The sequence below is a fragment of the Pseudomonas sp. Irchel s3a10 genome (assembly GCF_900187525.1).
GTDB lineage: Bacteria > Pseudomonadota > Gammaproteobacteria > Pseudomonadales > Pseudomonadaceae > Aquipseudomonas > Aquipseudomonas koreensis_G.
In genome coordinates this window covers 141225-185643 of sequence record NZ_FYDR01000010.1, presented here as the reverse complement: position 1 = coordinate 185643, position 44419 = coordinate 141225, and the positions used below count along the sequence as shown (strand labels likewise).

40 protein-coding genes and 1 pseudogene (1 of these 41 running past the window's edge) are annotated in these 44419 nt (G+C 59.0%); 19 read left to right on the top strand and 22 right to left on the bottom strand.

The annotated features are described in order from the left end of the window. Positions 1-484: pseudogene (locus CKW11_RS24160) on the bottom strand (hypothetical protein); the annotation flags it as partial. Positions 485-841: 357 nt separating this feature from the next. Then, a complete protein-coding gene (locus tag CKW11_RS24155) occupies positions 842-1783 on the bottom strand; it encodes a class I SAM-dependent methyltransferase (protein ID WP_095139699.1) in 942 nt (313 codons plus the stop codon). 199 nt (positions 1784-1982) lie between these two features. On the opposite strand from CKW11_RS24155, the gene CKW11_RS24150 reads away from it, so the two are divergent. The 4 genes from CKW11_RS24150 (at position 1983) to CKW11_RS24135 (ending at position 5484) form a co-directional block, all read left to right on the top strand. Beyond that, positions 1983-2396, top strand: a complete 414-nt coding sequence (locus tag CKW11_RS24150) for a response regulator (protein ID WP_095139698.1) — start codon at positions 1983-1985, stop codon at positions 2394-2396. A 78-nt stretch (positions 2397-2474) separates the two neighbouring features. After that, positions 2475-3143: an HAD-IA family hydrolase gene (locus CKW11_RS24145; protein ID WP_095139697.1), complete on the top strand. Its 669-nt coding sequence runs from the start codon at positions 2475-2477 to the stop codon at positions 3141-3143. A gap of 1105 nt (positions 3144-4248) precedes the next feature. Further along, positions 4249-5043, top strand: coding sequence for an SDR family NAD(P)-dependent oxidoreductase (locus CKW11_RS24140; protein WP_095139696.1), 795 nt, complete (start codon positions 4249-4251; stop codon positions 5041-5043). A gap of 30 nt (positions 5044-5073) precedes the next feature. Then, on the top strand, positions 5074-5484 hold the full coding sequence (locus CKW11_RS24135; RefSeq protein WP_095139695.1) for an SRPBCC family protein: 411 nt from the start codon (positions 5074-5076) through the stop codon (positions 5482-5484). A 127-nt stretch (positions 5485-5611) separates the two neighbouring features. On the opposite strand, the gene CKW11_RS24130 is transcribed toward CKW11_RS24135, so the two are convergent. After that, a complete protein-coding gene (locus CKW11_RS24130; protein WP_095139694.1) occupies positions 5612-7006 on the bottom strand; it encodes a HAMP domain-containing sensor histidine kinase in 1395 nt (464 codons plus the stop codon). Further along, entirely contained in the window at positions 6984-7667 is a 684-nt protein-coding gene (locus CKW11_RS24125) for a response regulator transcription factor (protein ID WP_027613239.1), read from the bottom strand. The genes CKW11_RS24130 and CKW11_RS24125 overlap by 23 nt, the downstream gene beginning before the upstream one ends. 307 nt (positions 7668-7974) lie before the next feature. Between CKW11_RS24125 and CKW11_RS24120 the strand changes: the two genes are divergently transcribed. The 4 genes from CKW11_RS24120 to hcnC all read left to right on the top strand — a co-directional run bounded on the left by CKW11_RS24120 (position 7975) and on the right by hcnC (position 12322). Beyond that, positions 7975-8916 carry a hypothetical protein gene (locus CKW11_RS24120; RefSeq protein WP_095139693.1) on the top strand — a complete coding sequence of 314 codons (942 nt, stop codon included), beginning with the start codon at positions 7975-7977 and terminating at the stop codon, positions 8914-8916. A 433-nt stretch (positions 8917-9349) separates the two neighbouring features. Next, positions 9350-9664 carry a cyanide-forming glycine dehydrogenase subunit HcnA gene (hcnA, locus tag CKW11_RS24115; protein WP_027613237.1) on the top strand — a complete coding sequence of 105 codons (315 nt, stop codon included), beginning with the start codon at positions 9350-9352 and terminating at the stop codon, positions 9662-9664. Beyond that, positions 9661-11070, top strand: a complete 1410-nt coding sequence (hcnB, locus tag CKW11_RS24110; RefSeq protein ID WP_095139692.1) for a cyanide-forming glycine dehydrogenase subunit HcnB — start codon at positions 9661-9663, stop codon at positions 11068-11070. The genes hcnA and hcnB overlap by 4 nt, the downstream gene beginning before the upstream one ends. Next, the gene (hcnC, locus tag CKW11_RS24105) at positions 11063-12322 is read left to right on the top strand and encodes a cyanide-forming glycine dehydrogenase subunit HcnC (RefSeq protein ID WP_095139691.1); all 1260 of its coding nucleotides are present in this window, start codon (positions 11063-11065) and stop codon (positions 12320-12322) included. Before hcnB ends, hcnC begins: the two co-directional genes overlap by 8 nt. 144 nt (positions 12323-12466) lie before the next feature. Here the strand turns inward: hcnC and CKW11_RS24100 are convergent, their stop codons facing one another. Next, positions 12467-14275, bottom strand: a complete 1809-nt coding sequence (locus CKW11_RS24100) for a monovalent cation:proton antiporter-2 (CPA2) family protein (RefSeq protein ID WP_095139690.1) — start codon at positions 14273-14275, stop codon at positions 12467-12469. 251 nt (positions 14276-14526) lie between these two features. On the opposite strand from CKW11_RS24100, the gene CKW11_RS24095 reads away from it, so the two are divergent. Continuing rightward, on the top strand, positions 14527-15441 hold the full coding sequence (locus CKW11_RS24095; protein ID WP_095139689.1) for a LysR family transcriptional regulator: 915 nt from the start codon (positions 14527-14529) through the stop codon (positions 15439-15441). On the opposite strand, the gene CKW11_RS24090 is transcribed toward CKW11_RS24095, so the two are convergent. The 5 genes from CKW11_RS24090 to CKW11_RS24070 all read right to left on the bottom strand — a co-directional run bounded on the left by CKW11_RS24090 (position 15431) and on the right by CKW11_RS24070 (position 21615). Further along, positions 15431-16198 carry a substrate-binding domain-containing protein gene (locus tag CKW11_RS24090; RefSeq protein ID WP_095139688.1) on the bottom strand — a complete coding sequence of 256 codons (768 nt, stop codon included), beginning with the start codon at positions 16196-16198 and terminating at the stop codon, positions 15431-15433. The two genes, CKW11_RS24095 and CKW11_RS24090, sit on opposite strands and share 11 nt — an antisense overlap. A 12-nt stretch (positions 16199-16210) precedes the next feature. Further along, positions 16211-17503: an MFS transporter gene (locus CKW11_RS24085; RefSeq protein ID WP_095139687.1), complete on the bottom strand. Its 1293-nt coding sequence runs from the start codon at positions 17501-17503 to the stop codon at positions 16211-16213. Positions 17504-17988: 485 nt separating this feature from the next. Then, complete coding sequence (locus CKW11_RS24080) at positions 17989-19929, bottom strand: M48 family metallopeptidase (protein WP_095139686.1); 1941 nt, start codon at positions 19927-19929, stop codon at positions 17989-17991. Between the two features lie 57 nt (positions 19930-19986). Further along, on the bottom strand, positions 19987-20988 hold the full coding sequence (locus tag CKW11_RS24075; protein ID WP_095139685.1) for a M48 family metalloprotease: 1002 nt from the start codon (positions 20986-20988) through the stop codon (positions 19987-19989). Between the two features lie 24 nt (positions 20989-21012). Beyond that, the gene (locus CKW11_RS24070; protein WP_095139701.1) at positions 21013-21615 is read right to left on the bottom strand and encodes a LemA family protein; all 603 of its coding nucleotides are present in this window, start codon (positions 21613-21615) and stop codon (positions 21013-21015) included. Between the two features lie 204 nt (positions 21616-21819). Between CKW11_RS24070 and CKW11_RS24065 the strand changes: the two genes are divergently transcribed. The 3 genes from CKW11_RS24065 (at position 21820) to CKW11_RS24055 (ending at position 23132) form a co-directional block, all read left to right on the top strand. Next, the gene (locus tag CKW11_RS24065; RefSeq protein WP_027613230.1) at positions 21820-22128 is read left to right on the top strand and encodes an RcnB family protein; all 309 of its coding nucleotides are present in this window, start codon (positions 21820-21822) and stop codon (positions 22126-22128) included. A 101-nt stretch (positions 22129-22229) separates the two neighbouring features. Beyond that, positions 22230-22694 carry a hypothetical protein gene (locus CKW11_RS24060; protein ID WP_095139684.1) on the top strand — a complete coding sequence of 155 codons (465 nt, stop codon included), beginning with the start codon at positions 22230-22232 and terminating at the stop codon, positions 22692-22694. Between the two features lie 99 nt (positions 22695-22793). Beyond that, a complete protein-coding gene (locus tag CKW11_RS24055; RefSeq protein ID WP_095139683.1) occupies positions 22794-23132 on the top strand; it encodes an FKBP-type peptidyl-prolyl cis-trans isomerase in 339 nt (112 codons plus the stop codon). Positions 23133-23182: 50 nt separating this feature from the next. On the opposite strand, the gene CKW11_RS24050 is transcribed toward CKW11_RS24055, so the two are convergent. The 3 genes from CKW11_RS24050 to CKW11_RS24040 all read right to left on the bottom strand — a co-directional run bounded on the left by CKW11_RS24050 (position 23183) and on the right by CKW11_RS24040 (position 25162). Further along, the gene (locus CKW11_RS24050; RefSeq protein WP_095139682.1) at positions 23183-23494 is read right to left on the bottom strand and encodes a helix-turn-helix domain-containing protein; all 312 of its coding nucleotides are present in this window, start codon (positions 23492-23494) and stop codon (positions 23183-23185) included. Positions 23495-23497: 3 nt separating this feature from the next. Beyond that, positions 23498-23821, bottom strand: a complete 324-nt coding sequence (locus CKW11_RS24045) for a type II toxin-antitoxin system RelE/ParE family toxin (protein ID WP_027613227.1) — start codon at positions 23819-23821, stop codon at positions 23498-23500. Between the two features lie 237 nt (positions 23822-24058). Next, positions 24059-25162 (bottom strand): cytochrome P450, encoded by a 1104-nt coding sequence (locus tag CKW11_RS24040; RefSeq protein ID WP_095139681.1) that lies wholly within the window; start codon positions 25160-25162, stop codon positions 24059-24061. Positions 25163-25240: 78 nt separating this feature from the next. Between CKW11_RS24040 and CKW11_RS24035 the strand changes: the two genes are divergently transcribed. The 3 genes from CKW11_RS24035 (at position 25241) to CKW11_RS24025 (ending at position 28185) form a co-directional block, all read left to right on the top strand. Further along, positions 25241-25999 (top strand): helix-turn-helix transcriptional regulator, encoded by a 759-nt coding sequence (locus CKW11_RS24035; protein WP_095139680.1) that lies wholly within the window; start codon positions 25241-25243, stop codon positions 25997-25999. Between the two features lie 147 nt (positions 26000-26146). Further along, positions 26147-27367 (top strand): putative DNA modification/repair radical SAM protein, encoded by a 1221-nt coding sequence (locus CKW11_RS24030; protein WP_047601560.1) that lies wholly within the window; start codon positions 26147-26149, stop codon positions 27365-27367. Further along, entirely contained in the window at positions 27364-28185 is an 822-nt protein-coding gene (locus CKW11_RS24025; RefSeq protein ID WP_095139679.1) for a TIGR03915 family putative DNA repair protein, read from the top strand. Before CKW11_RS24030 ends, CKW11_RS24025 begins: the two co-directional genes overlap by 4 nt. A 159-nt stretch (positions 28186-28344) precedes the next feature. On the opposite strand, the gene CKW11_RS24020 is transcribed toward CKW11_RS24025, so the two are convergent. From CKW11_RS24020 to CKW11_RS24000, 5 genes are all read right to left on the bottom strand, one after another. Beyond that, positions 28345-29364: a branched-chain amino acid aminotransferase gene (locus tag CKW11_RS24020; protein ID WP_095139678.1), complete on the bottom strand. Its 1020-nt coding sequence runs from the start codon at positions 29362-29364 to the stop codon at positions 28345-28347. A 320-nt stretch (positions 29365-29684) separates the two neighbouring features. Continuing rightward, positions 29685-31058, bottom strand: coding sequence for a dihydrolipoyl dehydrogenase (gene lpdA, locus CKW11_RS24015; RefSeq protein ID WP_095139677.1), 1374 nt, complete (start codon positions 31056-31058; stop codon positions 29685-29687). Positions 31059-31065: 7 nt separating this feature from the next. Next, on the bottom strand, positions 31066-32346 hold the full coding sequence (locus tag CKW11_RS24010; RefSeq protein ID WP_095139676.1) for a dihydrolipoamide acetyltransferase family protein: 1281 nt from the start codon (positions 32344-32346) through the stop codon (positions 31066-31068). Continuing rightward, on the bottom strand, positions 32347-33405 hold the full coding sequence (locus CKW11_RS24005) for an alpha-ketoacid dehydrogenase subunit beta (RefSeq protein WP_003224000.1): 1059 nt from the start codon (positions 33403-33405) through the stop codon (positions 32347-32349). Position 33406: 1 nt separating this feature from the next. Beyond that, the gene (locus tag CKW11_RS24000; RefSeq protein WP_003224001.1) at positions 33407-34642 is read right to left on the bottom strand and encodes a 3-methyl-2-oxobutanoate dehydrogenase (2-methylpropanoyl-transferring) subunit alpha; all 1236 of its coding nucleotides are present in this window, start codon (positions 34640-34642) and stop codon (positions 33407-33409) included. 185 nt (positions 34643-34827) lie between these two features. Between CKW11_RS24000 and bkdR the strand changes: the two genes are divergently transcribed. Next, positions 34828-35316, top strand: coding sequence for a Bkd operon transcriptional regulator BkdR (gene bkdR, locus CKW11_RS23995; protein ID WP_027613216.1), 489 nt, complete (start codon positions 34828-34830; stop codon positions 35314-35316). Between the two features lie 93 nt (positions 35317-35409). On the opposite strand, the gene CKW11_RS23990 is transcribed toward bkdR, so the two are convergent. Beyond that, positions 35410-36273: an MBL fold metallo-hydrolase gene (locus CKW11_RS23990; RefSeq protein ID WP_095139675.1), complete on the bottom strand. Its 864-nt coding sequence runs from the start codon at positions 36271-36273 to the stop codon at positions 35410-35412. A gap of 91 nt (positions 36274-36364) precedes the next feature. On the opposite strand from CKW11_RS23990, the gene CKW11_RS23985 reads away from it, so the two are divergent. The 3 genes from CKW11_RS23985 to CKW11_RS23975 all read left to right on the top strand — a co-directional run bounded on the left by CKW11_RS23985 (position 36365) and on the right by CKW11_RS23975 (position 38939). Beyond that, a complete protein-coding gene (locus CKW11_RS23985) occupies positions 36365-36706 on the top strand; it encodes a helix-turn-helix transcriptional regulator (RefSeq protein WP_007965280.1) in 342 nt (113 codons plus the stop codon). 166 nt (positions 36707-36872) lie between these two features. Beyond that, the gene (locus CKW11_RS23980; RefSeq protein WP_095139674.1) at positions 36873-38117 is read left to right on the top strand and encodes an FAD/NAD(P)-binding oxidoreductase; all 1245 of its coding nucleotides are present in this window, start codon (positions 36873-36875) and stop codon (positions 38115-38117) included. A gap of 9 nt (positions 38118-38126) precedes the next feature. Further along, on the top strand, positions 38127-38939 hold the full coding sequence (locus CKW11_RS23975; protein ID WP_095139673.1) for a sulfite exporter TauE/SafE family protein: 813 nt from the start codon (positions 38127-38129) through the stop codon (positions 38937-38939). Between the two features lie 64 nt (positions 38940-39003). On the opposite strand, the gene CKW11_RS23970 is transcribed toward CKW11_RS23975, so the two are convergent. The 3 genes from CKW11_RS23970 to CKW11_RS23960 form a co-directional block, all read right to left on the bottom strand. Continuing rightward, positions 39004-42093 carry a DEAD/DEAH box helicase gene (locus tag CKW11_RS23970; protein WP_095139672.1) on the bottom strand — a complete coding sequence of 1030 codons (3090 nt, stop codon included), beginning with the start codon at positions 42091-42093 and terminating at the stop codon, positions 39004-39006. 748 nt (positions 42094-42841) lie between these two features. Beyond that, positions 42842-44122, bottom strand: coding sequence for a TRAP transporter large permease (locus CKW11_RS23965; RefSeq protein WP_027613212.1), 1281 nt, complete (start codon positions 44120-44122; stop codon positions 42842-42844). Continuing rightward, on the bottom strand, positions 44122-44419 hold the 3' portion of the coding sequence (locus CKW11_RS23960; RefSeq protein WP_047601543.1) for a TRAP transporter small permease. 230 nt of this gene lie beyond the right edge of the window; the window shows 298 of its 528 coding nt (coding positions 231-528); the start codon falls outside the window, past its right edge; it ends in the stop codon at positions 44122-44124. The genes CKW11_RS23965 and CKW11_RS23960 overlap by 1 nt, the downstream gene beginning before the upstream one ends.

The window sequence follows — 44419 nt, the reverse complement described above, 5'->3', positions numbered from 1 at the left end:
CTTCGGCAACGTCTTTGTCCACACCGCCGTTGACGATCTCCGGGGGAATGTACATGTACAGGTTGGAGTGACCGGGGCCCGGGTCGATGTCCTGGCCACCGGGGAGTTCCAGTTTGACGAAGAGGTTGAGGGGGTTGTCCGGACGCTCTTCTTTTTGATTGGGCTGTTTGATTTCGTAGGTGAGTTCGTAAGGACCTGTCTGCAGATGACGGGGAGCCACCCACAAGAGGGTCGGTTGCTTGAGCTCGGCTTCGTCAATGATGGGACGCCCGTCGACCTCACGGTCATTGAGCAGCAGCTTGACGGTATCGCCGACAGCCTTGCTGGCCCAGATGGGGATGACGACAAGCAGTCCGAGATCGGGAAAAGTGAACACCGCCGCCCGGTTGATCCCCCACTGGCCGGAAGGCAGGAGGCGCCCGAGCACTATCGGGTCCAGCAATGAATGGGGGGCAGAGATTTTCATCTTGGGCTGAACGAGCATGGACGGAACTCCGTGCGAACTGTCGGGAGACAAAGGGCATGGAGTTATTCAGCGCTGAAGATGACGGCTCTGGCTACTGTCAGAAATTACAGGTGAGGAGGTATTTGCGATGAACGGTCGGGGGGCGCTGAGGTGATTGCGAGTGGGCAGGACAGCGCGGCGATCATCAGCAGCGTGCTCAATGATCATTCGTTGAAGACGGGTACGATTTGATCTCGGCCTGAAACGACAAAACCCGCCGCCCCGGTTGGTCGGGGCGGCGGGTTTTGTCCTTCTGAAGAAATGGGTTGCCGGTGAGTCAGTCTTCGCGAGCAGGCCCACTCCTACAGGGATGAGTGGGGTTCGCGGGATGTCGGGTCAGTCGAGGCGCTTGAAGACGAGCGCCTTCAGGCCGCTCTCAGGATCAATATCCGGAAACTCCGGCGGATTCTCCAGCCGCTGCTCAAAGCGCAAGCTCGGCGCCTCTTGCGTCACGCCATCGATCAAAAAGTCCGAACCAAACGACGGATCATTCATGCACGCCAGCACCGTGCCGTTCGCTGTCAGCAGTTCCGGCAGGCGGCGCAGCACGCGCTGGTAATCCTTGGTCAACAGAAAACTGCCCTTCTGGAACGACGGCGGGTCGATGATCACCAGATCGTACGGGCCGCTGTTGATCACCTTGCCCCACGACTTGAACAGGTCGTGGCCAAGGAAACTCACCTTGCTCAGGTCATGCCCGTTCAAGCGATGATTGTCGCGGCCACGGCTCAGAGCGGCGCGGGACATGTCGAGGTTGACCACATGGCTGGCGCCGCCTTCGATCGCTGCCACGGAGAACCCGCAGGTGTAGGCGAACAGGTTCAGCACCCGTTTGCCTGCGGCCTGTTCACGCACCCAATTGCGCCCATAGCGCATGTCGAGAAACAGCCCGGCATTTTGCTTGCGGCCCAGGTCGACGCGGTACTGCAAGCCGCCCTCGACGATGCTCATCTCGTCGATTTCATTGCCCAGCAGCCATTCGGCGGTGCTCTGCGGCAAATACCGATGTTGCACCAGCAAGGTGTGGGCGCCGGACTGTTGCCACTCGGCCGAGGTGCTGAGGTCGAGCAGCGATTGCTTGAGCGCTTCGAGCTGTTCGGGCTGCGGCTCCTTGAACAGCGAGACCAGCACCACGCCTTGCAGCCAGTCCACCGTCACTTGCTCCAGCCCCGGCCAGCAACGCCCGCGCCCATGGAACAGGCGACGGGTTTCGCTCGGTGCGGCCGCCAGTGCAGGCAGCAGATGGGCGCGGAGGGTGGCGAGGGCTTCAGGGTTCATCAGTCACGGTCGGCAAGCAAAAGGGCCGGCATTTTAACCACAAAAAACGCCTGACGAACGCCGGTCAGCCAAGGCCACTGTCGACTGTTAAGAAAAGACCTGTATCAAAAATGAATTTATGCAGGGCGCGCTGCTCATACCAGATAAGCAGCGGATTCGAGCCGCTAAGTCGTTAATGCAATTCAGGGAGTGCCAGTTCATGAGTCCAACATCGACACCGAGCGCGCCCCTTCCTGTCGGGTTGATTCTGGTGGTTGAGGACGACCCGTTGATTCTGGAGTTTCTCTGCGAAATTCTTCAGGAGGAAGGTTTCAAGGTCGAGCCGCAAACCAGCGCGGATGCCGCCAAGCTGTATCTGGAAAAGCACGCGTCGGATGTCGCGTTGCTGCTTACCGATATCACCATGCCCGGCGAAATCAACGGCGCCGGGCTGGCCAATCTGGTTGGCGACCGCTGGCCGGAAAAACCGGTGATGGTCATGTCCGGTTATGAAACCCCGGAGACTTCCGGGGTCAAGCATCCGGTGGCGTTCATCAAAAAGCCCTGGGCGATCGGTCAGTTGCTTGACTGTGTCGACAGCGCGTTCAAGTCCAAGGCCCAGCGTTTGCACTAAGGCAGTGGGCGGATTGGCCGGGCAAAAATGCTACATTGCCCGGCCAATCCGCCCAGTTCTGTCAAAGGATGCGACCTTTTGTCTGCTCACGATAACGTCTTCGATCGCGCGTTCGGCGCGTTCCTGTTCGACATGGACGGCACCGTCCTCAATTCCATCGCTGCTGCCGAGCGCGTCTGGGCTGCTTGGGCTAGACGTCACGGCGTGGATGTCGAAAGTTTCCTGCCGACCATTCATGGCGCCCGCGCCATCGACACCATTCGCCGGCTGAACCTGCCGGGGGTCGATGCCGAAGCGCAAGCGGCGTTCATCGCGCAGGCGGAAATCGATGATGTCGAAGGGATTGTGCAGATTCCTGGCGCGGCAGCGTTTCTCGCCAGCCTGCCGGCCGAGCGCTGGGCGATGGTGACCTCGGCGCCTCGGGATCTGGCGGTGCGGCGCCTGGCAGCGGCAGGGATTCCAGAGCCGGCGCTGATGATCACGGCCGAGGACGTGACGGCGGGTAAACCTGATCCGGCGGGATATCGTCTGGCGGCGAAACGCCTTGGGCTTGATGCTCGTGACTGCCTGATTTTCGAAGACGCCGCTGTTGGCATTCAGGCCGCTGAAGCTGCCGGAGCGGCGCTGATGATCATCACCACAACGCACCAGCATCCGCTCGAAACCTGCCACGCGACTATCGACAGTTATGAGGCGCTGAGCGTCACTGTCGACAGCCAAGGCCAACTGCGCCTGCAAAAAATCTGACACAACACAGTCCTCTGTGGGAGCGGGCTTGCTCGCGAAGGCGTCGAGTCAGTCACCATTGATGCCGGATGTACCGGCCTTTTCGTGAGCAAGCCCACTCCCACCCTGGGTCGCGGCCAGCCGCAGAACCTCCATTCACCGACAATCCCCTGTGGGAGCGGGCTTGCTCGCGAAGGCGTCGGGTCAGTCACCATTAATGCCGGATGTACCGGACCCTTCGTGAGCAAGCTCACTCCCACCCTTGATCACGGCCAGCCGAGGACCTCCATTCACCGACAATCCCCCAGTGGGAGCGGGCTTGCTCGCGAAGGCGTCGGGTCAGTCACCATTAATGCCGGATGTACCGGACCCTTCGTGAGCAAGCCCACTCCCACCCTGGATCACGGCCAGCCCGAGAACCTACATCCACCGACAATCCCCCGGTGGGAGCGGGCTTGCTCGCGAAGGCGTCGAGTCAGTCACCATTGATGCCGGATGTACCGGCCCTTTCGTGAGCAAGCCCACTCCCACCCTTGATCACGGCCAGCCCGAGAACCTACACCCACCGACAATCCCCCGGTGGGAGCGGGCTTGCTCGCGAAGGCGTCGAATCAGTCACCATTGATGCCGGATGTACCGGCCCTTTCGTGAGCAAGCTCACTCCCACCCTTGATCACGGCCAGCCCGAGAACCTACATCCACCGACAATCCCCTGTGGGAGCGGGCTTGCTCGCGAAGGCGTCGAGTCAGTCACCATTGATGCCGAATGTACCGGCCTCTTCGTGAGCAAGCCCACTCCCACCCTGGATCGCGGCAAGCCGCAGAACCTCCATTCACCGACAATCCCCTGTGGGAGCGGACTTGCTCGCGAAGGCGTCGGGTCAGTCACCATTAATGCCGGATGTACCGGACCCTTCGTGAGCAAGCCCACTCCCACCCTTGATCGCGGGCAGCCGCAGCACCTCCATCCACCGACAATCCCCCAGTGGGAGCGGGCTTGCTCGCGAAGGCGTCGGATCGGTCGGGACCGGTCTTTGGTCGGCAACGCCTTCATCCGGCGTATATCAGGTCTACGCTGATCCATTCCTTGCAATTTCCGTGTATTGCCGATCAAAGAGGTGAACCCATGAAAATCGACTTGAGTGGAAAACTGGCCATTGTCAGCGGCAGTACAGGTGGCATTGGTCTGGGCATCAGTCAGTCGCTGGCCGACGCGGGGGCCACGGTGGTGGTGATCGGCCGCGAGACGGCCAAGGTCGAGCAAGCTCTGGCGAGCATTCGGCAGAACGTGCCGGGTGCGCAGTTGCGGGGTCTGACGGCTGATCTGGGCACTGCCGAAGGTGCGGAAAAGCTGTTCGCCGCTGAACCGCGCGCAGACATTCTGGTGAACAATCTGGGGATCTTCGACGCCGTGGATTTCTTCGACACCCCGGACAGCGAGTGGACGCGTTTCTACGAGGTCAACGTGATTTCCGGCGTGCGCCTGTCGCGCCATTACGTGCCGGGGATGGTCGAGCAGGGCTGGGGACGGGTGATTTTCCTGTCTTCGGAATCCGGCGTGGCGACGCCGGCCGACATGCTCAACTATGGCGTGACCAAGAGCGCCAACCTCGCGGTATCCCATGGCTTGGCCAAGCGTCTGGCGGGCACCGGTGTGACGGTCAATGCGATCCTGCCGGGCCCGACCTTTACCGGTGGCGTTGAACACATGCTCAAGGACGCCGCCGAGTCCGGCCGCAATCTGCGTGAAGAAGCTGATGCGTTTGTGCGCAGGGCGCGGCCGACGTCGATCATCCAGCGTGTGGCCGACGTCGCCGAGGTGGCGCATCTGGTCACGTACATCGCTTCGCCGTTTTCCTCCGCCACCACCGGCGCGGCCTTGCGCGTGGATGGCGGTGTAGTTGACAGTATGGCGATCTGAACCGCGAAGACTCTGGAGAAGCGTTTATTTATGGCAACTGCATCAGCAACGATCGATATCCCGGCTTCGGCCGATCAGGTCTGGCAATTGATCGGCGGCTTCAACACGCTGCCGGACTGGCTGCCGTTGATTCCCAAGAGTGAACTGAGCGAAGGCGGACGCGTGCGCACCCTGCAAACCGCCGACGGCGCGGTGGTGATCGAGCGTCTGCAAGCGTTCGACAACGCCGCCAGGACCTACAGCTACTCGATCGAACAGGCACCGTTCCCGGCGACTGACTATCTGGCGACGATCAAGGTTGAAGCTCAGGGGCAGGGCGCTCGAGTGACGTGGTCGGGACGCTTCAACGCCAAGGGCGTGAGTGATGAGGAAGTGGTGGCGTTGTTCAACGGCATCTATCAGGGTGGCCTTGAGGCGCTGCGGGCCAATTACCCAGCCTGATTGAACACCACAAAAACCCTTGTAGGAGTGAGCCTGCTCGCGATAGCGGTCGATCATTCAACAATTATGTTGGCTGACCCACCGATATCGCGAGCAGGCTCACTCCTACAATGCAGCGCGGTGATTCTCAGGACTGCGAGATCAAACTCTGCCGACAATCCAGCACCAGTTTTGCACCGCCCAGGTCACTGCTGCCCACCTCAAGATTGAAGCCATGCAGGCTGACAATCGCCGCGACAATCGACAATCCCAGGCCAAAGCCGCTCTGCGGTTGCCCACCCTCGGCCCGATAGAAACGCTGAAACACCGCCTCACGCTCGGCCTCGGGAATCCCCGGCCCGGAATCGTGGACTTCGATCCGCGTGTGCCCGGCATCATTCACACCACGCAAAATTACCGTGCCGGCCGCCGGGGTGAACTTGATCGAATTGCTCAACAGATTCGCCAGTGCCTCGAACAGCAACGCCCGGTCGCCATTCAGTGGTGGCAGGGTTTCCGGCATGTTCAGCACGAACAGCAGCTCGCCTTCCTCGGCCAGCGGCAGGTAAAACTCATGCAGTTCTTCAAGCAATTGCACCGGATCGAGCTCGACAAAACCTGAGCGACGCTGACGATCTTCCAGCTCGGAGATCCGCAGCAACCCGCGAAACCGCGCCATCAGCGTATCCGCCTCGGCCAGCACCAGGTCCAGTTGCGCCGCTTCCTGCGAACCTTCACCAGCCTGCTGTTGCATGCGATACAACTGCGCGCGCAAACGCGTCAGCGGCGTGCGCAGGTCGTGGGCGATGTTGTCGCAAACGCCTTTGACTTCGTGCATCAGCCGTTCGATGCGATCGAGCATGGCGTTGACGATGGCGGCGAGCATGTCCAGTTCATCGCGGCGATTGGACAGCGGCAAACGGTGGGTCAGGTCGCCGGCGACAATCGCCTGGGCGCTGTCTTGAATCGCGCGGATGCGGCGCATCGGTCGGCGGCGCAGCAAATGCCAACCGGCAATCCCCGGCAGGATCGTCAGCGACACCCCCCAGAACAACGCATGCAGAATGATCCGCGTCACCGCGAACAGCGAGCCGTTGTCGCGCAGCAACACCAGCCAGCGACCATCGCGGGTCTGGGTTGCCACCGCGTCACAGCTGTCGGCGGGCAGGGTCGGATCGTCGGAATCGGCGCATTCATTCAGGGTATGAATCTTGCCGTCCAGCGGCAGGCCTTCGGGCAGTTGCTGCAACGCGCCGCCGAGGTACATGCCCTGGGCGTCGAACAAGCCATAGGCGTCGATGCCGCGGATGTCGAAGGTCATGCTGGCGGCGAGCGCTTCTTCCAGTTGCTCACCGCGAAAGTGCGAAAACAGATGCTGACGTTGCATCAGCGAATGCTTGGCAAGGTTATCGAGGTAGCTGGACACCTCGAAATACATGACCCCCATGAGGATCGCGCTCCAGGCCACGAACAGTGAACTGTAGAGCGCCAGCAAGCGGCTGCTGGAGGAGCGCCAGCCGTCAGACGGGTTCGGCAATGACATAACCCGAGCCCCGTACCGTGCGAATCAGCGGGACATTGCCCGCCGCGTCGATCTTCTTGCGCAGACGACCGATGTGTACGTCGATCAGGTTGGTGCCCGGGTCGAAGTGATAGCCCCAGACTTCTTCGAAAATCATCATTCGCGAGAGGATCTGCCCGCTGTTGCGCATGAGGAATTCCAGCAGCTTGTATTCGGTCGGCAGCAGCGTCAGCACCTGTCCGGCGCGGCGTGCTTCGTGGCTGATCAAATCCAGTTCGAGGTCGGCGACCTGCAGCGTGGTGGCCTGGGTGGCGACGCTGTTCTGCCGGCGCAGCAAGACCTCCACACGCGCGGCCATCTCGTCGGTGGCGAACGGTTTGGTCAGGTAATCATCGCCGCCGGCGCGCAAGCCGCGCACGCGCTCATCGACATCGGAGAGGGCGCTGATCATCAGAATCGGCGTGGCCACGCCCATGGTGCGCAGGGTGGTGACGATCGCCAGGCCATCGAGTTCCGGCAGCATGCGGTCGAGGGTGATCAGGTCGTAGTTGCCGCTGACGGCACGGTCGAGGCCTTCGCGGCCATTGTCGACCCAATCCACTTGCAGGCCGTGGCTGCTCAGTTCGGCGACGATTTCACGGGCAGTCACGGCGTCGTCTTCGATGGTCAAAATACGCGTCATAGGGCAGGCCTTGATCGGTTCAAACGGAATGGCTGCATTTTGCCAAGTATTTCGCGTCGCGCTTTAAATTAACTTTCATGTACAGCCTGTCACAAACGTCAATCCGGGGCGCTTCGCCGCTGTGGCGTCAATGCATAAAACCCGCTGCTTTCAGTCCATTGTTGCAAATTGCAATGAATGTAGAAGTTCAGTCTTTTTAAATCATTGAAATTCAAAGAATTATTTAAAGTTGTCGACTGGCACGGTCGCTGCAATTCCTCTCGTGACGAGTTGTAACACCATTTTTCATGCCTGGAGCACTACAACAATGAATAGATCCCCTGATGGGTTTTATCCTGCCTTCGAAGGAGAGTCGAGCAACGTGTCAGGCGTGTCCTGGGGCGCGATTTTCGCGGGCGCAGCGGCGGCCGCAGCACTGTCGATGATTTTGGTGCTGCTTGGCTTCGGTTTGGGATTCTCTGCCGTTTCACCTTGGGCCGGGGAGGGCGTCAGCGCCAAGAGTCTGGGGATTTCGACGATTGTCTGGCTGGCGGCGACGCAAATCATCGCCTCCGGTCTGGGTGGCTACATCGCCGGTCGCCTGCGGGTGAAGTGGGCCAACATGCACGGGGATGAAGTGTATTTCCGTGATACTGCCCATGGCTTCCTTGCCTGGTGTGTGGCTACGCTGGTCACCGCAGTATTGGTAGTCGGCTCGGTCAGCAGTGTGATCAGTGGCGGTGTGCAGGCCGGTGCCAGTGTCGCCGGTGGCGCAGCGGCTGCCGCGACCCAGGCTGCCGGTAGCGCAGCGGCCAGCACCGACAGCAACCAGTACGGTTACTACATCGACAATCTGTTCCGCGATGACCGTCCTGCGTCGGTCAGTGATGATGCCGCCCATGGCGCCGTAGCGCGGATCTTCGCCCAGAGCCTGGCCAACGGCCAACTCAGCCCGGAAGACCGCACCTACCTCGCGCAATTGGTCGCACAACGGACCAATCTGAGCCAGGCCGACGCCGAGCGTCGTGTCGATGAAGTGTACGCCCGCACTCAGAAAGCCATCGCCGACGCCAAAGTCAAAGCCCAACAGGCTGCCGACACCGCCGCGAAAGTCGCTGCCTGGACCTCGCTGTGGATGTTCATCGCGCTGCTGGCCGGTGCGTTCTTCGCCAGTCTCGCAGCCACCTTCGGCGGTCGCCGCCGGGATGCGGTCGAGTACGTTGAAGTCGAGACCTACGCCACCACGACCACTCTGCCTCCAGTCCGTTAACAAGGAGAATCACCATGCGCTCTCTATTACTGTTTTTCCTCGGTGTGCCAATCCCGATCATCATCCTGATCGCCCTGTTCGTACACTGATTCAAATGCTCCATTGAGGCGCATGCCTCGGCCGCTTTCACTTCACGGTGAAAGCGGCTTTTTGCTTTCTGGCGCGCACCATTCGTCTTCTCCAACCGAATCGTTGAACAATCCGACCGCTTTCACTGGCCTGGATCAATATTCGCGTTTGTAACTTCCCCTAACGTAAATGTTCCAGGCCTTTGCTGAGGTTTGAACTACAGTGCTTCACGCGCACTTTGCTGCGCTGACGAAGTACCCGCGAGCCCGCCCGCGATCCAACAATTAAACGGGCCGCACGGTGTAGAGCAGCAAGGAGCTGACGCAATACATTCCCCTGAACCTTTTCACGGATGAACTTCGTAATGCACTGCCTAGAACGCACTTTCGATATCCAGCCCCTGACCCAGGCGGATATGACCGTCCACATCAATGGTCAACCGGTGACGGCGGCCATTGGCGAAACCGTCCTGAGCGTTATCCAGTCCCTTGGCGTGCGCCAGGTCGCACGCAACGACCATGGCCAGATCAGCGGCGCCTACTGCGGCATGGGCGTGTGCCAGTGCTGCCTGGTGAAAATCAACGGCCGCCACAAGCGCCGTGCCTGTCAGACCGTGGTGCGCGACGGCATGCAGATCGAAACCCAGGTCAACCGCATCAACGAGCAGGAGGTCGTATGAGCCTGCAACCGGTGATCGTCGGCGGTGGTCCGGCGGGGATGGCGGCGGCCATCGAGCTGGCAAGTCATGGTGTGCGCTGCACCTTGCTCGAAGAGGCCTCGCGCCTTGGTGGGGTGGTCTATCGCGGGCCGTTGCGCGACGGCGTGCAACTGGATTATCTGGGGCCGCGCTATTCCGAAGCCCTCAACAAACTGCACGGTGATTTCCAGGAACAGTCGGGGTTGATCGACGTGCGCCTCAATCATCGCGTGGTCGGTGCCGAAGGCACCCGTGCGCTGGTGGTGCTCGACGGCGACGAGCAGCTTCACGAGATCGAATATCCGCAATTGCTGCTGGCCGCCGGTTGCCACGAACGCAGCGTGCCGTTCCCCGGCTGGACCCTGCCGGGGGTGATCATGCTCGGCGGCTTGCAACTGCAAATCAAAAGTGGCGTGGTCAAGCCGCAGGGGCCGGTGGTCATCGCCGGTACCGGGCCGCTGCTGCCACTGGTGGCAACGCAGCTGCACGCGTCCGGCGTCAAGGTCGCGGGCGTGTACGAAGCCTGCGCCTTCGGCAAGATCGCCCGCGAAAGCCTGGCGTTGCTGAACAAGCCGCAGCTGTTCCTCGATGGTTTGAGCATGCTCGCTTACCTGAAACTGCACGGCATCCCGATGAACTACGGCTGGGGCGTGGTCGAAGCGCACGGCGAAGGTGAACTGAAGAGCGTCACCGTGGCGCCGTACTCGGCCAGTTGGGAGCCTGATCTGACGCGCATCGAGCGCTTCGAAGCGCAGACCCTGGCGGTCGGTTACGGCTTCATACCGCGCACCCAGCTCAGTCAGCAGATGGGCCTCGATCACGGTTTCAGCGACGACGGCTACCTGCGCGCCAATTCGAACAACTGGCAGCAAAGCAACGAGCCGCATGTGCACTTGGCCGGTGACATGGGGGGAATTCGCGGCGGTGAAGCGGCGATGCTCGCTGGCAAGATCGCCGCCACCTCGATCCTGCTGCAACGCGGGGTAATCGAAGAAGAACTGGCACGGGTACGCCGCGACCGTTATCTGGGCAAACTCAAATCCATCGTGCGCTTCCGTGCGGCCGTCGACCGTTACACCGAACGTGGTGTCGGCCAGACCGCGTTGCCGGCCGCCGACACCGTGATCTGCCGCTGCGAACACGCCACCCGCGCGGATATCGATCTGGCACTGGAGCAGGGTGTGCAAGACATCGCCAGCCTGAAAATGCGCACCCGCGTCAGCATGGGCGATTGTCAGGGGCGGATGTGCGTCGGCTACTGCAGCGACCGTCTGCGCCAGGCCACCGGGCGCAAGGACGTTGGCTGGCTGCGCCCGCGCTTCCCGATTGATCCGATTCCTTTTTCCGCGTTCCAGTCCGTCGGCACGGAGGCCGCATCCCATGAGTAAGTTCTATGACGTGATCATTGCCGGCGGCGGCGTGATCGGGGCGTCCTGCGCCTATCAATTGTCCAAGCGCCAGGGCCTCAAGGTGGCGGTGATCGACGCCAAACGCCCGGGCAACGCGACCCGCGCTTCGGCCGGTGGTTTGTGGGCCATCGGCGAGTCGGTGGGGCTGGGCTGCGGGGTGATTTTCTTCCGCATGATGTCGGCCAACCGCAAGCGCGAAACCCAGGGCGCCGCCGTGGCGGTGGACGCCAGCACGCCGCACATCCTGCCGGAGTCGTTCTTCGATTTCGCCTTGCAGTCCAACGCGCTGTACCCGGCGTTGCACCGCGAGCTGAAGGATAAGCACGGGATGGATTTCAAGTTTGAAAAGACCGGGCTGAAGTTCGTCATCTATGACGACGAAGACCGGCTCTACGCCGAGCACATCGTCAGTTGCATTCCGCACCTCGCTGATCAGGTGCGCTGGCTCGATCAGGCCGCGCTGCGTGAAGCCGAACCGAGCGTCAGCCATGAGGCCCGTGGCGCGCTGGAGTTTCTCTGCGATCATCAGGTCAGCCCGTTCCGCCTGGCTGATGCCTACATGGAAGGCGCGCGGCAGAATGGCGTCGACATCTTCGTCAACACCAACGTCACTGGCGTGTTGCATCACGGCAGCCGCGTGACGGGCGTGCAGACGGCCGAAGAGGGCGTGTTCCACTGCAAGACGCTGATCAACGCCGGCGGTGCCTGGGCGGCGGATTTGAGCGAGTGGGCCACCGGTGTGCGGATTCCGGTGAAACCGGTCAAGGGCCAGATCCTGCTGACCGAGCGCATGCCGAAAATCCTCAACGGTTGCCTGACGACCAGCGATTGCTATGTGGCGCAGAAGGACAACGGCGAAATCCTGATCGGCAGCACCACCGAAGACAAAGGCTTCGACGTCACCACCACCTACCCGGAAATTGCCGGACTGGTGCAGGGCGCGGTGCGCTGCCTGCCGGAACTCAAGGACGTCAACCTCAAGCGCACCTGGGCCGGTTTGCGTCCGGGTTCGCCGGATGAACTGCCGATCCTCGGGCCGATGCGTGGAGTGGAGGGGTATCTGAATGCCTGCGGACACTTCCGCACCGGTATCCTGACCTCGGCGATCACCGGGGTGCTGCTGGACAAACTGGTCAACCAGGAAGCGCTGCCGCTGGATATCACACCGTTCCTCGCGGATCGGTTTGAGGTGGCGCCGGTCAAGCAAGAGCGGGAGTTAGAGCTGGCCTGACCCAATCCACAATCCCTGTAGGAGCTGCCGCAGGCTGCAATCTTTTGATTTTGCTTTTTAAGATCAAGATCAAAAGATCGCAGCCTGCGGCAGCTCCTACAGTGGTCGAATTTACCGATCAATTGTGTAGGAGTTGTGCTGAGTTCAGACCTTGCGCGCTTCCTCTTCCAGTTGATCCGACTCGAACAATCGCGCCAGTTCCGCTCGGGCTTCCTGGGCGGTTTGCAGAACTTTGGCCGCATCGTCGTAAACCGCGTGCTGGGCTTCCAGCACCTGTTCGTCGTGATGCTTGAAGCGCTTGATCCGCGCATCCGCCTGGGCCTGGGTCAGACCGAGGCCGACCAGGGTGCGGCGGCTCATTTCCAGACTGGAGTAATACGTCTCTCGAATCGGCTCGGCGCCGACATCGACCAGGCGGTGGACGTGCTGACGGTTACGTGCGCGGGCGATGATTTTCATGTGCGGATAGAGCTTGCGCACGATCTCGGCGGTCTTGATGTTGGTTTCCGGATCGTCCGTGGCAATCACGAAATACTCCGCCTCGCCAACCTTGGCCGCATTGAGGATCTCCGGGCGCATCGGGTCGCCATAAAACACCGGCACGCCGCCAAAACTGCGCGACAGTTCGATGGTTTCCACCGACGTGTCGAGGGCGACGAACTTGATGTTCTGCGCCCGCAGAATCCGCGCCACGATCTGGCCCATCCGGCCCATGCCGGCGATCACCACGCGCGGCGCCTCGGTGTCGATCTCGCGGAATTTCTCCGGTACTTCCACCGGCTGCACCTTAGGGCTGACCAACCGCGCGCAAATCAGCAGCAGTAGCGGCGTCAACGCCATCGACAGAGTGATGGTCAGTACCAGCAGGTCATACAGGCGCGGTTCGAACAGGCCCTGATCGCGACCGATCTTGAACACCACAAAGGCAAATTCACCGCCGGCGGCGAGCACGATACCCAAGCGAATCGCACTGACTTTGGTCAGCCCACCGGCCAGACGCCCGACCACAAACAGCAGCGGCAACTTCAAGCCGATCAGCAGCAGCGTCAGGCCCAGCACGGTGATTGGCGCGCTGAGCAGCAGGCTCAGGTTGGCGCCCATGCCGACGCTGATGAAAAACAGCCCGAGCAGCAAGCCTTTGAACGGCTCGATCTGCGCTTCCAGTTCATGGCGATACTCCGAATCCGCCAGCAGCAGGCCGGCGAGGAAAGCTCCGAGGGCCATCGACACGCCGACCAGATCCATCAGCCACGCCGTACCGATCACCACCAGCAAGGCGGTGGCGGTGGACACCTCCGGCAGACCGGTTTTCGCCACCACGCGAAACACCGGACGCAACAGATAACGCCCGCCGACCACCACCACGGCGATCCCGCCGAGCACCTGCAGACCGTGGTTCAGGCTTTCCGCGTTGCTACTGGCGTGGGCGCTGCCGGCGAGCATCGGCACCAGCGCGATCAGCGGGATCGCGGCGATGTCCTGAAACAGCAGAATCGCAAACGCCAGCCGCCCGTGGGGGCTGGTCAGTTCCTTGCGCTCGGCCAGGCTTTGCAGGCCGAATGCGGTGGACGACAACGCCAGACCAAGACCGAGCACGATCGCACTGTTCAGCGGCTGACCGAACACGTACAACGCCAGTACGCCGATCACCGCTGCGGTCAGCAGCACTTGCGCCAGACCGACGCCGAACACCGACTTGCGCATCACCCACAAGCGGCGGGGTGACAGCTCAAGGCCGATGATGAACAGCAGCAACACCACGCCCAGTTCGGAAATATGCGCAACGCTCTGCGGATTGCCAATCAGACCGAGCACCGACGGGCCGATGATCACCCCCGCCAACAGATAACCGAGCACCGCGCCCAGTTGCAGACGCTTGGCCAGTGGCACGGTGAGCACGGCTGCGAAGAGAAACACGACAGCGGCTTGTAACAGGTTGCCTTCATGGGGCATGGGTTGACTCCTGACAGCGGTACGGCGGGGGGTGACAAGGATAAGGGCTGCGCCGCTCGTCAATCCACCACAAAACCCTGTGGGAGCGGGCTTGCTCGCGAAAGCGCTGGTTCAGTCGATGTTGATAGCGACTGGTACATCGCATTCGCGAGCAAGCCCGCTCCCACAAGGGCGATAGCATCAAATCTGTAATAATTTGCATCATTTGGTTACATTGATAGCCTTCGTGAATCAATCTTTTCGAGTCCACCATGGCCATCAACTTCGACCTCAACGACCTGCAAGCCTTTCGCGCCGTGGTCGAGCAGGGCAGTTTCCGCAAGGCCGCCGACACCGTGCGCCTGTCACAACCGGCCCTGAGCCGACGCATCGAAAAGCTCGAAGACGCCCTCGGCGTAAAGCTGTTTGAGCGCACTACGCGCAAAGTCAGCCTGACCCAGGCCGGGCGTGGCTTCATGCCCAGCGTCGAGCGCTTGCTGGATGATCTGGACGTGGCGCTGCTGGGTATCAGTGAAGTCGCATCGACCCGACTCGGTCATGTCACCGTGGCTTGCGTACCCTCGGCGGCGTACTACTTCATGCCGCGAGTGGTCGCCCGCTATCACCAGCAGTTTCCGCGGATCAAGGTCAAAGTCCTCGACTCCAGCGCCCACGACGTGTTGAGCGCAGTGGTCAACGGCGAGGCGGATTTCGGTTTGAGTTTTCTGGGCACGCAGGATGCCAAAGTCGACTTTGAACCGCTTGTGCAGGAGTGCTATGTCGTCGCTTGCCGGCGCGATCACCCGTTGGCCGGGCGCAGCAGAGTGACCTGGGACGAGTTCTATCAGCAGGATTACATCTCGCTGGACAAGACGTCCGGCAACCGATTTCTGCTTGATCAGGCCTTGAGCCGTGTGGTGCCGCAGCGCCCGAGCATCTGCGAGACGCGGCATGTGACGACCATGATTGGTCTGGTGGAAGCGGGGCTAGGTGTGGCGGCGGTGCCATTGATGGCGATGCCCGGGCCGGATCATCCGATCCTGACGCGGGTGCCGTTGACCGATCCGCAAGTGATGCGCAGTGTCGGCATCCTCAAGCGCCGGGGTCGCACGTTGACCCCGGCGGCATTGGAACTGGAGCGGCTGGTGGTGGAAATGAAAGTCCAGCCGCCAACGCTCAGCGCTTGACCGAATCCAGCCCGGTGGCCTGCACGTCAGCCTGGGCAGCAGGCGCGGCGAGGTAATCGAGCAGGGCTTTGGCCTCTTTTGGATGCTGCGCGCCGACCGGGATGCCGGCGGCGAAGCGCGTCACCGACTGCACCGACTCGGGAATCTTGCCGACAAAACTCACCCCCGGCACCGGCAGCAATTCGCTGACCTGCTGGAAGCCCAGTTGATAATCGCCGGTGGCAACCACCGAGCCGACCGGGACTTTCGGGATCATCTTCGCCTTCGGTTTCAACTGATCCTCGACACCGAGTTTGCTGAACAACTCCTTCTCGATGTACACGCCGCTGGCGCTGTCGGAGTAGGCCACCGATTTTGCGTCGAGCAGGGTTTTCTTCAGGCTTTCGACGCTGCTGATGTCCGGCTTCGGCGCGCCTTCACGCACCACCAGACCGATCCGCGAATCCGCCAGTTCGACACGCGAGGCCGGGTCGACCTTGCCTTGTTTGATCAGGTCATCAAGGGCGTAGCCGACCATGATCACCACGTCGGCGTGCTCACCGCGAGCGAGGCGATTAGGGATCGCTTCCGGTGCCTTGCCCATCGACGGGCCGAGTTGGGTGTCGAGGGTGTTGCCGGTGGCGGCCGCGAATTTCGGGCCGAGAATTTTGTACGCGGCGGTGAAGCCGCCCGACGTCATCACGTTCAGCTGTTCAGCATGGGCCAGGGCGCTGAAAGCGAAGAGGGCGATGGCGCTGAGATTGATCAGTTTTTTCAAGGTGATTGCTCCTTATGCGGCAACCGGTTGCAAACGGCCGCCTGCGCGGCGATAGAGGTACAGCGTGGCGCACAACGCGCACAGTGCGCCGACGCTCATCCAGTAACCCGGCGCCGCTTTGTCGCCGGTGTACTGGATCAGGAAGGTCGACATCGCCGGGGTGAAACCGCCGAAAATCGCGGTCGCCAGGCTGTAGGCGAGGGAGAAACCGGCTACTCGCACTTCAACCGGCATGATCTCGGTCAGCGCCGGAATCATCGCGCCGTTGTACATGCCGTAGATGAACGACAGCCACAGCAGCGACAGCAACATATGGCTGAAACTCGGCGCCTGCACCAGGTACGACAGCGCCGGATAGGTGGTGGCCAGCGCCAGCAGCGACATGGCGATCAGCACCGGACGTCGGCCGATACGGTCGGACAACATGCCGCCAATCGGCAGCCAGAAAAAGTTCGACACGCCCACCAGCAAGGTCACCAACAACGCATCGGAGGTGCTCAGGTGCAGCACGGTCTTGCCGAAGGTCGGCGCGTACACGGTGATCAGGTAGAACGCGGTGGTGGTCAGCGCGACCATCAGCATGCCGCCGAGCACCACGCCCCAGTTCTGGCCGAGGGTGCGGAACACTTCCTTCATGCTCGGACGGTGTTTGCGTGCGGCGAACTCTTCGCTTTCCGCCAGATTACGGCGCAGGAAAAAGATGAGCGGCACGATCAGGCAGCCGACGAAAAACGGAATCCGCCAGCCCCAATCGGCCACCACGCTCGGCGCCATCCACGCGTTCAGCGCGTAGCCCAAGGCTGCCGCGACGATGATCGCCACTTGCTGACTGGCGGACTGCCAGGCAGTGAAGAAACCTTTGCGACCCGGTGTGGCGATTTCAGACAAGTACACCGAAACACCCCCCAATTCCGCACCGGCGGAGAAGCCTTGCAATAGCCTTCCGATCAACACCAGCGCCGGCGCAAACAGACCGATGGTCTCGTATCCGGGCACCAGCACAATCAGAATCGTGCCGCTGGCCATGATCGACAGGGTGACGATCAACCCTTTGCGCCGACCGACATCATCGATGTACGCGCCGAGCACGATCGCCCCCAGCGGACGCATCAGAAAGCCTGCGCCGAACACCGCGAACGTCATCATCAGTGAAGCGAACTCACTGCTCGCCGGGAAAAACACCGCCGCGATCTGCGTGGCGTAGAAGCCGAACAGAAAGAAGTCGAACTGTTCGAGGAAGTTGCCCGAGGTGACCCGGAAAATGGCGCCGGCCCGCGAGCCGCCGTGTGGGATTGAGGCTGTCATAGAAAAATCTCCACCGCTTTTATGACGTGCGCGGCGTGGAAGCGGCGCACAGTTGTTATTGCGGCGGATGGTCGCGCAGCTGTAACAGGATGTTAATTGCATTGTTGGCATGGATTGATGTGCAAAGCGGATCAATCCTGAAAACACCGTTTAACCTGTGGGAGCGGGCTTGCTCGCGAAAGCGGTGGTTCAGGCGGAAAAGTGTTGAATGTGCCGGCTTCTTCGCGAGCAAGCCCGCTCCCACAAGTTTCCGGATTGACTGCAAAACTTGCTTCCACCAACTGCTCTGTGGGAGCGGACTTGCTCGCGAAAGCGGTGGTTCAGGCGGAAAAGTGTTGAATGTGCCGGCCCCTTCGCGAGCAAGCCCGCTCACACAAGTTTCCGGATTGACTGCAAAACTTGCTCCCACCAACTGCCCCTGTGGGAGCGAGCCTGCTCGCGAAAGTGTTGTGTCAGATAAAGCGAATGCTGGAAGTGCCGCCCGGTTAGTCTGCACTCCCATTCATGCTCGTTCCCGTGTCGGGCTCTGTGATCAGAAAGGGTGGCAGCGGGCAGTCGAGCAGATCCGCCACCGCACGAAACAACTCGGCTTCCGCCACAGTGATTACCCCGTCATGCATCACACAGCGGGTCATCGCATTGAGCAGGGGAGGCCGTTCTTCTGGCATCAAGTGGCGCAGGCGTTTGATTGCAGCTTCGAGCCCTTGCAGATCCTCAAGTTCGACCGGTAATTCCGAGGGTCGCTCGAATGGCAATCCCTCCCAGGCAAAGTGCAGCGCCTGCAACGCCACTTGCTGATTCTGCTGACCGGCGCGCGCCATCGCATTCAGCAGCACCAGCAGTTGTTCGGCGCACTGGAACAAGCCGAACTTGAACTGAACCGCTGGCGCGCCCTCGACATTGCGTTCGACTATGCGTAGCAGTGTCCACTCCAGCAGCTCGGTTTCGTTATCGGCGTCAATCAGCAGGTTCATGTTCTGCTTCATCGTCGCGAAAGGTTTCTTGCCAAGGCGCTTAAGGCTGGGAATCAGCAGATCCAGCAACGGCAGGCGCAGGCCCGGATTGAGTAGTGACAAATGCTCGCGCATGGCATTGAGGATGTTGAACAGCGTGCGGTCGAGGCTCGACTCCAGCAGAGATAATTGCAGTGCCCGCAGCGAGTCGGAGCGTGACAACAACAGGCCGTATACCAACGCTTGCGCGCTGTCGGTGCTGCGTGCCGCAAGTTTGAGCTTTTGTGGAATTTTCTCCAGCACCCGGCGCGCTTCGATCAGATGTTCGGCGCGTGGTGCACCGATAGCGGCCACGGATGCCTGCACGGCGTTCATGTTGTACACCACGGACATCGCTGTGTCCGGCACGCCGCTGAAGGCATCCGGGACCGGCAACACGGCTCTGGCCACCATTGAGTCCTGCGGCGGCGCGGCAATTTTCACGAATGTGCCATCCCAACTGGCATCGATGCGACGAATACGCTCGCTCAGATCCGGATGACTGGACATCAAGTCAAAGCTTGAAGTGCCCGAACCGAAATACAGATGGCTGAACTCGGCGGCGCGCGCCGCGTTGATCTTCGCGCCCAACGCGTAGCCGCCGATCTTCTTCAATGCACCGGCAATGCTTTGTGGGTCGCGGGTGTACTGCACCGCTGTTGCATCGGCCAGGAATTCGCGCTGCCGGCTGACCGCCGCCTTGATGAGATTGCCGAATACGGTTCCGCCATACCCGACGATGCACAGCACGGTGCCAAACATCACGGTGAGGATGGCCGGTTGAGTGCGATTGACTGGGGAGCGACGCACGTCATCCATGCCGCGCAAAATGAAGCTGCCAGTCAGGCCGATCACCAGGATGCCGTGGACGATGGCGACCAGGCGAGTGTTCAAACGCATGTCACCGTTGTAGATGTGACTGAACTCGTGGGCGATTACGCCTTGCAGTTCATCACGCGACAGCAGGGTGATCGCTCCCTGCGTCACACCGATGACCGCGTCTTGCGCGGTAAAACCTGCGGCGAATGCGTTGATGCCCAAATCCGGTAGCAGGTACACCGAAGGCACGACGGTGCCCGACGCCAGGGCCATTTCCTCGACCACATTGACCAGGCGCTGCTCTTCCAGAGTTTGCGCGCTGTGATTGATCAGACGTCCGCCCAGCCGACGTGCGACCACTTTGCCGCCGGCCGATAATTCGCCGTATTTGACCAGGCCGCCGACCAGCACAATGCTTGTCACCACCACCGAAACGGCGGTGAACATTTCCCAGCTCAACTCAAGGTCCATGACCGTATTGCCGTCGCCGTCGGAAACCGGCAGCGTCATCAGCAAGCACGACATGAGGATCAGACTGAGTACAGCGAGGCCCATCAAAATAACGAGCAGCACCGAGCGGCGCTTGGCCTGGCGCTGTTGCTGGAAGAAATTCATCGTAAAGTCCGGAAGATGTCGGGTGCGCCTGTCGTATCGTGTTCAGGGGGCTGGCGGTTACTGCGCGGACGACGCAGTAAGCTGGCCGTCCCATTGTGGATCGATACGCCGGATACGTACGCTCAGATCGGGATGGGTAGCAAACATGCGACTCAGCGTGGTCGAGACGCCTGTGCTGAAGTACAAATGACTGTACTCACCGGCCCGGGCAGCGCTGATTGACGAACCTTGAGCGCCGATTTTTTTCAGGGCGCTGACGAGTGCCTGAGGGTTGCGAGTGAATTGCACCGCACTGGCATCGGCCAGGAACTCGCGCTGGCGGCTCACGCCGGCCTTGACCAGATTGCCAAAAAAATTGCCGATGCAACCGGCCAGACACAGCAAAAAGCCAGCGAATAACGCCAGCAGCATCAAGCGCACGTCGCGCTTTCCACCCTTGAGCAGGCTTGCCATCAACAGACCGCCGGAAAGCCCTAGCACCAGAAGGCCGTGTACCACTGCCACGAGTTGCGTGTTCAGGCGCATATCGCCATTGAAAATGTGGCTGAACTCATGGGCGATCACCCCTTGCAGCTCTTCGCGAGTCAGTTGGGTGACTGCGCCCTGGGTTACGCCGATGACTGCGTCCTCAGGTGTAAACCCCGCGGCGAAGGCGTTGATACTTTGATCCGGTAACAGGTACACCGCCGGCATTACGCTGCCAGAGGCGATAGCCATTTCCTCGACAACGTTCATCAGCCGTTTTTCGCCCGGCGTCATCGCAAATCCGTTGAGCCAACGCCCGCCAAGCTTCTCGGCCACCACTTTGCCGCCCGCCCGTAACTCCCGGTATTTCAGGAGGCCGCCGATCACCACGATGCCGCCGACGATTGTTGCGATAACGCCCAGCGCCATAAAGGCATCCAGCAGACTTCCGGTTCCGCTCAGATAATCCTCAAAACCACTGAAGACGAAAGGCAGGCTCGTCAGACCGATCAACATGACAATGGACAGGATCATCATGTTGATCAGGCGCGCGGTCTGGTTTTTCGCCTGGCGTTGTTGTTCGAAGAAGTTCATCGGGCCTTCCGTGGGCAAGGGGGGTTAGAAAGAAACTTTGGGAGCCGTCTTGATCGCCAGAGTGTCGGCAAATTTGAGCGGTGCCGCATCATCGCGATGGCCGAAGCTGGGGGCTAGCAACACTGTCGGAAAACTCTGCTTGAGGGTGTTGTAGGTCATCACCGCATCGTTGTAAGCCTGGCGGGCAAAACTCACTCTGTTTTCAGTACTGCTCAATTCTTCACTCAACTGCAGCATGTTTTGCGAGGCCTTGAGATCGGGATAAGCCTCCAGCGTGACATTCAGACGATCCACGGCATTATTGAGCGCGCTGTCGGCCTGACCCAGATGTTCGATGTTTTGCGCGTTACCCGGTTGTGCCTGCGCGGCCTCAAGTACGGCCACCGCGGCATTGCGTGCCGCGATCACGGCTTCAAGGGTTTCGCGCTCGTGGGCCAGAGCGCCCTTGGCAATGGCAACCAGATTGGGGATCAGGTCGTAGCGACGCTTGAGCTGGACTTCGACTTGCGCGAAGGCATTCTTGATTTCGTTGCGGCGTGCGACCAGCGAGTTGAATGCGTGCACCGCGTAGAGGGCGCAAAGACCGAGCAAAACCAGATTGACGACAAGATAGGTGTTCACAGTGATGTCCTTATTCACTCGGCGGGATTTTGCGCGGCATATTAGCGCAAAAGCCTGCAGTTGAGCCCGGATCCTGTGGGAGTGAGCCTGCTCGCGAAGGCGGCCTGCCTGCCAACGACAATGCCCGGGCATCCCAGACAAAAAACAAGGAATGATTGCGTGACGCCGCGGTCGGAGTTCAGGTATCACACACCTGAAGGAGGTTCACCGATGAACAGCAAAACCCTAATCGCCAGCCTGGCCCTGGTTGCCGGCATTGCCGGGATCAGCCCACTTGTTCAAGCGGCGCAAACCTCAAGCGAACCCACTGTCCAGTCGCCGACCAGCGACCGCGAGTTGAAGGTCAACGATCGCGCTCCAGACATTTATCAGCGCAGCGACAAAGCGTTGAAGAACTGGAAACAGAAAGGCTTGAAAGCCCCGGTCGATCAGGCGCAGTGGGTGCAGATCAATGATAAGTACGTGATGGTCATGATCACCAACGGAACTATCGTCGAGATGCAGCCTGTCGAGCGCTAAGCGTTTCGGCAACAATTGGCCATGGACGGTCGATTGCATTCGGGCGCCATTCGGGTAAAACGCGACGGGCGTTTCGAGTGACTGGATGTCAGGAGCAATCGTTGGAAAAGAAACCGCTTTATCGCAAAGTAAATACCACTGCCCATAACGTCTGGCGCAACAATCAGGGCAGTCACTATCGGTATGAGCGTAATACCAAAGCCGAGAGGCGTAGCGAGGCGACGCGGGGTTCGATGCATGGAATCAAGCATCACGGCTACGATTACACCCCATTATTTCGCTTTCTTTTATCTCGTGTCGGAGGTAACTGGGATGAGATTTACAGTGAGGCGGTGGCGCGCCTTGATCGTCCGGAGCCAGTGTTCTGGATGGTGTCCATCCATGAAGATGATCGCGAGGACATTGTGCGACTGGGTGAGTCGAGCTACTTCAATGGCCTGTACGTCGATGAGCAAAAGCGTCTTCAAATCGTTAACCCGGACTTGAAGGCCGAGGAGATGAAACCCCATTGCCAGTGTTGCACCCATACTTTCAATGGCGTTGTGTTTGGCTTGCCTCCTGATTGAGTGTTTCCACTCGATAAACCGCCAATCATTGGTTAATGAGTTGCGAACAGCTGCCATTTCTGGGAAAACGGCCGCCAGTTAAGCAATTGAGTGAATGTCATGACTGATGAACTGCAGGTAATCGATCTTCAGGTGGGCGAGGGCAAGGCTGCCGTCAAAGGCGCGCTGATTACCACCCATTACACAGGCTGGCTGGAAGACGGCAGAGAGTTCGACTCCTCCCACAGCCGAGGCAAACCTTTTCAGTGCGTGATTGGCACGGGCCGGGTAATCAAGGGTTGGGATCAGGGACTGATGGGCATGCAAGTGGGCGGCAAGCGCAAACTGCTGGTGCCGGCGCACTTGGGGTACGGCGAGCGGACCATGGGCAAGATTCCGCCGCATTCGAATCTGGTGTTCGAGATTGAGTTATTGGAGGTTTTGACGCGGGAGGATTGAGGCGGATGCAGTAACGACATCGCCTCTTGGCCTAAGAATCCGAGCTGCCTTCAAGCCCAGTGCAGCGGTGCGGCCTGGGGAAAGCAGATGTCTACTTCCAGTTTCGCTGCGGCCGATAGATTGACCAGCGCATCCAGAGAAAATTTGTCGATTTTCCCGTTGAGCACGTCATTGAGGCGTGGCTGAGTAATTCCCAAACGCTTGGCGGCTTCCTTCTGAGGAAGCTCCCAGGCACGAACCGTTTCGCAAAGCGTGCGCATAAGTTTGGCCCGCAGGCGCATGTTGGCCGCGTCCTGCGGCGTATCTTCCAGTGCGTCCCAGATGCTTGAGAAATGCTGGGAAGGGTGTTGATGATCCTTCATGGCTTAACCTATTTCCTGGTATCTGGCGCGTGCCAGTTCGATGTCTCGCGTTTCAGTTTTGCGAGTGGTCTTTTGCATGGCGTGCAGCACATAAATCGCGTCAGGCCGATTGACCACGTAAAACACTCGAAACGCTCCTGAGTCTTCGGTGATTCTGATTTCATTGACACCCCGTCCTACGGTTTTCATGGGGCGCCAATCAAAAGGCTCGTCGCCCTGTTGCAACAGATCCAATTGAAATCCCGCAGCTCTGCGAGCATCCAAAGGAAAAGCTCTCAGATCCTTGAGTGCACTTGCGACAAACACCACATCCTTGTGTCTTGGCATCGACTTCTCCTTTGTTGAAAGGATAAGCGTAATGGCTCCGACGAAAATGCGTTGCGGCGGTGTGTTGCAAAGAGTGGCAGAGGTCACCTATCAGCAGGCTATATCGAAACCGATATAAGTCAAGCTTGATTTTCTTTATCTGATATTCGGTATCGACATCGCCAGTTTGCTCCTACAGGGGATTAGAGCAGGGCACGCGCATCATGAGCCTCAACCCCAAGCGCTGAGCCACAGCGACTAAGGCTGTGCCGCGCTGAACAGCGGGATCCGCCCATTGAGCGATGGGCGGTAATGCCACGTCAGCTGTTGCAGATTCACACCCTGATCGAGGATTTCTCTGACAGTCGCAGCGGCAATGCTCAGCGCCAGCGCCTGTCCCGGACACTGATGCCGGCCGCTGCCAAAGCTGAAACTGCGCCGGTCAGGACGATCCAGCAGAAACCGCTCGGGCTCTGCATTTAACAAAGGATCGCGGTTGGCCGAGGCCAGCAGCACCAGAATTATCTCGCCGGCCTCGAGCCGCACGCCATCGATCTCGCAAGTCTGTGCGACAAAACGCCGGGTGTTCTGCACCGGCGGATCAAAGCGCTGAACCTCGGCCAACAGTGCTTTCACAGAGGCGTCATGCAACTCAGGCTGACGTCGCAGCGCGATCAGCGCATTGCCGATCAATCCCGCACTGGCCTCGAACGTCTGCGAACAGAGACCGATCAGGTTGGCAATCAGGGTTTCTTCGTCTCCTGCAAATCGCTGTTCGATAGCCCTGAGCAACTCGCTATCGGCTTCGGCCAGCAACTCGATGAAGTAACCGCGCAATTGCTCTGCCGCCGCATGCGCTGCTGCCAGTTGCAGGTCATTGCTCAGCGGCGACAGGCAAGTGACGAAATCCGCGGTCAGCTCGCTGATCGCCCGGCCTTGCGCCGGGGTGAAGCCGAGCAGCGCCGCGACCACGCACACCGGGCCGCGAAACATCGCCTTATATAAGCCGTCGGCGTCCGCTGTAATCAGACGCGCGGCCACTAGTGCGCGTACTTGCTCGTCATCTATCAACTGCAGTGACGGCTCGATTGCCGCACGCGGACAGCGTTGACGTTCGCCATCGTTCATCCGCATCAACTGCCCGAACACCTTGCCAGCCAGCCCCGAGGCAATCGTCTTGGGCACCGGTTCCTGCGGCGGTCGCACCCGACAATCGGCGTGCGTCAGCACTGCGCTCACCGTTCGGGCGCTGCTGGCGACCCACAGTTTCAATCCATGATCGAAGGTCAGTCCGCCCTCGGCGCGCAGTTTGGCGTAGTAGGGGTAGGGATCGGCATGCGTCGCAGCGATGATCGGGTCCATGGTGCACAGCCTTGTCGTCGGGAAAGTGATGCGAGTATCTTCAGTTCGCAGCGACGACGATTCGTCGGGGAGCGAAATATGCACGCAGAACATCTAGACGTCGGCGTATCGCAGGTGGCGGCCGCTATCGCCGAACCGGCACGCACGAAAATCCTCTGCTCACTGATGGACGGCCACGCCCGCACCAGTACTGAATTAGCGGCCGTGGCGGAAGTCAGCGCCTCCACTGCCAGTGCACATCTGGCCAAACTCAAGGATCTGTCGCTGGTGCGCCTGCATGTGCAGGGCCGCCATCGTTATTACAGCCTCGCCGATCAGCGCGTGGCCCAGGCGCTGGAAGCGTTGATGGTGATCGGCCAGAACGCCGCACCGAGCTTCAAGCCGCACACCCCGGATCGCCTGCAATTCGCCCGCACTTGCTACGACCACATGGCCGGCACGCTGGCGGTGTTGCTGCATGACCGTTTGCTTGAGGCGGGGTGGCTGGTGGGAACCGACGAGCGGGTTTATCGCTTGAGCGAAAGTGGCGAGGCGCTGTTCGAAGGCTTGGGGATTGAGGTGCAGGATTTGAGTAACTTGCGTCGCAAGTTCGCCTGCCCGTGCCTGGACTGGAGCATGCGTCGGCCGCATTTGGGCGGATCGTTGGGCGCGGCGTTGTTGCAGATGGCGCTGAAACGCAAGTGGGTGACGCAGGATCTTGATAGTCGGGCGTTGGCGCTGACTGTGGCGGGGCGAAAGGAAATGGGCCTGCTATTTGGTCTCGAGTTGCCGATAGACGCGAAGGTCAAAAGATCGCAGCCTGCGGCAGCTCCTGCAGTAAGTGCGTACAACCGATAAATCTCGACCCTGCCCAATCCCTGTCGGCGCTGCCGCAGGCTGCGATCCTTTGATCTTGAGCTTCTGCCCGACGAGGTGCGCTTCTTGCACCTTGTAACCCCGTGCTCGGACCTATACTGTATATCCACACAGTAAAGAGCCCGCGCCATGCAAATCATCGACAAGCTCAGCATTCTCGCCGACGCCGCCAAGTACGACGCCTCCTGCGCCAGCAGCGGTGCGCCCAAGCGCAGCTCCGAGGGCAAGAGCGGGTTGGGCTCGACCGATGGCATGGGCATCTGCCATAGCTATACGCCGGACGGCCGTTGCGTGTCGCTGCTGAAAATCCTCCTGACCAATTTCTGTCTCTACGACTGCCAGTACTGCGTCAACCGCCGCTCCAGCGATGTGCCGCGTGCACGTTTCACCCCCGAGGAAGTGGTCACGCTGACCCTGGATTTTTACCGGCGCAACTGCGTCAGCGGGCTGTTTCTCAGTTCGGGGATCATCCGCTCGGCGGACTACACCATGGAACAACTGGTGCGCGTGGCGAAGCTGTTGCGCGAGCAGCACGAGTTTCGCGGCTACATTCACCTCAAAACCATTCCCGAGGCCGATCCGGCATTGATCGAGGAGGCCGGGCGCTACGCTGATCGCCTCAGCGTCAATATCGAACTGCCCACCGACGCCAGCCTGCAAACCCTCGCGCCGGAGAAGCAGATCGGTTCGATCAAGCAAGCGATGAACACCATCTACACTGGCGTGCAAACGGTGCTCAACGAACCGCGTTCGGCGAAGTTCGCCCCGGCCGGGCAGAGTACGCAAATGATCGTCGGCGCCGATGACACCGACGACAGCACGATTTTGCACAGCGCTCAGTCGCTGTATGGCAACTATCGCTTGCGGCGCGTCTACTATTCGGCCTTCAGCCCGATCCCCGACAGCCCGAAAAGCGTGCCATTGGCCGCGCCACCGCTGATGCGTGAGCACCGTTTGTATCAAGCCGATTTCCTCTTGCGCAGCTACGGCTACAGCGCCGATGAGTTGCTCAAGGGCCCGGGTAATCTGGCGCTGGATATCGATCCGAAGCTGGCCTGGGCGCTGCAGAATCGCGAGGTGTTTCCGCTGGACCTGAATCGTGCCGAGCCGTCGCTGATCGCCCGTATCCCCGGCATCGGCCTGCGTACAACCGAACGTCTGGTGCAATTGCGCCAGCAACGGCGCATTCGCTACGAAGATGTGGCGCGCATGCGTTGTGTGCTGGCCAAGGCCAAGCCGTTCATTATCACCAGCGATTACCACCCGCAGCAGGCCGAAGTCACCAGCCACATGCTCTATCAGCAACTGCGCGACCGGCCGCAACCGCAGCAGATGGGGTTGTGGGGATGATCAATCTCGATTGCGACGACCTGTTCGACACCTGGCGCCAGCAGGCGCGCTGGCTGCTCAGCCATGAAATCGACCCGAGTCTGGTGAGTTGGGCGTCGGAAGGGGTGAGCGATCTGTTTGCCAGTGACGTCTCGGTACCCGAGGGGCAGGGGCCGTTTCAGGCACGCATCCCCCGCGCACTGCTCGACACCCTGGAGCAAGCCGCACGCTACCGGGGCGAGCAGCGCTGGAGTCTGCTCTACGAAGTGCTGTGGCGCGTCAGTCACGGCGACCGCACGGCGATGATGGCCGGCGACAAACTCGGCAGCGAGTTGCAGCGGCGGATCAAGCAGGTGCAGCGCGAAGCCCACCATTTGCATGCGTTCGTGCGTTTCATCGAACGCCCGCAAAATCAGCCAGGCCCGCAATACGTCGCGTGGCACGAACCGGCCCATGACATCCTGCACAGCGCCAGCGAACATTTCATCGGGCGCATGGGCCGCCACCGCTGGTTGATCGCCACCCCACGTGACGGGGTTTATTACGATGGCGAACAGTTGATTCATCAGCGCCAGTGCCCGATGGAGTGGCAGCAACTGGCGCAGAACATCGATGATCCGCACGGCGAGTTATGGCTGACGTACTACAGCCACATCTTCAACCCGGCGCGGTTGAACGAGAAGGTCATGCAAGGGCACTTGCCGGTGCGGTTCTGGAAGAATCTGCCGGAGGGCGAGTTGATCCCCGGATTGATAACCCAGGCGCGGATGGGCAAACAGCAGAATGGTCAGGCCAGCGGGATAGCCGCGCGAGGCGGTAAGCGGATTGCGCTGAAATAGAAAATCAAAAGATCGTCCGAACGCGGCCCGAGCCTGCGGCAGCTCCTATAGGAGATCTGTGTAGGAGCTGCCGCAGGCTGCGATCTTTTGATCTTGCTTCCAATAAAAAGCCCCTATCGATCACTCGATGGGGGCTTTTGTGCATCAGCAGCCGTCAGATCAAACCTTGACGATCCAGCCTGCTGGCGCTTCGATGTCGCCGGTCTGCACGCCAGTCAGCTCTTTGTAGAGCTTCTGGGTGACCGGGCCGACTTCGGTTTCGCTGTGGAACACGTGCAGGTGGTCGTTGTAGCTGATCCCGCCGATCGGGGTGATCACCGCCGCAGTACCGCAGGCGCCGGCTTCCTTGAAGTCCGACAGTTTGTCGATCAGCACGTCGCCTTCAATCACTTCCATGCCCAGACGGGTTTTCGCCAGTTCGATCAGCGACAGGCGGGTGATGCCTGGCAGCACGGATGGCGAGTTCGGGGTGATGAACTTGTTGTCGTGGGTGATCCCGAAGAAGTTGGCCGAACCGACTTCCTCGATCTTCTTGTGGGTCAGCGGATCCAGGTAGATGGCGTCAGCGAAGTGCGCCTTCTTGGCCTGAGAGCCCGGCATCAGGCTGGCGGCGTAGTTGCCACCGACCTTGGCCGCACCGGTGCCCTGTGGGGCGGCGCGGTCGAAGCTGGAGATCTGGAAGTTGTGTGGGGTCAGGCCGCCCTTGAAGTAGGCGCCGACCGGGATCGCGAATACCGAGAAGATGAATTCCGGCGCGGTACGCACGCCGATGTTGTCACCCACGCCGATCACGAACGGACGCAGGTATAGCGCGCCGCCGGTGCCGTATGGCGGGATGAAGCGCTCGTTGGCGCGAACCACATCCTTGCACGCTTCGATGAACTGCTCGGTCGACACGTGCGGCATCAGCAGGCGGGCGCAGCTGCGCTGCATGCGCGCGGCGTTCTGGTCGGGACGGAACAGGTTGATCGAGCCGTCCTTGCAACGATAGGCCTTCAGGCCTTCGAAGCACTGCTGGCCATAGTGAAGAGCAGTCGAGCCTTCGCTGATGTGCAGCACGTTGTCTTCGGTCAGGGTGCCTTTGTCCCACTCGCCATTGCGAAAGTACGACAGATAGCGTTTGTCGGTCTTGATGTAGTCAAAACCCAGCTTGTCCCAATTGATGCTCTCGTTACCCATGACACCCTCTATCACTGAACAACCGTCGAAACGGTTCAAGGCTTCTGACGTTTTTTTGGATGGGCACAACAATACTTCATTCTTGCGCGGTTTCGCAGCCCGGACGATGGGGGGATTGGCAAAAATCGTAGCTTGCTTATTAAATTCCCATCGTTCTTCTATCTTTCTGCTCTTTTGTGGCGAGGGAGCTTGCTCCCGCTCCAGTGCGCAGCACTGGTAAAGCCGGCCATCGCGGTGCATCAGGTGTACCGCAGTGGCAGGGTTTGGGGCCGCTTCGCAGCCCAGCGGGAGCAAGCTCCCTCGCCACAAAAGCTGGGGCGTTACAGATGCAACGCATGCCCCAAAGCACGCAACGCCGCTTCCTGCACCGCTTCACCCAAGGTCGGATGCGCATGAATGGTGCCGCCGATGTCTTCCAGACGCGCACCCATTTCCAGGCTTTGCGCGAACGCGGTCGACAACTCGGAAACCCCGACACCCACCGCCTGCCAGCCGACAATCACATGATTGTCACGACGTGCGACCACCCGCACGAAACCGCTTTTCGATTCCAGGGTCATCGCCCGGCCGTTGGCGGCGAACGGGAAGCTGGAAACGATGCAGTCCAGCCCGGCAGCCTTGGCCTCGTCCGGGGTCTGGCCGACCACCACCAGTTCCGGGTCGGTGAAGCACACGGCGGCAATGGCGGTCGGGTTGAATTCGCGGGATTTGCCGCTGATCAGTTCGGCGACCATTTCGCCTTGAGCCATGGCGCGGTGCGCGAGCATCGGTTCGCCGCTGAGGTCGCCGATGGCGTAGACGTTGCGCATGCTGGTCTGGCAACGGCTGTCGATCTTGATCGCCGAGCCGTTCATGTCCAGGTTCAGCGCTTCGAGGTTCCAGCCCTGTGTGTTCGGCTTGCGACCGACCGCCACCAGCACCTGATCGGTTTCCAGATTGAGGGTGTCGCCGTTCGGGTCACGCACCTGCAACGTGCCATCAAAACCCAGCACGCTGTGCTTGAGATAGAGCTTCACGCCCAGTTGCTTCAGCGCTTCGTGCACCGGCTGGGTCAACTCGGCATCGTAGGCTGGCAGGATACGATCCTGCGCCTCGACCACACTGACCTCGGCGCCGAGCTTGCGGTAAGCAATGCCCAGTTCCAGACCGATATAACCGCCGCCCACCACCACCAGGCGTTTCGGCACGGACTTCGGCGCCAGCGCTTCGGTGGAGGAAATGATCGGCCCGCCAATTGGCAGGATCGGCAGGTTGACGCTGGTCGAACCGGTGGCCAGCACCAGATGTTCGCACTGGATGCGCGTATCGCCGACTTCCACGGTTTTGCCGTCGATGACTTTGGCCCAGCCATTGATGACCTGGACCTTGTTCTTTTTCAGCAGTGCGGCGACGCCGGTGGTCAGGCGATCAACGATGCCGTCCTTCCACTCGACGCTCTTGCTGATGTCGAGGGTTGGCGCCGAAACGCTGATACCCAGCGCCGAATGCTGACTGTGATGTTGTGTCTGGTGGAACTGCTCAGCCACATGAATCAACGCTTTGGACGGAATGCAGCCGATATTCAGGCAAGTGCCACCGAGCGATTGGCCTTCGACCAGAATGGTCGAAATGCCCAGTTGCCCCGCGCGAATCGCCGTGACATAACCGCCGGGGCCGCCGCCGATGATCAGCAGCGTAGTGTTCAGAGATTGCATGCGAGCCTTACTCCACAAACAAAGTGGCAGGTTGTTCGATCAAGCCACGGATGGCCTGGATGAAGAGCGCCGCGTCCATGCCGTCGACCACGCGGTGATCGAAGGAGCTGGAGAGGTTCATCATCTTGCGGATCACCACCTGACCTTTGACGACCATTGGCCGTTCGACGATTTTGTTCACGCCGACGATTGCCACTTCGGGCAGGTTCAGCACCGGCGTGCTGACGATGCCGCCCAGCGCGCCGAGGCTGGTCAGGGTAATGGTCGAGCCGGACAGTTCATCGCGGCTGGCCTTGCCATTGCGCGCGGCGTTGGCCAGACGCGAGATCTCCGCGGCGCTGTCCCAAAGGCTGCGCGCTTCGGCGTGACGCACCACCGGCACCATCAGGCCGACGTCGCTTTGTGTGGCGACGCCGACATGCACCGCGCCGAGGCGGGTAATCACTTGGGCTTCGTCATCGTAACGGGCGTTCATCTGCGGGAAGTCGCGCAGGGCCACGACCAGTGCGCGGACGAGGAACGGCAGCAAGGTCAACTTGCCCCGGCTGGCACCGTGTTTTTCATTCAGATGCGCGCGCAGCTCTTCAATCGCGGTGACGTCGATTTCCTCGACATAGCTGAAGTGCGCGGCACGCTGGGTGGCGTCCTGCATGCGCTGGGCGATCTTGCGGCGCATGCCGATAACCTGAATCTGTTCTTCATCGTTGCGCTGGGCGTAAGCGGCGGCTGCCGGTGCCGAAGCGTTCGATTGACCTTGCGCCAGATAGGCCTCGAGGTCTTCGTGCAGCACTCGACCGGCCGGGCCGGAACCGCGTACCAGACGCAGCTGAATGCCCAGATCCAGCGCATGTTTGCGCACGGCCGGCGAGGCCAGCGGACGTTCATCCGCCTCGCGGGCAACCGTCGGGCCCTGGCAAACCGGCGCCGGACGCGGTGCAGCAGCAGCGGCAGGTTTGCTCTCGACTGCGGCTTCAACTTTCGCTGCAGCAGGCGGCTCTTTCGCAGCAACAGCCGCTGGTGCGGCGGACTCTTTCAAGTTACCGGCACCCTCAACTTCAATGCTGATCAGCACACTGCCGACCGCCATCACTTCACCCGGCTGACCGCCGAGCGCAATCACCTTGCCGTGGACCGGCGACGGAATATCGACCATCGCCTTGTCGGTCATTACGTCCGCCAACACCTGGTCTTCAACCACCAGGTCGCCGACCTTGACGTGCCACTGCGACAGTTCGACTTCTGCGATGCCTTCGCCGATGTCCGGCATCTTGATAACGTGCGTGCCCATTCAGACCTCCATGACCCGTTTCAACGCCGCGCCCACTCGGGACGGCCCTGGGAAATACGCCCACTCTTGCGCATGCGGGTAGGGGGTGTCCCAACCGGTGACGCGTTCGATCGGCGCTTCCAGGTGATGGAAGCAGTGCTCTTGCACCAGCGACACCAGCTCGGCGCCGAAACCGCAGGTACGGGTAGCTTCGTGCACCACCACGCAGCGACCGGTTTTCTTCACCGACTTGACGATGGTTTCCAGATCCAGCGGCCACAAACTGCGCAGGTCGATGACTTCGGCGTCAACGCCACTTTCTTCAGCGGCAACTTGCGACACGTACACGGTGGTGCCGTAGGTCAGCACGGTCACGTCCTTGCCCGGACGAGTGATCGCGGCGACGTCCAGCGGCACGGTGTAGTAACCGTCCGGCACCTGGGCTTGCGGGTGTTTCGACCACGGAGTTACCGGACGGTCGTGGTGGCCGTCGAACGGGCCGTTGTACAGGCGTTTCGGCTCAAGGAAGATCACCGGGTCATCGTTTTCGATGGAGGCGATCAGCAGGCCTTTGGCGTCATACGGGTTGGACGGCATGACCGTGCGCAAGCCGCACACCTGGGTGAACATCGCCTCGATGCTCTGGCTGTGGGTCTGACCGCCGTAGATGCCGCCGCCGCATGGCATGCGCAGGGTCATCGGCGCGGTGAACTCGCCAGCCGAGCGATAACGCAGGCGCGCCGCTTCGGAAATGATCTGGTCGGAAGCCGGGTAGACGTAGTCGGCGAACTGAATCTCGGCTACCGGACGCAGACCATAAGCACCCATGCCCACAGCTACGCCGACGATGCCGCTCTCGGAGATCGGTGCGTCGAATACCCGCGAGGTGCCGTACTTGGTCTGCAGGCCTTCGGTGCATCGGAACACGCCGCCGAAGTAGCCGACGTCCTGACCGAACACCACCACATTGTCGTCACGCTCAAGCATCACATCCATGGCCGAGCGCAGGGCCTGGATCATGGTCATGGTGGTCGTGGTCATGGCGGTTTCCAACTGAATATTGTTGTTGTGATCGTTCATGTCAGATCCCCAACTGCTGACGCTGGCGCTTCAAGTGCTCCGGCATCTCTTTGTAGACGTCTTCGAACATGGTTGCGGCGCTTGGAATCTGCCCGCCGGCGAGGGTGCCGTACTGTTCGGCCTGTTTCTGCGCGGCAATCACTTCGGCTTCGAGCTCGGCGCTGACGGCGGCGTGCTCTTCTTCCGACCAGTGGCCGACCTTGATCAGGTGCTGCTTCAGGCGGGCAATCGGGTCGCCCAGCGGGAAGTGGCTCCAGTCATCGGCAGGACGGTATTTCGACGGATCGTCGGAGGTCGAGTGCGGGCCGGCGCGGTAGGTGACCCATTCGATCATGGTCGGGCCGAGGTTGCGCCGGGCGCGTTCGGCAGCCCAGGCGGAAGCGGCGTAGACCGCATAGAAGTCGTTGCCGTCGACGCGCAGCGAGGCGATTCCGCAACCGACGCCGCGTCCGGCGAAGGTGGTGGCTTCACCCCCGGCGATGGCCTGGAAGGTCGAGATCGCCCACTGGTTGTTGACCACGTTGAGAATCACCGGCGCGCGGTAAACGTGAGCGAAGGTGAGGGCGGTGTGGAAGTCCGATTCGGCGGTCGCGCCGTCACCGATCCACGCCGAGGCGATTTTCGTGTCGCCCTTGATCGCCGAGGCCATGCCCCAGCCGACGGCCTGAATGAATTGAGTCGCGAGGTTGCCGGAGATGGTGAAGAAACCGGCGTCCTTGACCGAGTACATGATCGGCAACTGCCGGCCCTTGAGCGGATCGCGCTCGTTGGAAAGCAGTTGGCAGATCAGGTCGACCAGCGGCACTTCGCGGGCCATCAGGATGCTTTGCTGGCGGTAGGTCGGGAAGCACATGTCGTCGATGTTCAAGGCCAGGGCCTGGGCGCTGCCGATGGCTTCTTCGCCAAGGCTTTGCATGTAGAACGACATTTTCTTCTGACGCTGGGCGACCACCATGCGGTTGTCGTAGATCCGCGTCTTGAGCATGGCGCGCATGCCCTTGCGCAGAATCTCGACGGGCACGTTTTCAGCCCAAGGGCCGAGGGCGTTGCCCTGATCGTCGAGCACCCGAATCAGCCCACGCGCCAGGTCGGCGGTGTCGGCAGGTTCGACGTCGATGGAAGGTTTGCGCACCGTGCCGGCATCGGTCAGATGCAGGTAGGAGAAGTCGGTTTTGCAGCCTGGGCGGCCCGAGGGTTCAGGGACGTGCAGACGCAGCGGTTCATACGCTTGGGTCATGGCTTCTACGCTCGATCTTGTGAATTTCTTGTAGTGAGCTGGCAATCATTCTTGGGTGAAAGAAATCTTGTCCTACAACAATCATAGGCCCGGCCAAGAAGAATATTTCTCTCTGTTTCGTTGCGCTGGAGACGATTTGCAGATAGAAATTCTGCATAAACATAAAAAACAGGTGGCTTTGTCTCATGCGCAAACTGGACCGTACCGACATCGGCATTCTCAACAGCCTTCAGGAGAATGCGCGCATCACCAACGCCGACCTCGCGCGCTCGGTGAATCTGTCGCCGACGCCGTGTTTCAACCGGGTCAAGGCGATGGAGGAATTAGGCCTGATTCGCGAGCAGGTGACGCTGCTGGATGCCGACCTGCTGGGCCTGCATGTGAACGTGTTCATTCACGTCAGCCTGGAGAAACAGGTCGAGGAGGCGTTGCAGCATTTCGAAGAGGCGATCTCCGACCGCCCCGAGGTGATGGAGTGCTACCTGATGGCCGGCGACCCGGACTATCTGATCCGGGTGCTGGTGCCGACGATTCAGGCGCTGGAGCGGTTCATGATGGACTTTCTGACCAAGGTGCCGGGGGTGGCGAATATCCGCTCGAGTTTTGCCTTGAAGCAGGTGCGCTACAAGACGGCGTTGCCGTTGCCGGCGAATGGGTTGACCCTCGGGTCCTGAAGATCAAAAGATCGCAGCCTTCGGCAGCTCCTACACAGAGCACGCATAAACCTTGTTCCTGTAGGAGCTGCCGAAGGCTGCGATCTTTTGCTTCTAGAGCTTGTTGATCGGTACTTTCAAATAAACCACACCATTGTCCTCGGCCGGCGGCATGTTCCCCGCCCGCACATTCACCTGAATCGCCGGCAGCAACAGCGTCGGCATGCCCAGCCCGGCATCGCGTTTGGTGCGCATCTCGACAAACGCCGCTTCATCAATCCCGTCATGCACATGAATATTGCTCAGGCGCTGCTCGCCGACGGTGGTCTGGCACTGCGACTCGCGGCCTTCGGGCGGGTAGTCGTGGCAGACATAGAGTTTGACGCTGGCGGGGAAGGCCAGCAGTTTGTGGATCGAGTTGAACAGTTGGTGGGCGTTGCCGCCGGGGAAGTCGCAGCGGGCGGTGCCGACATCGGGCATGAACAGCGTGTCGCCGACCAGAATCTGTTCGCCGTCGATCAGGTAAGCCATGTCCGCCGGGGTGTGGCCGGGGACGTGCAGGGCGCTGGCCTTGAGGTTACCGATCATGAACGATTCGTTCGGTGCGAACAGGTGATCGAACTGCGAGCCGTCGACGCAGAATTCCGGTTCCAGGTTGAACAGCGCCTTGAACACGTTCTGCACCTTGCTGATCGACTGGCCGATCGCGATCTTGCCGCCCAGTTCGCGGCGCAGGTACGGCGCGGCGGACAGGTGATCGGCGTGGGCGTGGGTTTCCAGCAGCCATTGCACCTGCAAACGGTGTTCACGGACGAAGGCGATGAGCTTGTCGGCCTGCAGGGTGCCGGTGCGACCGGCAGCGCCGTCGTAATCGAGGACCGGATCGACGATTGCACACTGCCCGCCATCGGCTTCATAGACCACGTAGCTGTAGGTCGAGGAGGCGGGGTCGAGGAAAGCTTCAATCTGCGCGGGCATGGTCACCAACCTGAACCAGGGAAATGGGTTGCAACACTTTATCTAAAAACATAATGTTCGCAGCTTAAGTGACGTTGAAGGCATCGTGCAAATGCAATCCAGTCTGACCGAATGTGAAGTCGCCCAGTTGCGGGCGTCCGCCTCCAAGGCCTGCGCGCTGCTCAAGGCGTTGGCCAATGAGGATCGTCTGTTGATCCTGTGCCAGCTGACTCAAGGCGAGCGCAATGTCGGCGAACTGGAAAAAATGACCGGCGTGCGCCAGCCGACGCTGTCCCAGCAACTGGGCATCCTGCGCGATGAAGGCCTGGTGGCGACCCGTCGCGAAGGCAAATACATCTTTTACGGTCTGGCCAGCCCTGAAGTGATTCAGGTGATGAAGACGCTGTCCGGGTTGTATTGCGGGGCGGTGCTGAAAAGTCTAGGCCATCAATAAATGTCAGCCACCACACAATCCCTGTAGGAGTGAGCCTGCTCGCGATAGCGGTGTATCAGCCAACATCTTCATAGACTGACATACCGCTATCGCGAGCAGGCTCACTCCTACAATGGATTTGTGGGATGGCCAAGAAATCCTTGCATGCAGCAATAAGGAACAAGCAATGAACGATCAACACTGGGGCCCATCCATCAGTGCCGATATCGTGGTCATCGGCGGCGGCACCGCCGGCATCGGCTTCGTCGCCAGTCTGCTCAAGCGTGATCCCACTCTGAACATCACCGTGATCGAGCCAAGCGCCCAGCATTACTACCAACCGGCGTGGACGCTGGTTGGCGGTGGCGCCTACGACGTCAAAGACACCGTCCGCCCGATGAGCAAAGTGATGCCGCGTCAGGCCACCTGGATTCAGGCGGCGGTGACTGGCATCGATCCCGATCAGCGCCAGTTGACCCTCAACGATCAGCGCACCGTCACTTACCAGAACCTGATCGTCTGCCCCGGCCTGCGTCTGGCCTGGGAGAAGATCGAAGGCCTGCAGGAAAGCCTCGGCCAGCACGGCGTGACGTCCAACTACAGCTATCAGCACTCGCAGTACACCTGGGATCAAGTGCAGAAACTGCGTGGCGGCAAGGCGTTGTTTACCCAGCCGGCGATGCCGATCAAATGCGCCGGCGCGCCGCAGAAGGCGTTGTACCTGTCGTGCGATCACTGGCGTAAAACCGCTGTGCTGAACAACATCAATGTCGAGTTCAACCTGGCCGGCCCCGCGCTGTTCGGTGTCGCGACCTTCGTCCCGCCGCTGATGAAGTACATTGAAAAATACAACGCGCAACTGGCCTTCAACAGCAATCTGGTCAAGGTCGACGGCCCGGCGAAAACCGCATGGTTCGAGATCAAGGACGCCGACGGCAACCTCACCATACAGGCGAAAACTTTCGATCTGCTGCATGTGGTGCCGCCGCAGGTCTCGCCGGATTTCATCGCGCAAAGTGCGCTGGCCGACGCTGCTGGCTGGTGCGAAGTCAATCCGCATAGCCTGCAACATCCGCGTTACCCCGAGGTGTTCGGCCTCGGTGATATCTGCGGCACCAGCAATGCGAAAACCGCTGCGGCGGTGCGCAAGCAGATTGTGGTGGTCGCGGAAAATCTGCTGGCCGTGCGCAAGCAACAACCGCTGCCACTGAAGTACGACGGCTACGGTTCGTGCCCGCTGACGGTGGAGAAGGGCAAGGTGATCCTCGCCGAGTTTGGTTACGGCGGAAAGTTGCTGCCGACTTTCGCCCTCGATGCGACCGTGCCGCGCCGCTCGGCGTGGTTTCTCAAGGCGAAGCTGCTGCCGTGGTTCTACTGGAACGGCATGCTCAAGGGCCGCGAGTGGCTGACCGGTTTGTCCAAAGTCGACTGAGAACTCCCTATGTTGCTGGCAAGTCTGTTTGGCGTGTTGATGGGGCTGATTCTCGGACTGACCGGGGCGGGCGGCGGGATTCTCGCGGTGCCGGCGTTGGTGCTCGGTTTGGGTTGGAGCATGACCCAGGCCGCGCCAGTGGCGTTGTTTGCGGTGGGCAGTGCGGCAGCGGTCGGTGCAATCGACGGTCTGCGTCATGGCTTGGTGCGCTATCGTGCGGCATTGTTGATTGCGGCGTTGGGCGCGGTGTTTTCGCCGTTGGGCATTTATTTCGCGCACCAGTTGCCGGAGAAGATCCTGATGATCCTCTTCAGTCTGCTGATGGTCATGGTGGCCTGGCGCATGCTGCGCCGCGAGCGTGCGCAAGAGGGGCCGAGCGACCACGGCCACGCGAGCTGGGGGCAGAAAAACTGCATGCTCAATGAGCAGACCGGGCGTTTCGACTGGACCGCCAAATGCACCGCGACCCTGGCGGCATTGGGGGCGGTGACCGGTGTGGTTTCGGGCTTGCTCGGCGTCGGCGGTGGTTTCCTGATCGTGCCGGCGTTCAAGCAACTGACCGATGTGCAAATGCGCGGGATTGTCGCGACGTCGCTGATGGTGATCAGCCTGATTTCGGCGATTGGTGTGATCGGCTCGTTTCACGCGGGTGTGCGGATTGATGCTCAGGGCACGGCGTTTATCGTGGCCAGCATCGTCGGCATGATCATCGGCCGCAAACTGTGCGCGCGGGTGCCAGCGCGGACGTTGCAGGTGGGGTTTGCCAGCGTTTGTCTGGTGGTGGCGATTTATATGTTTTCTTATTCGAATATCACACTTTAGTGAGGGCTATTCGAAAATCATTTTTTATAAATCGCGACCACTGTCGATCCCTGAAAATTGAGCGTTATGGTTTTTTTGAAACAAAGATTTTTAACTCTATATCGTTGTCATTGGCAGTAGAAATCCAGCTTTGAATAAGTTGGTAAGCTTGCAAGGATTCAGGTTGTGCCTTTAGCCCTTTATTTAATTCGGCTTCAAAATGCTCTGCTGAAAAGCTGTTTGCAGCGATTATCCACGCCTCTTTTTTCACACGACTCGACCTACGTCTGCTGCCTATGACGCTCCAGGCTTCTTCAACAGCCTTGTCTCTGGAACTTTGATCCCTGCAGCTTACGATCTTGCCGTTAAAAAGCCTCAGTCTTTCAGTAATGGTTTCAAGCGATTTTTCGGTAGGCCAAGGTTTTGTCAAAATTGTCGCGTTGCCCGATTTGAGGCTTTTTTCACCGCTGATCAGCATTTCAATATTTTTTATAGCCTGGCCGCCAACCTCTGCTAATGCGCCAGCGGAAGACTTTGGATTTTTACGTTCTCCGCATTTTATATGCACATATACTAGTTTTTCGGGAGATGACAGGATGAAGTCTGCCGGTTCAGTGTCCATGTCAGTGCAAAAAACCAAGTCAGCCCCCGCAATGTAGTTTCTAAATGGACCTAATTGGTTTGATGTGGGGTTGGTTAAGCCATTGTTCTTGATGAGGTCTACGAGATAAAATACGGAATTTGTATTGAACTCTTCACCGTTCACCTTTATGGTTTTCTTTTCTGGCTTCGCTTTTACTTGCACGTACCCCTTTTCATCCAGCTTAGGGTTTAATAAGTCAGGCATGCCAATGACTATATTTTGGAGGCTTGACGACGCTATGTTGAACTGTCCTTGGGTGGGGAGTTTGACTTCGTAGAATTCTCCTCCGGAAAAGCTTACTCCGTTTTGAAGGAGTACCTTGTGAAGATACTTATTAAATATGTCGGTAGCGTCGACGTATTCCTCGTCGTTGCGATGTTTGTAAAGAATGTTATGACTCGTGTGGAATGTGATGAACGGAGATTTATTGTTAATAGATATTCTTATTTTTAGATGGGGGTGTTTTGGGTCAAGAGTCAATCCATTGTTGTTTTCCAGGTAGAGAAAGCTGTTGCATAATTTGATCTGCTCTCCATCGACGGTAATGTCGATTGGATTTGAGAAGTCACTAAAGTCGAAAATTACACTTTCAATTTTGAGGTTTGTGTTGACAGGTATGGGCTTGGCGTACGAGTGTAGAAGACTACTAGTGATTGTTTTCTTTGTTGAAAAGTTTTTCTCCATGTTGATCAGCCACTTGTTGAGTTCCTTTAGCGTGAACTCTCCATTCTTTTGATCTGAAATTCTTCCTGAGTCAACGCCAATGTAGTAGCTGCTTTGCAAGTTGTGCGTACTGTCAATGTTGTCAAATTTGAGCGTGGCTATTCTATAAGATGAGTTTCTCTGAAGACTAGCCATCTGATCCAGATCAACTCCTTTTATGGAAACTCTTTCCGGCCTTCTTCTTGCGGTGCTGATGGATTTACTACTTGTTTCCTTGGTTTTGCAGGTTTCTTCCAGCGTCGTGACTTTGAGCAGTTCTTTGGTAGATAACGGGCGCTCTGTGCAAAGCTCTGCGTCGTTATTGAAGCGTCGACCTCTGCTGTCAAAGGTGGCAAGAACGTTATTTTTTAGAGCTTTAAATATTGTTATCTCTAAAGAAGGTTCAAAGAAGAAATGTTCTGTGAGAAACTTTGATTTGTTGAATGCGATCGAGGCGATTACAACTATGCCGTTATTCAAGACGAATTTTTTTGCGAGCTCGCCCGTTTGATTACTCCGCGAGCATAATAGCTCCGTTGCAGCCTGGATATCGAAGCTTTCATGTGTGTTTATGAAACATACCGAAACTGTCGGAATTATTAATGAGCCTTCGGGTTTGAAATTGTTTAAGTCGAATTTCTTTAGGAAGTTTTTGTTGTGATAACTGGCTTCAGGGAAAGTCTCGAGATAAGTTTCTATCAGTTTGTTCGTGTTGAGAGAGCTGATGAATTTTTGCACGGCAGGGGCGGACTTTAGTGATTTGTCAAAGATCAGATAATTCTTCCAGATTCTCTCGTTGGCATCATTTTTTATTTCAAGAATGAGTGGCGTGGAATCACCATGATTTCTGACGACTCGTCCAATGCACTGAACAAGCTCCCTGCCTGAACTTACCGTATACGTAAGTACTAGTAGTTTGGCCTCCGGGATGTCAATCCCTTCATCAAGCTTATGCTGATGGATTATTACTTTGTGTGGAGTTGATCGGAGTTGTTTCGGGGTTCGGGCTTTAACATTGTCTCTGGGGTCGTTGACGAATTGTTCGTGTATCGCCAGGACTTGGAAATCTTTGTTGAGCAAGTCATAGTAATGCTCGATTGCTTTAAAGTCCTTGCACTTTACGATGCATTTTGTATCTGGATTGTCTGATAGGAATAGTTGAATAGATTTCTTTATTTCTTCTTGACTTTGTGCGGTGCAAAATTCCGGTTCTGCCAAGATGCCACTTTTGCGGGCTTCGTCGAACGTATAAATATAATGGTAATTGTCATCGATGTCGAATTGAAATAAATCATTTCGGTAAGGTGTGGCAGTAAAAATGATCTTGTGTGCATTTGTCTCTCGAACAAGCGTTCTCCAGACGGGCGAAGGTTCGGAGTGGCCTTCGTCGATTATGATTAGATCAATGTTTTTCTTGATGTTTTGAAGTTGCTTTTGATTAAGGCTGATCAATTTTTGAAATGTAGAAATGTAAATTCCGTCTGAATTCGTCGTTTCAATGTTTTCGAATATTTCTTTTTTTGATATTTCATGGGTGGAGGCGACTTTCTCAAAGAAACGACCGCGTACCTGTTCTATTAGTTGATCACAAACTGCTCTGCGGTGACACAGAATCAGTATTCGTTTCTGAACTGAAGAGTGTGCAGTGATAGCAATAACCCCAGTCTTTCCGGCGCCGGTAGGCAAACTGATCAGGCATGATTTAGAATGCTTAGGTATAAGTGCAGCGTTTAAGTATTCTAACGCTACTTTGATGCTTTGCGCCTGGCATTCACGCAAACGGCTCAATCCGATTAAATCAGTTTTAGGGGCGGTGTTGTTGGCGGTCATGTTAACTCCCTGTAAAGAAAATCGTAGATTTCATCGGTGCGGTTGGCCGTTGCGCTTGAGTGGCATATTGCCATTTTTTTAGGAAGGACGCCATCGGGCTTGACGAAGCTATGGCGCCAGCGGGTGGGACGTTATGTAGGCTATTTGATTTGTTCGAGTAGTTATTGTGTATTTAAAAGCTTGTATGACTTTTTATATGCGCTCGGCTTGATTGTTTAAGTTTTCCGGTTCCACAAGTTTCAGTCCGTGATGTGTTTAGCTGATTAGTGCGTTCTACGGTGATGAGTGTTTAATGCTGTTTTGAAGCAAACCTCGGTCATCCATTGCCATAAGGCCTTTCATTGGAACAATACTCACGGTGCAACTGGCAACTGGCAACTGCACGATAAGCCCGGTTCGCGCAGCTGCCCTCGACCCCTTTGCACTCTCCTAATGATACTGTTCAGCCTGCTGGTGGCCAGATCGCTTGAAGTATGTTTCGACGTGAGCGTCAGGGAGAAAGCCTCAGCGATCCGGGCACGGCAGTTAGGGCCAGAACTGCATGCTCAATGAAGAAACCGAACGCTTCAAATCCCCGCCCGATGCACGCTGGCTCTCGCTGCACTTGGCGCAGTCACCGGGCGCGTATCGGGGTTTTTACGGGTGGGGTTTGCCAGTGTCTGTCTGGTGGTGGCGGGGTAGATGTTGTTGCGAGCGTGAGGTTCAAAAGAAATCGCAGCTCATCAAGGGCTGCGATCTTTTTATCGGCTTACAACACCAGATGCGGCAACCACAGCGAAATCGCCGGAATGTAGGTCACCAGCATCAACACCAGAAACAGCACCGCATAAAACGGCAGCAGCGCTTTCACGGTGCTCTCGATACTGACCTTGCCCACCGCCGAGCCGACAAACAGCACCGCGCCCACCGGCGGTGTTATCAGCCCGATCCCGAGGTTGACCAGCATGATCATGCCGAACTGCACCGGGTCGACACCGATGCCGAGAATCACCGGCATCAGGATCGGCGTCAGGATCAGGATCAGCGGCGCCATGTCCATCACCGTGCCGAGCAACAGCAGCATGACGTTGATGCACATCAGGATCACGTAGCGGTTGTCCGACAGGGTCAGGAACAGCGTGGTGATTTTCGCCGGAATCTGCATCAGGGTCATGATGTAGCCGAAGCTTGCGGCGAAGCCGATCAGGATCATCACGATGGAAATCGTGCGCACCGTGCGGTGCATCAGCTTCGGCAGTTCACGCCACTTATAGTCGCGGTAGATGAACATGGTCACGAAGAACGACCACAACACGGCGATGGCCGCCGATTCCGTGGCGGTGAAAATCCCCGAGAGGATGCCGCCGAGGATGATCACCATCGCCATCAGGCCCCAGAGGGCTTCGCCGACGATTTTCAACGCCTGGCGCATCGGGATGACTTCACCCTTGGGGTAGTCGCGTTTTTTCGCGAAGATCAGACACAGCACCATCAGGCAGGCGCTCATCAGCAACCCCGGCACGATGCCCGCCATGAACAGCGAGGCAATCGAAACCGTACCACCGGCGGCCAGGGAGTAGAGCACCGAGTTATGGCTTGGCGGAGTGAGCAGGGCTTGCACCGAGCCGCTGACGGTCACCGCGGTGGAGAAGTCCCGTGGATAGCCTTTGCGTTCCATTTCCGGAATCAGCACCGAACCCACCGACGCGGTGTCGGCCACCGAGGAACCGGAGATCGCGCCGAAGAAAGTCGAGGCGACGATGTTGACCAGCGACAGACCACCGCGCACGAAGCCCACCAGCACCCCGGCACACGCCACCAAACGCCGGGACATGCCGCCCTCGGCCATGATCGCACCGGCCAGGACGAAGAACGGAATGGCCAGCAGCGAGAACTTGTTCACCCCCGACGCGACCTGGATCATCACCGCCTGGAACGGGATGTCGATCCACCATGCACCGATCAGCGCGGCGGCGCCCAGCGCATAGGCGACCGGCATGCCGATCAGGATCAACAGGATAAAACTGCCCAGCAGAATCAGAGCGTCCATTAAGCGCCACCTTCACTTTCTTCAACCAGATCGAACTGCACGACCCGCCGTTTGCTCTGGTCACCGAGCAAGAGTTTTTCCAGGACGAAAACCAGCGTCAGCAAGCCGCCCACGGGAATCGGCAGATAGGTCACGCCAACCCGCAGATCGGGCAGGGCTGCCATGAACTGGTTCCAGGTGGACATGCACAACTTGGCGCCCCAGATCGTCATGAAAATGCAGATCGCCGCCATGAGCAGTTGGGAAAAAATCGCCGCCGCGGATCTCACGTGCGGTGGCATGCGGTCGGTGAGCATG

Excerpts from the sequence above, each read along its gene's own strand:
- CKW11_RS24155 (WP_095139699.1), bottom strand. The coding sequence starts at position 1,783 with ATGAACCCTGAAGCCCTCGCCACCCTCCGCGCCCATCTGCTGCCTGCA.
- CKW11_RS24150 (WP_095139698.1), top strand. The coding sequence starts at position 1,983 with ATGAGTCCAACATCGACACCGAGCGCGCCCCTTCCTGTCGGGTTGATT.
- CKW11_RS24140 (WP_095139696.1), top strand. The coding sequence starts at position 4,249 with ATGAAAATCGACTTGAGTGGAAAACTGGCCATTGTCAGCGGCAGTACA.
- CKW11_RS24135 (WP_095139695.1), top strand. The coding sequence starts at position 5,074 with ATGGCAACTGCATCAGCAACGATCGATATCCCGGCTTCGGCCGATCAG.
- CKW11_RS24130 (WP_095139694.1), bottom strand. The coding sequence starts at position 7,006 with ATGTCATTGCCGAACCCGTCTGACGGCTGGCGCTCCTCCAGCAGCCGC.
- CKW11_RS24125 (WP_027613239.1), bottom strand. The coding sequence starts at position 7,667 with ATGACGCGTATTTTGACCATCGAAGACGACGCCGTGACTGCCCGTGAA.
- CKW11_RS24120 (WP_095139693.1), top strand. The coding sequence starts at position 7,975 with ATGAATAGATCCCCTGATGGGTTTTATCCTGCCTTCGAAGGAGAGTCG.
- hcnA (WP_027613237.1), top strand. The coding sequence starts at position 9,350 with ATGCACTGCCTAGAACGCACTTTCGATATCCAGCCCCTGACCCAGGCG.
- hcnB (WP_095139692.1), top strand. The coding sequence starts at position 9,661 with ATGAGCCTGCAACCGGTGATCGTCGGCGGTGGTCCGGCGGGGATGGCG.
- hcnC (WP_095139691.1), top strand. The coding sequence starts at position 11,063 with ATGAGTAAGTTCTATGACGTGATCATTGCCGGCGGCGGCGTGATCGGG.
- CKW11_RS24100 (WP_095139690.1), bottom strand. The coding sequence starts at position 14,275 with ATGCCCCATGAAGGCAACCTGTTACAAGCCGCTGTCGTGTTTCTCTTC.
- CKW11_RS24095 (WP_095139689.1), top strand. The coding sequence starts at position 14,527 with ATGGCCATCAACTTCGACCTCAACGACCTGCAAGCCTTTCGCGCCGTG.
- CKW11_RS24085 (WP_095139687.1), bottom strand. The coding sequence starts at position 17,503 with ATGACAGCCTCAATCCCACACGGCGGCTCGCGGGCCGGCGCCATTTTC.
- CKW11_RS24080 (WP_095139686.1), bottom strand. The coding sequence starts at position 19,929 with ATGAATTTCTTCCAGCAACAGCGCCAGGCCAAGCGCCGCTCGGTGCTG.
- CKW11_RS24075 (WP_095139685.1), bottom strand. The coding sequence starts at position 20,988 with ATGAACTTCTTCGAACAACAACGCCAGGCGAAAAACCAGACCGCGCGC.
- CKW11_RS24065 (WP_027613230.1), top strand. The coding sequence starts at position 21,820 with ATGAACAGCAAAACCCTAATCGCCAGCCTGGCCCTGGTTGCCGGCATT.
- CKW11_RS24055 (WP_095139683.1), top strand. The coding sequence starts at position 22,794 with ATGACTGATGAACTGCAGGTAATCGATCTTCAGGTGGGCGAGGGCAAG.
- CKW11_RS24050 (WP_095139682.1), bottom strand. The coding sequence starts at position 23,494 with ATGAAGGATCATCAACACCCTTCCCAGCATTTCTCAAGCATCTGGGAC.
- CKW11_RS24045 (WP_027613227.1), bottom strand. The coding sequence starts at position 23,821 with ATGCCAAGACACAAGGATGTGGTGTTTGTCGCAAGTGCACTCAAGGAT.
- CKW11_RS24040 (WP_095139681.1), bottom strand. The coding sequence starts at position 25,162 with ATGGACCCGATCATCGCTGCGACGCATGCCGATCCCTACCCCTACTAC.
- CKW11_RS24035 (WP_095139680.1), top strand. The coding sequence starts at position 25,241 with ATGCACGCAGAACATCTAGACGTCGGCGTATCGCAGGTGGCGGCCGCT.
- CKW11_RS24030 (WP_047601560.1), top strand. The coding sequence starts at position 26,147 with ATGCAAATCATCGACAAGCTCAGCATTCTCGCCGACGCCGCCAAGTAC.
- CKW11_RS24025 (WP_095139679.1), top strand. The coding sequence starts at position 27,364 with ATGATCAATCTCGATTGCGACGACCTGTTCGACACCTGGCGCCAGCAG.
- CKW11_RS24020 (WP_095139678.1), bottom strand. The coding sequence starts at position 29,364 with ATGGGTAACGAGAGCATCAATTGGGACAAGCTGGGTTTTGACTACATC.
- lpdA (WP_095139677.1), bottom strand. The coding sequence starts at position 31,058 with ATGCAATCTCTGAACACTACGCTGCTGATCATCGGCGGCGGCCCCGGC.
- CKW11_RS24010 (WP_095139676.1), bottom strand. The coding sequence starts at position 32,346 with ATGGGCACGCACGTTATCAAGATGCCGGACATCGGCGAAGGCATCGCA.
- CKW11_RS24005 (WP_003224000.1), bottom strand. The coding sequence starts at position 33,405 with ATGAACGATCACAACAACAATATTCAGTTGGAAACCGCCATGACCACG.
- CKW11_RS24000 (WP_003224001.1), bottom strand. The coding sequence starts at position 34,642 with ATGACCCAAGCGTATGAACCGCTGCGTCTGCACGTCCCTGAACCCTCG.
- bkdR (WP_027613216.1), top strand. The coding sequence starts at position 34,828 with ATGCGCAAACTGGACCGTACCGACATCGGCATTCTCAACAGCCTTCAG.
- CKW11_RS23990 (WP_095139675.1), bottom strand. The coding sequence starts at position 36,273 with ATGCCCGCGCAGATTGAAGCTTTCCTCGACCCCGCCTCCTCGACCTAC.
- CKW11_RS23985 (WP_007965280.1), top strand. The coding sequence starts at position 36,365 with ATGCAATCCAGTCTGACCGAATGTGAAGTCGCCCAGTTGCGGGCGTCC.
- CKW11_RS23980 (WP_095139674.1), top strand. The coding sequence starts at position 36,873 with ATGAACGATCAACACTGGGGCCCATCCATCAGTGCCGATATCGTGGTC.
- CKW11_RS23975 (WP_095139673.1), top strand. The coding sequence starts at position 38,127 with ATGTTGCTGGCAAGTCTGTTTGGCGTGTTGATGGGGCTGATTCTCGGA.
- CKW11_RS23970 (WP_095139672.1), bottom strand. The coding sequence starts at position 42,093 with ATGACCGCCAACAACACCGCCCCTAAAACTGATTTAATCGGATTGAGC.
- CKW11_RS23965 (WP_027613212.1), bottom strand. The coding sequence starts at position 44,122 with ATGGACGCTCTGATTCTGCTGGGCAGTTTTATCCTGTTGATCCTGATC.